Source organism: Streptomyces sp. NRRL B-1347, from assembly GCF_000720325.1.
GTDB lineage: Bacteria > Actinomycetota > Actinomycetes > Streptomycetales > Streptomycetaceae > Streptomyces.
Window position 1 is genome coordinate 1 of record NZ_JOJM01000068.1, and the last position, 43,163, is coordinate 43,163.

The following is a 43,163-nucleotide window of genomic DNA, read 5'->3' on the forward strand; positions in this document are numbered from 1 at the left end:
CGCCCCCCGCCCCCGCCCCGAGCCACCGATGCCGCCCCCGGACGCACAGGCCACCCAGGCCACCCAGGAAGCACAGGCCACCCAGCCCCGCCCCCGCGCCCGCGCCCGCGCCACCACCTGGCTCGACGCCCGCGCGGCGTCCCGCAAGGCCGGTGCCCCGGCGCCCGCGCCCGCCGTCCCCACGCCGCTGTCCGACACCCTGGGCCGCGTCCTCACCGCACCGCTGACCGCCCTCACCGACCTGCCCTCCTTCGACACCTCGGCGATGGACGGCTGGGCCGTGGCCGGTCCCGGCCCCTGGACGGTCCTCGCGGACGGGGTCCTGGCCGGGCAGGAGCGGCCCCAGCCGCTCGCCGACGGCGAGGCGGTGCGGATCGCCACGGGGGCCCGCGTCCCGCAGGACACCACCGCCGTCATCCGCAGCGAGCACGCGCGCGTGGACGACAAGAGCAAGCTGCACGCCCAGCGTGAGGTCGTGCCCGGCCAGGACATCCGGCCGCGCGCCCAGGAGTGCCGCGCGGGCGACCAACTCCTGCCGCCCGGCGCCCTGGTGACCCCCGCCGTGCTCGGGCTCGCCGCCGCGGCCGGGTACGACGCGCTGCCCGTCGCCCCGCGCCCCCGCGCGGAAGTCCTGGTCCTGGGCGATGAGTTGCTCACCGAAGGGCTGCCGCAGGAAGGCCGCATCCGGGACGCGCTCGGCCCGATGCTGCCGCCCTGGCTCCGCGCGCTCGGCGTGCACGTGACCGCCGTACGCCGCCTCGGCGACGACGCGGAAGCCCTGTACGAGGCCCTGGCCCGGTCCACGGCCGAGGTGATCGTGACGACCGGCGGCACCGCGTCCGGACCCGTCGACCACGTCCACCCCGCGCTGCGCCGCCTCGGCGCCGAACTGCTCGTCGACGGCGTCGCGGTGCGCCCCGGCCACCCGATGCTGCTCGCACGCCTTCCCGGAGCACGGCTGCCCGAGGCCCCTCGCGCCACCTCAAGCCGGGCCGGAGCGACGCCGGACCGTACCAACGCGGCGCTGGGCCAACGCGCCCGCCACCTCGTGGGCCTTCCCGGAAACCCCCTGGCCGCCGTCTCCGGCCTGCTCACCCTGGCCGAGCCGCTGCTGCGCGGGCTCGCGGGCCGCCCCGCCGCCGAGCCGTACACCGCGCCGCTGCGTGACGACGTACATGGGCATCCGCACGACACCCGTCTCGTGCCGGTCGTCCTGCGCGCCGAGTACGCGGTGCCGCTGCACTACAACGGCCCCGCGATGCTGCGGGGCATCGCGGTGGCCGACGGGCTCGCGGTGGTGCCGCCGGGCGGTGCGCGCCGTCAGCAAGAGGTGGAGATCCTCGATCTGCCCTGGACCGAACCGGGCGGGTCACACGGCGAGTTGGGGCACAACGGGTCGGCCGACCCCTTCAGCGAGGTGTGTTTCACGTGAAACTTCCCGGCCATGACGCGATCGCGCGCCAAGCCGACGAACACCTCGTCACGCACCGCGTCCAACTCCCCAAGCGCGTCGTCGAACGCCCCCTGCGCCAGGTCGGCAAACGCCTGCTGATGGCGATGTTCGTGCTCGCGTTGACCATCCTCATCGTGTACGTCGACCGCGACGGCTACCACGACAACGCGAACGGGACGATCGACTTCCTGGACGCCTCGTACTACGCCACCGTGACGCTCTCCACCACCGGGTACGGCGACATCGTCCCGCACAGTGACAGCGCGCGGATGGCCAACATCTTCCTGATCACGCCCCTGCGCGTGCTCTTCCTGATCATCCTCGTCGGCACCACGCTCGAAGTGCTGACGGAACGCACCCGTGAGGAATGGCGGCTTTCCCGCTGGAGGTCCAACTTGCGTGACCACACCGTCGTCGTCGGCTTCGGCACCAAGGGCCGTTCCGCGATCCAGACCGTGCAGGCGACGGGACTCAAGCCCGAGCAGGTCGTGATCGTCGACCCCAGCTCGAAGGTCGTCGAGGCGGCCACGGCGGAGGGCTACGCGGGTGTCGTCGGCGACGCGACGCGCAGCGACGTACTGCTGCGGGCCGAGGTGCAGAAGGCCCGCCAGATCATCGTGGCGACCCAGCGCGACGACACCGCGGTCCTGGTCACGCTCACCGCCCGACAGCTCAACCGGCAGGCGAAGATCGTGGCCGCGGTCCGCGAGGAGGAGAACGCGCCGCTGCTCCGGCAGTCCGGCGCCGACGCCGTCATCACCAGCGCCAGCGCGGCGGGACGGCTGCTCGGCCTGTCGGTGCTCAGCCCGAGCGCGGGCGTGGTCATGGAGGACCTCATCCAGCAGGGCAGCGGTCTCGACCTGGTCGAAAGGCCGGTGATAAAGGCCGAGGTCGGGCACGGGGTGCGCGAGATGAAGGACCTGGTCGTCAGCGTCGTACGAGGACACCGGCTGCTCGCGTACGACGATCCGGCCATCGGCGAGCTCCAGTTGACGGACCGGCTGATCACGATCGTCCGGGCCTCACCGGCTCCGGAGCCGCCGATGACGGAGGTGCGGCGGGCGGCGCGACCGCTGGACTGAGGCCCGCGCGCTGCCCCGGAGCGCGCCCTGCCGCACCCTCCGGGCGTCCCGGGAGGGCCCGGGGCCGGGTTGTCCGTGTGCAGCGCCCTGCCGGTCAAAGGAGGCGGGAGTAGCCTCGCCCGCATGCATGCGATCACGATCCCCGAATCCGGTGGGCCCGAGGTGCTCCAGTGGGCCGAGGTCCCCGATCCCGTACCCGGTGAGGGCGAGGTCCTCATCGAGGTGGCCGCCAGCGCCGTGAACCGTGCCGACCTGCTCCAGCGGCAGGGCTTCTACGACCCGCCGCCCGGCGCGTCGCCGTACCCGGGCCTGGAGTGCTCCGGGCGGATCACCGCGCTCGGCCCCGGCGTCGCGGGCCTGGCGGTCGGCGAAGAGGTGTGCGCGCTGCTCGCGGGCGGCGGCTACGCGGAGCAGGTCGTCGTCCCGGCGGGGCAGGTCCTGCCGGTGCCCGACGGCGTTGACCTCGTCACGGCGGCCGCGCTGCCGGAGGTCACGGCCACGGTCTGGTCGAACGTGTTCATGGTGGCCCATCTGCGCCCCGGCGAGACGCTCCTCGTGCACGGCGGCGCCAGCGGCATCGGCACCATGGCGATCCAGCTCGCGAAGGCCGTCGGCGCGCGCGTCGCGGTGACGGCGGGCAGCAAGGAGAAGCTGGCGTTCTGCGGCGACCTGGGCGCGGACGTCCTCATCGACTACCGCGAGCAGGACTTCGCCGAGGAGATCAAGCGGGCCACGGACGGGGCGGGCGCGGACGTGATCCTGGACATCATGGGCGCCAAGTACCTGGAGCGGAACGTCGACTCCCTCGCGGTCAGCGGCCGCCTCGCGATCATCGGCATGCAGGGCGGCGTGAAGGGCGAGCTGAACATCGCCACGCTGCTGCGCAAGCGCGCCGCCGTCACCGCGACCTCGCTGCGGGCCCGGCCCGTCGCGGAGAAGACCTCCATCGTCGCGGCGGTGCGGGAGCACGTGTGGCCGTTGATCGGGGCGGGGCAGGTGCGGGCGGTGGTGGACCGGGCGCTGCCGATGCGGGACGCGGGGGCCGCGCATCAGGTGTTGGAGTCGAGTGGGCATATCGGGAAGGTGCTGCTGGTCCGGTAGCCCTCGCGGGGCGCCCCGCTGTGTCCATCAGCGTGCTCCGTGCGCGGGCGCCCCTTCCCGCTCCACGGGGGGGGCTCCTCCCCCCCCGTGCCCCCCCCGAAAACGGCGCTTCGCGCCTCGTCCTCAAACGCCGGACGGGCTGGATTCGCGACGTCGAGATGCCGGATGGTGCGGGGCGTGTGACGCTGGCTGCACGCCCGCGATCTTGGCGACCCGGCAGCGGGAGGGAGCCGTGCGGTGACTTCATGGCGGTGCCGCGCCCCGCGCGCGGCCGTACCGGTGGCGCTGGTGAGCGTGCTGCTCGCCCCGGCCCCGGGATACGCCGCCGACCCGTCCCCCGCTCCATCGGCCGCGTACTACGACGAGGTGGCCCTCGCCGGGAGCCGCGCGGGCGAGGGCAGGACCCGGCCGGGCCGGGCGGAGCCGCTCGTGATGCCCGATCCGCGGGCCTGGCGCCCGCTGCCGCCCCCGGCGGCCCGCGAGCGGCGCGCCGAGCCGAAGCCGCCGCCCGCCGCGGATGCCGCCGATCCGTTCGCCCGGAGCACGGCGACGGGGCCGCCCATCCCCGGTCTGCGCGTCCTGCCGCTCGGCGCGGGCCTGGTCCTGATCGGCCTCGGCCTCGGGTTCCTGGGCCTTCGCCTGCGCCGGGGCTGATGCGTGGCCCCGTAGACGGTGGATCATCGGCGAATGGGGGCACCACGGATGTGTGAGCAACGGGTGCGAGAGAATGGCGGCATGGAGATGCCGAGGAACGAAAGGTCGCCGGAGAACCCCCAGGTCCTGGTTGTCGGCCAGGACGGCATGGCGCTCGGCGGCGGTGGCGACGACGACGTCCGCGAGGTCCCGGTGACGGACATGGTCGAACAGCCGGCGAAGGTCATGCGGATCGGCAGCATGATCAAGCAGCTTTTGGAAGAAGTGCGCGCGGCACCTCTGGACGAGGCGAGCCGGGTGCGCCTCAAGGAGATCCACGCCAGCTCGGTGAAGGAGCTGGAGGACGGCCTCGCGCCCGAACTCGTGGAGGAACTGGAGCGCCTGTCGCTGCCGTTCACCGACGAGACGACGCCGAGCGACGCGGAGCTGCGCATCGCGCAGGCCCAGTTGGTGGGCTGGCTCGAAGGCCTCTTCCACGGGATCCAGACGACGCTGTTCGCGCAGCAGATGGCCGCGCGGGCCCAGTTGGAGCAGATGCGCCGCGCGCTGCCGCCGGGCGTGGGCGGTCACGAGGACGACGAGGAAGGCGGCGTGGCGGGCCGCAGCGGGGGCCCCTACCTCTAGCCGCCGGCCGCCCCGGAGGCGACCGACGCACACACCCCGCGAACGAGACGCACACACCCCGCAAACGGACCGACGGACACACCCGCAGACGAACCGACGGACACACCCGCAAACGAAGGGGCCCGGTACGCACCCCGCGTACCGGGCCCCTCGGTCTGTGTCCCGCGGGCTCAGCCCCACGTGGTGCCCGCGGGCTCCTGAATCGTGGCGTTGATCCGGTTGAACATGTTCGTCACGCCGATGACCATGATCAGGGCGGACAGCTCCCGCTCGTCGAAGTGGTCGGCGACCTCGTCCCAGAGCTCGTCGGACACGGCCTGGGCGGAGCGGTCGGCGAGCCGCGTGGAGACCTCCGCGAGGGCCAGCGCGGCGCGCTCCGCGTCCGTGAAGAACGGCGCCTCGCGCCAGGCCACCACCGTGGCGAGCCGCTCGGCGCTCGTCCCGGCCTTCACCAGGTTCGCCGTGTGACCGTGGATGCAGGCGCTGCACCCGTTGATCTGGCTGACCCGCAGGCCGACGATCTCCTGGAGCTCCTGCGTCAGGCCGCTCTCGGCGATGGCCTTCATGATGCTGCCGATGCCCTTGATGCCGTCGGGAAGGACGAACGCCGGGTTCTTCATCCGAGCCTGCATGGCCGGTCTCCTCTGTGCTGCTCTCGCGCCGCTTGGCTTGTCACTTCACTGACGGAGCGGGAGCGGGGAATGTGACCGGTGCGCGAAAGAATTTTCCGCACCGGTCACGCGCGGCAGCCGCGAGGAGGACCGAGAGAGGAGGACCGAGAGAGGAGGACCGAGAGAGGAGGACCGAGAGAGGAAGACAGAGAGAGGAAGAGAGAGGAACAGAGAGGGGACCGGGGAAGCTACGAGGGGTTGCCCGTCGAGATCTGGAACGTGATCTCCACGTCCTTCGGGTCGACGTCGGAGCCCGCCTTGGGGATCTGCCCCATGACGGTGTCCTCGCCGTACGTGTTCTCGTCGAGCTTCTGCTTGTCGTAGTGCCACCCGGCCGCCTGGAGGCAGGAGAGGACCGAGCGCCAGTCCTTGTAGCTGAAGTCGGGCAGCTTGATCTTGTCCGGGTCGTTGTACGCCGTGTCCGGCTCCGTGCACACCGTCTTCTCGACCGTGTTCGTGCGGTCCGGGCCGCGGTGCCCGGCCACCGGCTTCTTCGTCTCCTTGGCGTCGCCGCCGTCCCCGTCGCCGTTCAGGGAGATCGCGGTGATCAGGCCGCCGACGGCGAGCAGGGCGACGACGATCGAGCCGATGATGACCGGCATGTTCCGCTTGCCGCCGCCGGAGCCGCGCGAGCCGCCGGGGGACGCCGCCGTGGCGGGCTGCGGGGACAGCGTGTACGGGGGCGGGGTCTGGGCCGCCTGCGGGGCCGGGACGTAGGCGTTGGTGGGCGCGGGGGTCTGGTAGCCCTGCTGCGGGTAGCCGTACCCGGGCTGCGGGGTGGGCGTCGCCGGAGTCGCGTGGCCGTAGGGGCCCGGCTGGTACGGCGTCTGGACGCTGCCCTGCGCCTGCGGGTTCGTCGAGTCGACGGGCGGGAAGACGGCGGAGCCGACGCCCGCGCCGCTGGCGGTCTGGGCGCCGGGGACGATGCTGGGCGCGGAAGCCTGGAAGGACTGGGCGACGCGCAGGCACTCGTCGCGCATGGCCTCGGCGGTCGGGAAGCGCTCGTTCGGGTTCTTCTTGAGCGCGCGGGCGACGAGGGCGTCGACGGCCGGGGGCAGCGAGCGGTTGATGGAGGAGGGGGCGACCGGCTCCTCCTGGACGTGCGCGTACGCGATGGCGAGCGGCGAGTCCGCCTCGAAGGGCAGTCGGCCCGTCACGAGCTGGAACAGCATGATGCCGACCGAGTAGAGGTCGGAGCGGGCGTCGACGCCGCGGCCGAGGGCCTGCTCGGGCGACAGGTACTGCGGGGTGCCGACGACCATGCCGGTCTGCGTCATCGAGGTGACGCCGGACTGCATGGCGCGGGCGATGCCGAAGTCCATGACCTTGACGACGTTCCGCTTCGTCATCATCACGTTGCCGGGCTTGATGTCGCGGTGGACCAGGCCCATCTCGTGGCTGATCTCCAGGGCCGCGAGCACATCGGCGGTGATCTTCAGCGCCTGGTCGGTGGGCATCGCGCCCTGCTGGCGGATCGCGGCGTCCAGGACGGAGCCGAGGGGCTTGCCCTCCACGTACTCCATGACGATGTACGGCATCGTCGACCCGCCGAGGTCGTCCTCGCCGGTGTCGAAGACCGACACGATGTTCGTGTGCGTGAGCTTGGCCACGGACTGGGCCTCGCGCCGGAAGCGCTCGCGGAAGGACTGCTCGCGGCCGAGCTCGGTGTGGAGTGTCTTGATCGCGACCTGTCGGTCGAGCACCGTGTCGTACGCGAGGTGCACCGAGGCCATGCCGCCCTCGCCGAGCAGATCGCGCAGCTGATAGCGGCCGCCGGCCAGTGAACTGCCCGCGTACCGGCCCTGAGCGCCGTCCTGGCTCATGTCGTGCGTCCCCCATCGGCGCGGACGCGAGACGGCGCCGCGGCTGTGACTGTGGCTATGGGTTGCGACCGAAGACGTCTCGGAGACGGTGATCGATCCGCTATTCCTGGCCAAGTCTGCCCGAGGGCGATGCCACGTCAAGCTCGGTGCCCGTTCCGTGACCGTACGCGCAAGAAGAGTCTCGTAAGCGTTACAAGTTTGCCCCGAGGGGGCCCCGGCGGGTTTGATGGCCGGTCCACCTCGGACCGGCATGTTGCGCGAAGGCTGTAGCGTGGCACGGCGGAGTACCCCGTACCGCTCCCATCACGTATCCGGTACACGCCCTCCACGGGCGGACCACGATCAGAACGACGGCGAGGACTGATGGCACAGACGCAGCGCGCTCAGGGCCCGTCCGACCCCGAGGCGACTGGCGGCGGCATGTCAGACGTGCCCGAGATGTGGGGGAACGGTGGCCTTGTCGGAGACGGTAGGTACCGCCTGACCCACCGGCTCGGCCGTGGTGGCATGGCCGAGGTGTTCGCCGCCGAGGACGTACGGCTCGGACGCACGGTCGCGGTCAAGCTGCTGCGCGCCGACCTCGCCGAGGACCCGGTGTCCAAGGCCCGCTTCACCCGCGAGGCGCAGTCGGTCGCCGGCCTGAACCACCACGCGGTCGTCGGGGTCTACGACTCCGGTGAGGACTTCATCGGCGGGAACTCCGTCCCGTACATCGTGATGGAGCTGGTCGAGGGCCGCACCATCCGCGATCTGCTGATCAACGCGGAGGCGCCCGGGCCCGAGCAGGCGCTGATCATCGTGTCGGGCGTCCTGGAGGCGCTCGCCTACTCACACCAGCACGGCATCGTGCACCGCGACATCAAGCCCGCGAACGTCTCCATCACCAACACCGGCGCGGTGAAGGTGATGGACTTCGGCATCGCGCGCGCCCTGCACGGCGCGTCCACGACGATGACGCAGACCGGCATGGTCATGGGCACGCCCCAGTACCTGTCGCCCGAGCAGGCGCTCGGCAAGGCCGTCGACCACCGCTCCGACCTGTACGCGACGGGCTGTCTGCTGTACGAACTGCTCGCGCTGCGGCCGCCGTTCACCGGCGAGACGCCGCTGTCCGTGGTCTACCAGCACGTCCAGGACACGCCCGTGCCGCCGTCCCAGGTGTCCGACGCGGCGCCGCCGGAGCTCGACGGGCTCGTCATGAGGTCGCTCGCCAAGGACCCCGACGACCGCTTCCAGACCGCGGAGGAGATGCGCGGCCTGATCCAGTACGGGCTCCAGATGCTCGCCGAGCAGGGCAGCCACACCGGGACCTGGAACACCGGCCCGGTGGAGGCCGTCCACGGGCACGAGGGCGCGCACACCCCGGCGATGGGCATGGCGGGCACCACCGTGATGCCGCACCCCGGCGACAGCGGCACCCAGCAGATCCCGAGCCCCATGCTGCGGCCTCCGGGCGGCGACGACGGCGGCTTCGACGGCGGCCACCGGGACGGCGGCGGGCGGGGCCGCGCGGGCAAGGTGTGGATCCTCGCGGTGCTCGCGGTGATCGCGATCGCGGTGGGCGTGGCGTTCGCGCTGTCCGGCAACGACAGCGACGGCAAGAAGGACGGCGGTCCCTCCAAGACGCCGTCGACGAAGCAGTCGCAGGAGAAGTCGCCGACCAAGAGCGCGGACGACGACGAGACGGAAGACAGCGGTACGCAGCCCGGCGGCGACGGCACCGGCGGGCAGAACGACTATCCGCAGCAGCCGACGCGGCCCACGCATCAGCCGACGCAGCCGACGACGAAGCCGACGGAGCCGACGAATCCGCCGACGGAGCCGACGGATCCGCCCACGGATCCCACGGACCCGCCCACGGACCCCTCCGATCCGCCCACCGAGCCGTCCGATCCGGTCTCGCCGCCGGACGACGGCGGGAACGACGGTGGTACGGAGGGCGGCGAGGCCGACTCGGAGTGACCTCCGGGTCAGCCCACCGCGGGCAATGCGCCGGCGACGGCGCCGCTCACCGCGGGGCTGAGGGTGTGGACCACGGCCTTCTGGGGCTCCAGGCGGAGGTACACCGCGTCGTACGGCTCGCCGTCCACATAGCGTGGGGGCGGGCCGAAGCGGGCCAGTTCCGCGGTACTGGGGCGCACGGCCTCGCAGAGGCCGACGAGCTGGACCGTCCACTGGCCCTCGGCCGCCGCCGACGTGCCCAGGTTGTCCGCTCCGTACGCGATGACGCTCCCGACGCACGCGTCGTGGTACCCGAAGCCCCGGTGCATGCGCAGCAGGACGTGCCCGTCGGTCACGATGTGGCGGGCCGCCGCGAGGAAGGGCAGGGCGCGCATGCTGGTCGCGACCCGGCCGTAGTCGGTGCGCCGGAGCAGGGCGAAGGCGAGCTGCTGGTCGGAGTCGGAGGGCATGTCCCTACCGTGCGGCACGCGCGCGGGCGGGAGAAGAGCCGCCCGCCCCGTAAACAAGGGACGTAAGTCCCGATCGGTCAGCGGCGCTCCGCCTGCATCCGCGCCACGTACGCGGCGGCCTGCGAGCGGCGCTCCATGCCGAGCTTGGACAGCAGGCTGGAGACGTAGTTCTTGATGGTCTTCTCGGCGAGGTGGAGGCGCTCGCCGATGGCGCGGTTGGTGAGGCCCTCGCCGATCAGGTCGAGGATCTTGCGCTCCTGCTCGGTGAGGTTGGCCAGGCGGTCGTCGCCCTTGGCGCCGTTCCCGTCGCGCAGGCGCTCCAGGACGCGGGCCGTGGCGACCGGGTCGAGCAGGGACTTTCCGGCGGCCACGTCCCGCACGGCGGTCAGCAGTTCATTGCCGCGAATGGCCTTGAGGACATAGCCGGAGGCACCGGCCATGATGGCGTCGAACAGGGCCTCGTCGTCCGCGAACGAAGTGAGCATCAGGCATTTGATGGAGTCGTCCTGCGAGCGGATCTCACGGCAGACCTCGACGCCGCTGCCGTCGGGAAGGCGCACGTCGAGCACCGCGACGTCCGGGCGCGTGGCCGGAATGCGCACCAAGGCATCGGCGGCCGTGCCCGCCTCTCCGACCACCTCGATGTCGGACTCCACGGAGAGCAGCTCATGGACTCCGCGACGCACGACCTCGTGATCATCGAGCAGGAATACCGTGATTTTTCCTTGTTCGCGCACGGTGCCAGTGTCACACATCAAGTCTTCCCGTGCCCGGGGTGGCCGGGATAACGTGCCGGTGTTCCGGCCCCCTGCCAGGCTGTGATCAGTGGCGTGACCAGCATGTGTTTCCCGGCTTCTCGGTTTAGTTGGATTCCCTAGTGGTCCTTTACTTGGAAATCCAAGCAAAATTGCAGGTCAGACGGGGTTTCACAGTTTTGGTACGCACTGGGTAACGTGCTTGGAGAAGGGCGCTCGCCGGGACGACTGTCACGCCTAATCCCGCTGAGCCGCACCCACCCCGTGCGACGGGCTGGAATCGGGCGAGCCGCACTGGCCTGCCGGTGGATCCCGGGGGCCGGACCGACGGAGGAGCACACGTGACCGTGGAAAGCACCGCCGCGCGTACGCCGCGCCGCGCAAGCAGCGGCGGCAAGCGCACCAGTGCGAGCGCGAAGAGCGCCAGCGCGAGTGCGAAGAAGAGCGCGAGCGCGAAGAAGCCCGCGAAGGACGCGGGCGAGAGCGCTCGGCCCGAGCTCGTACAGCTGCTGACGCCCGAGGGCGAGCGGGTCGAGAACCCCGAGTACGACAAGTACGTGGCGGACGTGACCCCCGAGGACCTTCGCGCGCTGTACCGGGACATGGTGATGACCCGCCGCTTCGACGCCGAGGCCGTCACGCTGCAGCGCCAGGGCGAGCTGGGCCTGTGGCCCTCGCTGCTCGGCCAGGAGGCGGCACAGGTCGGCTCGGGCCGCGCGACCCGCGAGGACGACTACGTCTTCCCCACCTACCGAGAACACGGCGTCGCCTGGTGCCGGGGCGTCGACCCGACGCTGCTGCTCGGCATGTTCCGTGGCGTGAACCACGGTGGCTGGGACCCCAACAGCAACAACTTCCACCTGTACACCATCGTGATCGGCTCCCAGACGCTGCACGCGACGGGCTACGCGATGGGCGTGGCCAAGGACGGCACGGACGGCGCGGTCGTCGCGTACCTCGGTGACGGTGCCACCAGCCAGGGCGACGTGGCGGAGGCCTTCACGTTCGCCGCGGTCTACAACGCCCCCGTGGTGTTCTTCTGCCAGAACAACCAGTGGGCGATCTCCGAGCCGACCGAGAAGCAGAGCCGCGTGCCGCTGTACCAGCGTGCGCAGGGCTACGGCTTCCCGGGCGTGCGCGTCGACGGCAACGACGTCCTCGCGTGCCTCGCGGTCTCCAAGTGGGCCCTGGAGCGGGCGCGCACGGGCGAGGGCCCCTCCCTCGTCGAGGCGTTCACGTACCGCATGGGCGCCCACACCACCTCCGACGACCCGACGCGCTACCGCCGCGACGAGGAGCGCGAGGCGTGGGAGGCCAAGGACCCGATCAAGCGGCTGCGCGCGTATCTGGAGGCCGAGGGCCACGCCGACGCGGCGTTCTTCGCGGAACTCGAAGCCGAGAGCGAGACGTTGGGCAAGCGGGTGCGGGAAGTGGTGCGGTCGATGCCCGACCCGGAGCCCATGTCGATCTTCGAGAACATCTATGCGGACGGGCACGCCCTCGTGGACGAGGAGCGGGCCGAGTTCGCCGCCTACCAAGCGTCGTTCGCGGACACTCCTGCGGACGCCGCCACCGGCGGGGAGGTCAAGTAGTCATGGCCGTGAAGAAGTTGCCGGTCGCCAAGGCGATCAACGAATCCCTGCGCACGGCCCTGGAGGCCGACCCCAAAGTCGTCGTGATGGGCGAGGACGTCGGCAAGCTCGGCGGCGTCTTCCGCGTCACCGACGGGCTGCAGAAGGACTTCGGCGAGGACCGCGTCATCGACACGCCGCTCGCCGAGTCCGGCATCATCGGCACGGCCATCGGCCTGGCCCTGCGCGGCTACCGCCCGGTGGCGGAGATCCAGTTCGACGGCTTCGTCTTCCCCGCGTACGACCAGATCGTCACGCAGCTCGCGAAGATGTACGCGCGCTCGCTCGGCAAGATCAAGGTGCCGGTCGTCATCCGCATCCCGTACGGCGGCGGCATCGGCGCGGTCGAGCACCACAGCGAGTCCCCGGAGGCGCTGTTCGCGCACGTCGCGGGCCTGAAGGTGGTCTCGCCCTCGAACGCGTCGGACGCGTACTGGATGCTCCAGCAGGCCATCCAGAGCGACGACCCGGTCGTCTTCTTCGAGCCCAAGCGACGCTACTGGGAGAAGGGCGAGGTCAACACCGACGCCATCCCGGACCCGCTGCACAAGGCGAGCGTGGCCCGCGCGGGCACCGACGTGACGCTCGTGGCGTACGGCCCGATGGTGCGCACCTGTCTGGAGGCCGCCGCGGCCGCCGCGGAGGAGGGCAAGTCCCTGGAGGTCGTCGACCTGCGCTCCATCTCGCCGATCGACTTCGACACGGTGCAGGCCTCGGTCGAGAAGACCGGCCGGCTGGTCGTGGTGCACGAGGCGCCGGTGTTCTTCGGCGCGGGCGCGGAGATCGCCGCGCGCATCACCGAGCGCAGCTTCTACCACTTGGAGGCGCCCGTCCTGCGGGTCGGCGGTTTCCACTCCCCGTATCCGCCCGCGCGGGTGGAAGAGGACTATCTGCCGGGCCTCGACCGGGTGCTCGACGCCGTCGACCGCTCGCTTGCGTACTGAGGGAAGAGGTCGTGACGACAATGACTGACACCACGGCGGCCGTCCGCGAGTTCAAGATGCCCGACGTGGGCGAGGGACTCACCGAGGCGGAGATCCTCAAGTGGTACGTGGCCGCGGGCGACACCGTCACCGACGGCCAGGTCGTGTGCGAGGTGGAGACGGCCAAGGCGGCCGTGGAGCTGCCGATCCCGTTCGACGGCACGGTCCGTGAGCTCCGGTTCGCGGAGGGCACGACCGTGGACGTCGGCCAGGTGATCATCACCGTGGACGTGTCCGGGGGCGCGGCACCCGCGCCCGCCGCGGCGCCGCCCGCGCCTGCCGCCGAGCCGGAGCCCGCCCCGTCGGCGGAGCCCGCGGCCCCGTCCGGACGCCAGCCGGTGCTCGTCGGGTACGGCGTGGCGGAGTCCTCCACCAAGCGGCGCGCCCGCAAGCCCGTCCCGGGCCAGGCCGAGGCGTCGCTCGCCGCGGCCGCGGTACAGGCGGAGCTGAACGGCCACAGCGCGCCGCCGGTTCCGGAGGCCCCGGAGGCCGCCGCGCCCGCCGGCACCCGCCCGCTGGCCAAGCCGCCGGTGCGCAAGCTCGCCAAGGACCTGGGCGTGGACCTCGCCACGGTCACGCCGACGGGCCCGGACGGCGTCATCACCCGCGAGGACGTGCACGCGGCGGTGGCCCCCGCCTCCGCCTCCGCCTCCGCACCCGCCCCCGCCCCTGCCTCCGCGCCCGTCGCCGCTCCCGCCCCGGTCGCCGCTCCCGCGGCGGTCCAGGAGCCGGTGGCCGCGGTGGCCGGTGACGCGCGCGAGACCCGCATCCCGGTCAAGGGCGTCCGCAAGGCGACCGCGCAGGCGATGGTCGCCTCGGCGTTCACGGCGCCGCACGTCACGGAGTTCGTGACGGTGGACGTGACGCGCACGATGAAGCTCGTCGAGGAGCTGAAGCAGGACCGGGCCTTCGAGGGCCTGCGGGTGAACCCGCTGCTTCTGATCTCCAAGGCGCTCCTGGTCGCGATCCGCCGCAACCCGGGTGTGAACGCCGCCTGGGACGAGGCGAACCAGGAGATCGTGCGGAAGCACTACGTGAACCTGGGCATCGCCGCGGCGACCCCGCGCGGTCTGATCGTGCCGAACATCAAGGACGCGCACGCCAAGACCCTGCCCGAGCTCGCCGGCGCGCTCGGCGAGCTGGTGTCCACGGCCCGCGAGGGCAAGACGTCGCCCGGCGCCATGCAGGGCGGCACGGTGACGATCACGAACATCGGCGTCTTCGGCATCGACACGGGCACGCCCATCCTGAACCCCGGCGAGTCCGCGATCCTCGCGGTCGGCGCGATCAAGCTCCAGCCGTGGGTCCACAAGGGCAAGGTGAAGCCGCGCCAGGTGACCACCCTCGGCCTCTCCTTCGACCACCGCCTGGTGGACGGGGAGCTGGGCTCGAAGGTGCTCGGTGACGTGGCAGCGATCCTGGAGCAGCCGAAGCGGCTGATGACCTGGGCGTAGGCGCGTACGTACGCGAGAAGGGGGCCCGCCGCGGTGTGCGGCGGGCCCCCTTTCCCGTGTCCTGCTCGCGGGGTTACGCGACGCGGAAGCCGTAGTCCATGATCTTCTTGGCGTCCTTGTAGCGCGCTTCCTTCGTCGGCGCGGTCAGGACGGTGCCGACGACCGTCTTGCCGTTGCGGGTCGCGGCGAAGACCAGGTTGAACTTGGCCTGGGCGCCGGAGCCCGTCTTCACGCCGATGGCACCGCGGTAGGTGCCGAGCAGCTGGTTGGTGTTGCCCCAGACCGGCATGCCGCGGGTGCCGCCGTTGGGCATCTTGGGCTTGGCCTTGTAGCCCTTGGTCTTCACGATGGTGCGGAAGAGCGAGTTCTTCATCGCCTTGACCGTCAGCTTGGTGAGGTCGCGCGGCGAGGAGTAGTTCGCACCATTGCTTATGCCGTCGAACGAGTCGAAGTGCGTGTTGCGCAGGCCGAGGTCGCGCGCGGTCTTGTTCATCTTGCCGATGAAGGACTTCACGCGGGCGCCGCGCGACGAGCCCTTGCCGTAGGTGTCGGCGAGCGCGAAGGCGGCGTCGCAGCCGGACGGCAGCATCAGGCCGTACAGCAGCTCGCGGACCGTGGCCGTGTCGCCGACGATGAGGCCCTTGGCCGAGGAGGCGCCGTTGCGGACGATGTAGTCGCTGTACGCCTTCTGGTACTTGACCTTGCGGTTCAGGTTCAGGTTCGGCTGGTTCAGCACCGTGAGCGCGGTCGCGATCTTGGTGGTGGACCCCGTCTTGAGACGGGAGTCGGCGCCCTTCGTGAACAGCGTCTTGCCCGTGCCGCTGTTCATGAGGAAGCCGCCCTTGGCCGAGATCGACGGCTTGGGCGGCGCGGCGGCGTGCGCGGCGGGGGCGGTGATGACCGTCGTCGTCATGACGGCTCCGGCCGTGACGAAGGCGGCGGCCGAGGCCCGGCGCATGCCTGTTGTCCGGATTCTCAAGGTAGTAGCTCCATTGTCCCTGATACGTGAGTTGGGCGGCCCGCGCCCCAAATCCCCCTGAAGTACAGACGACATGGGGGAGCCGCCACGGACAAGACTCGCGAGGGGGCACGAAGGATGCACGGACGACGGAAAAAGTGACCCGAAAGTTGTCGCATGGTCACGTACGTACGAGTGCCGCGTCCGGGCGGGACGGGGTGGGGCGGGGCGTGCGAATGCCGCGTCCGGGCGGGACGGGGCGTGCGAGTGCCGTGTCCGGACGGGGGCGGGGCGTGCGAGTGCTGTGTCCGGATCGTGGACGCAAGATCCATCGCATACGTGTTGTATCTATGCTGTGCGCATGCCGACCGCGCCCGCCGCTCCCCCCGTCCCCGCCGCCCCCGTCGCGTCCGACCCCGCCGTCACGACCGGCAAACAGCCCCCCGCCGCCGAGCGCGTCTACGCGCACGTGAAGCGGGCCGTCCTGGAGCGGCACTACGAGGGCGGCACGCTCCTGACCGAGGGCGAGCTCGCCGAGGCCGTCGGGGTGTCCCGCACACCGGTGCGCGAGGCGCTCCTGAAGCTGGAGGTGGAGGGGTTGCTCCGGCTCTACCCCAAGAAGGGCGCGCTCGTCCTGCCCGTCTCCGCGCAGGAGATCGCGGACGTCGTCGAGACCCGGCTCCTGGTGGAGACCCACTCGGTGCGCAAGGCGGTGCCCGCGCCGCCGGGCCTGCTCGACCGGCTCGCCGAGCTCCTGGACAAGCAGCGGGAGCAGGCCGCGGCGGGCGACCTCGCGGGCGCGGCCACCACGGACCGCTGCTTCCACGCCACGATCGTCCGCAGCGGCGGCAACGAGATCCTGGCGCGCCTGTACGACCAGCTGCGCGACCGCCAGCTGCGGATGGGCGTCGCGGTGATGCACTCCCACCCCGACCGGATCGCGAAGACCCTGGCCGAGCACGAGGAGATCCTGGCCGCCCTGACGGCCGAGGACGCCGAGGCCGCGGTGGCGGTCGTCACCCGGCACGTCGGCTGGTTCCAGAACCTGGCCCGGGGGGCCACGCGATGAGCGCCGCCGAAGCCAGGCCCGGCCGGCTGCCCGGGGATCCGCCGGGCGGACGGCGGGCCGTGTTCGTGTGGTCCGTCGGCGTCGCCGTCTACTTCGTCGCCGTCACCTTCCGCACGTCGCTCGGCGTCGCGGGCCTGGACGCCGCCGACCGCTTCCACGTCAACGCGTCGGCCCTGTCGACGTTCTCGATCCTCCAGCTGCTCGTGTACGCGGGCATGCAGATACCCGTCGGCCTGATGGTCGACCGGCTCGGCACGAAGAAGGTCCTCACGCTCGGCGCGATCCTGTTCACCGCGGGCCAGCTCGGCTTCGCGCTCGCGCCCTCGTACGGGACCGCGCTCGCGGCCCGCGCGCTGCTGGGCTGCGGCGACGCGATGACGTTCATCAGCGTGCTCCGGCTCGGCACCCGCTGGTTCCCGGCCCGGCGCGGCCCCCTGGTGGCGCAGCTCGCGGGCCTGGTGGGCATGGCGGGCAACCTGGTCTCGACGCTCGTCCTGGCCCGGCTCCTGCACGACGTCGGCTGGACCACGGCGTTCGCGGGCAGCGCGCTCGCCGGAGTCGTCGTCCTCGTCCTGATGGCGCTGTTCCTGAAGGACCACCCGGAGGGCCACGAGCCGCCCGCTCCGCCCGCCCGGGACGCGGCGGGGCCCGGCTTCGTGCGCGAGCAGATCGCCAGGTCCTGGCGGGAGCCCGGCACCCGGCTCGGCCTGTGGGTGCACTTCACCACGCAGTTCCCGGCGATGGTGTTCCTGCTCCTGTGGGGCCTGCCGTTCCTGGTCGAGGCGCAGGACCTGAGCCGGGCCGCGGCGGGCGACCTGCTGACCCTCGTCGTCCTGTCGAACATGGTGGTCGGCTTGGTCTTCGGCCAGATCGTGGCCCGCCACCACGCGGCGCGGCTCCCGCTGGCGCTCGGCACGGTGTCCGCGACCGCGGTCGTCTGGGCCGGCGTCCTCGCGTACCCCGGCGAGCACGCGCCGCTGTGGCTGCTCGTGGTGTTGTGCGTGGTGCTGGGGGCGTGCGGCCCCGCGTCGATGATCGGCTTCGACTTCGCGCGCCCCGCGAACCCGCCGGAGCGCCAGGGCACGGCGTCGGGCATCACCAACATGGGAGGCTTCGTCGCCTCCATGACCACGCTGCTCGCGGTCGGCGTCCTCCTGGACGCGACGGGCGACGACTACCGGATCGCGTTCTCCTCGGTCTTCGTCCTGCAGGCGCTCGGCGTGAGCCAGATCCTGCGGCTGCGGGCGCGCGCGGCGCGCCGGGAGCGGGAGCGGCTCGTCGCCAGCCGGGTGGAGACGGTGCACGTACCCGCGGCGTGAGGCGGTGGGAGGGGGGCTCGCCCCCTCCCTCGGCCGCGTTCTGAGCAGGCCCCTTCGCGGGGCCCCGGGTCACGGGGTGACGGAGAAGTCCGCCAGGATCGCGTCCCCGAGCTCGTGGTCGCCCTCGACCTTCACCCGGTCACCGACCGCCGAGATCGGCACGCGCCCGCAGGCGAGGCGGGAGTACGTCTCCCAGTCCGTGGCGATGGTGACGAGCGGGCCCAGCGAGGGCGTGTTGTCGACGGTGCCTCTGCCCTCCGCGTCCACGCGCACCGTGCGCAGGAACTCCACGGGACCGCTCACGTCGAAGACGACGGCGGAGTTCGCGGGGGCGCCCGCCTTCTTGGCGACGACCTTCGGCAGGCCGAACAGCAGCAGATCGCGGGCGACGTACGCGCCCGGCGAGTCGAGGTTCCCCGGCCTGCCCAGGGTCACCCGCAGGTCCTGCTCGTGCACCCAGACGTCGAAGGCCCGGATCCGCATGGCGAGTTCGAGGCTCTGCTCGGTGCCGAGGGGGCCGCGCACCATGGTCTCCGGGGCGCGCGACTCGTTCCGGATCTGACGGTTGCGGCGGATGATCGTGTACTCCAGCTCGGAGGTCATCTCCGGTGCCGTGTGGTGGCGGCGGACGTCCACCTGCATCTCCATGTACCGCTGGCCCTCGGTCTTCACGTGGTACAGGTCGCGCGGCAGCGTGTGGATCGGACGCGGATCGCCCAGCATCTCGCAGTCCAGGCCGATGACGTGCGAGACGATGTCCCGGACGGACCAGCCCGGGCACGGGGTTGGCTGGTTCCACTCGCCCTCGGCGAGCGGGGTCACCAGCTCGGATATCGCTTCCACGGCGTGCGCCCAGGCATCGGCGTAGGTTTGCAGGCTGGGATGGAGACTCACGGGACCCCTCGGCGGTCGTACGCGGGCGGTGGGTGTCTTGGGCTTTAAGTTACGCTGCCCGTGGGCACCCCGGCAGTGCTTTCGTGTGACGATCGTAGGCCTACTTGACGGTTCGAATGCCAGGACGGTGGTACTGTGCGCGCCTCTCTCCTCCAGATCGCCGTAGAGGATGACGAATCAGTCAAGTCCCGGCGGCAGCGGGTCTCTTCGCTGGTGCGCGAGGTCGCCGAGCGGGAGGGTTCCGGCCTGATCGTGCTTCCCGAGCTGTGGACGACCGGGGCCTTCGGGTACGAGGCGTTCGCCACGGAGGCGGAACCGCTGGAGGGGCCGACGTACGAGGCGATGGCCGAGGCCGCGCGCGACGCGGGCGTGTGGCTGCACGCGGGCTCGATCCCCGAGCGCGCCGTGTCCGACAGCGGCTCCGCCGCGGGCGACGGCCCCCTCTACAACACCTCCCTCGTCTTCTCGCCCGCCGGTGAGCTCGCCGGTACCTATCGGAAGATCCACCGCTTCGGCTTCGACAAGGGCGAGGCCGTGCTGATGGGCGCGGGCCGCGAGCTGGTCACCGTCCGGGCTTCCGAGGCCGTGCTCGGCCTCGCCACCTGCTACGACCTGCGCTTCCCCGAGCTCTTCCGGGGGCTCGTGGACGCGGGCGCCGAGGTCTTCGTGGTGCCCGCGGGGTGGCCCGCGCGGCGGCGCGCGCACTGGTCGCTGTTCGCGCGGGCGCGGGCGGTGGAGGACCAGGTGTTCGTGCTCGCGTGCGGGACCGCGGGGGTGCATGCCGGGGTGCCGCAGGCGGGGGCGAGCGTGGTGGTCGACCCTTGGGGCGAGGTGCTCGCGGAGGCGGGGCCCTCCGGGGCGGAGGTGCTGACGGTGGACCTCGACCTTGCCAAGGTCGCGGAGACCCGGGAGCAGTTCCCGGCCCTCAAGGACCGGCGGTTGGGCGTGGCCGAGCCCCGGCTCTGACGGCTGGGCGGCGCCCCCGGAGGGGCGCGGGGAACTGCGCGACCGGCCACGGACGACCCGCAGGCGAAGCGCTCAGTCCGCGCCACGCTCCTTCTCCGCCAGGCGGATGACGCAGACCGCGATGGCCACCAAGAGGGCCGGGTCCGCGTCGTCGCGGGTGATGTGGAGGCCGTAGGTGTCCCGGACGCTGAACCAGCGGCGGGAGATGTCCGCGAGCAGCTCCCCCTCGTACTCGACCGCGAACTCGCGGTCGAGGATCTTGCCGCTGACGTCCAGGACCGTGCTGCCGTCGGCCAGTTCCACGCGGTAGTGGTTGCGCAGCAGCGAGAGCCGTTTGCGCTTCACCCTGGCCAGCGGCTCGCCCTCGCGCTCGATCACCATCGTGTCGCGCAGGGCGAGCATCTTGGCGTGGATGTCGATGAGCACCTGGCCCTGCGGGTCCTTCAGCTCGAAGGTGTCCCGCAGCCGCATGGCCTTGCCGTCGACGAGGAAGACCTTGCGGCCCCGGTCGTCCTCGATCCAGTAGTCGTCGCCGATGCCGAACAGTCGGTCGCGTACGAGAAGCCTCATGCGGCCATGAGTACCCGCAAACGGGATGTTTCCGCCTCCTCGCGGGGGAGTCGGCCCGAAAGGGGTCAGCCTTCGAGGAACGCCCGCAGCGCGTCCGCCAGCATGGGCGGGTCGTCGACGCCGCACAGCTCGCGCACGCTGTGCATGGACAGGATCGCGACGCCGATGTCGACCGTCTTGATGCCGTGCCGCGCCGCCGTGATGGGGCCGATGGTGGTGCCGCAGGGCATCGCGTTGTTGGAGACGAACGACTGGAACGGCACGCCCGCCCGCTCGCACGCGGCGGCGAACACGGCGCGGCCGCCGCCGTCGGTGGCGTAGCGGTTGTTGACGTTCACCTTCAGGATCGGGCCCCCGTTGGCGCGCGGGTGGTGCGTCGGGTCGTGCCGCTCCGCGTAGTTGGGGTGCACGGCGTGCCCGGTGTCGGACGACAGGCACACGGTGCCCGCGAAGGCGCGGGCCTTGTCCTCGTAGGTGCCGCCGCGCGCGAACACCGAGCGCTCCAGGATGCCGCCGAGCAGCGGGCCGTCGGCGCCGGTGTCGGACTGCGAGCCGTTCTCCTCGTGGTCGAACGCGGCGAGGACCGGGATGTACGGCAGCGCGTCGGCCTCGGGCGCGGTGGCCACGGCGGCGAGCGCGGCCGTACCGGCGTGCACGGACAGGAGGTTGTCCATGCGCGGGCCCGCGAGCAGCTCGCGGTCGCGGCCCAGGTACGCGGGCGGTTCGACGGAGTGGGTCATCAGGTCCCAGCCGGTCACTTCGCCGGGGGCGAGGTCGCACTCCTCGGCCACGAACCGGATCAGGTCGCCCTCGCGCACGTCGCCCAGGCCCCAGATGGGCTGCATGTGCTTCTGCTTGTCGAGCTTGAGCCCCTCGGTGGGCACCGAACGGTCCATGTGGATGGCCAGTTGGGGCACGCGCAGGAGCGGGCGGTCCACATTGACCAGGCGGGTGGAGCCGTCCCGCAGGGTGAGGCGGCCCGCGAGGCCGAGGTCGCGGTCCAGCCAGGAGTTGAGCAGCGGCCCGCCGTAGATCTCGACGGCGACCTGGCGCCAGCCGTGGGCACCGGCGTCCGGCAGCGGCTTCACCCGCAGGTTCGGCGAGTCGGTGTGCGCGCCGACGATGCGGAACGGGGTGTGGGCACCGGCGCCCTCCGGCACGAACCAGGCGATGATCGCGCCGCCGCGCAGCACGTACTTGCCGCCGCTGGAGGCGTCCCAGGCGTCGGTCTCCTCGACCTTCCTGAAGCCCGCTTTCTCCAGCCGCTCCGCGGCGCTCGCCACGGCGTGGTACGGCGACGGGCTCGCCGCCAGGAAGGACATCAGGTCGTCGGTGTGACCGCGATCAAAGCGGGGGCGTGTGCGCATGCCGCTCAGCCTAACCAGGCCCTCGGGCGTTGTGCCGTCGTCTCCGCAGGCCGATGGGCGCTTCCGCGGTGCCGCCGGCCGCCTGTGGCCCGCCCCCGGAAGGGAGCGGGCCGGCAGCGCATCGGCGGGGTCTAGAACGCCGCCTCGTCGAGCTCCATCAGGTCGAGGGCCACGCCCTCGGAGAGGGCGCGCTGGGTGGCGACGCCCGGCAGGACGTTCGCCGCGAAGAACCGGGCCGCGGCGATCTTGCCCTGGTAGAAGGGCACGTCCTTCGCGGTGGCGGTCTCCAGCTTCTCGGCGGCCACGGCGGCACCGCGAAGCAGCAGATAGCCCACGACCACGTCACCGGAGGCGAGCAGCAGGCGGGTGGTGTTGAGCCCGACCTTGTAGATGGACTTGACGTCCTGCTCGGTGGCGGCGAGGTCGGTCAGCATGACGCCGACCATGGCCTCCAGCTCGACGGCGGCCTTGGCCAGCTCCTCGCGGGCCCCGGCGAGCTCCTCGCCTCCGGTGCCGACGGCGAGGAACTTCTTGATGTCCTCGGCGAGGCCGTTGAGCGCGGCGCCCTGGTTGCGGACGATCTTCCGAAAGAAGAAGTCCTGGCCCTGGATCGCGGTCGTGCCCTCGTAGAGGGTGTCGATCTTGGCGTCGCGGATGTACTGCTCGATCGGGTACTCCTGCAGGTAACCCGAGCCGCCGAAGGTCTGGAGCGACTGGGCCAGCTGCTCGTAGGCCTTCTCGGAGCCGTAGCCCTTGACGATGGGGAGCAGCAGGTCGTTGAGCGCGTGCAGGGCGGTGGCGTCCTCGCCCGCCGCCTCCTTGACCGCGATCTCGTCCTGGACGGCGGCGGTGTGCAGCACCAGGGCGCGCATGCCCTCCGCGTACGCCTTCTGCGTCATGAGCGAGCGGCGCACGTCCGGGTGGTGGGTGATCGTCACCTTGGGCGCGCTCTTGTCCATGAACTGGGCCAGGTCGGGGCCCTGGACGCGCTCCTTGGCGTACTCCAGGGCGTTGAGGTAGCCCGTGGAGAGGGTGGAGATCGCCTTCGTGCCGACCATCATGCGGGCGAACTCGATGATGCGGAACATCTGGCGGATGCCGTCGTGCTTGTCGCCGATCAGCCAGCCCTTGGCGGGGTGCTGGTCGCCGAACGTCATCTCGCAGGTGTTGGACGCCTTGAGGCCCATCTTGTGCTCGACGTTCGTCGCGTACGCGCCGTTGCGGGCGCCGAGCTCGCCGGTCTCGAAGTCGAACTCGTACTTCGGGACGAGGAAGAGGGACAGGCCCTTGGTGCCGGGGCCCGCGCCCTCGGGGCGGGCGAGGACGTAGTGGAGGATGTTCTCCGACATGTCGTGCTCGCCGGACGTGATGAAGCGCTTCACGCCCTCGATGTGCCAGGAGCCGTCCTCCTGCGGCACGGCCTTGGTGCGGCCGGCGCCCACGTCCGAGCCGGCGTCCGGCTCGGTGAGGACCATCGTCGAGCCCCACTGCTTCTCGACGGCGACCTGGGCGATCTTCTTCTGGACGTCATTGCCCTCCTCGAAGAGGATCCCGGCGAACGCCGGGCCCGAGGAGTACATCCAGATCGCCGGGTTCGAGCCGAGGAGCAGCTCCGCGTACGCCCAGATCAGGGAGCGGGGCGAGGTGGTGCCGCCGATCTCCTCGGGCAGGCCGAGGCGCCAGTACTCGGAGTCCATGAAGGCCTGGTAGCTCTTCTTGAAGGACGCCGGGACGGGGGCGGTGTTGGTCTCCGGGTCGAACACCGGAGGGTTGCGGTCGGCGTCCTCGAAGGAAGCGGCCAGCTCGTTCTCCGCGAGGCGGGCGAGCTCGCTGAGGATGCTCTTGGCGGTCTCGACGTCCATCTCCGCGAACGGGCCGGTGCCGTACAGCTTGTCGCGGCCGAGGACCTCGAAGAGGTTGAACTCGATGTCGCGGAGATTCGACTTGTAGTGCCCCATGGCGACGGCTCCGTAGTGGCTTGGGAGGCGGGGACCTCGTAGGCGTACCAGTAAGTAGCTTGTGGGTTTAAATGATGCTACCCGCCGGTAATAAGAGGCAACCCCTGAGCGTCCAAGTGTGAGCTGGGTCTACTTCCTCGCGCCCTGAGGAGCGGGGAGGTCGCCCAGGAAGGCGGATATGAGCCGCCGCCACTGCGCGGGGTTCTCGGCGAAGGGCAGGTGGCCCGTCGCGAGGTCCGCCGTCCGGGCGCCCGTGATGCCCGCCGCCACCTCGCGCTGGAGCGCGGGCGGGATCAGCTGGTCCTCGGTGGTGGTGATCACGAGGGTCGGCGCCGTGATCCGCGCCAGGTCGGCCCGCACGTCGACCCTGGCCACCAGGTCGACGTGGTCCGCCGAGCCCTCCGGGACCGTCTCGGCCGTCCCCCGCACGGTCGCCTCCAGGTCCTCGGCGGACAGGGACTCCAGGGCCGCCGGGCTCAGCGCGAGCGGCAGCAGGAAGCGGGCCAGCGTGTCCCGGTCACCGGACGCGGCGAGGCCGCGCCAGACCTCGGCCGTGAGCCGCGTACGGGTGTCAGGGTGGGCGAAGGGGGCCGTCAGGACCAGGGCCGTCACCCGCTGCGGATGCCGCGCCGCCAGGTGCACCGCCACGGCCGTGCCCAGCGAATAGCCCGATACCGCGAAGGTCTCCAGGCCCTCGGCGTCGGCCGCCGCGACCAGCTCGTCCGCGAGCGCGTCGAGCGTCAGCGGGGTCCGTGTCCGGGGGGTGGCGCCCGTGCCCGGATAGTCGACGCCCACGACGCGGTGCGTCGGCGTCAACTCGTCCAGCAAAGGGCCGTAGTTGCCCGCGATCGAGCCGCCCGCCCCGTGGGCGAGCAGCACGCCGGGGCCGCTGCCCGCGACCGTGCGTGCGAACGGCGTGCCCGGCGCGGAGTGCGCGGGCGTCGGCGCGGCCGGTGAATCCGCCGCTGAGGTCGGCGTCTGCGGGTGCGCGGGCATGGTGGTCCCCCTCCGGTTCCGGCGGCCACGACTATCTGTAGCTGCCACTACAAAAACCGTAGCCGAGTCGCCGCGTCATTGTCTAGCGCTCGTTAGAGAAAGTTTCCGGCGGGCCGTCGCGCCGCTCTCGGTAGGCTGGGGGGCATGTACGGCTACGACCAACACGCCGGTGTCGGCCAGGGGTACGCCCCGCCGCAGCAGCCGCAGCAGCACGCGCAGATGCCCGGTGGTTACGGCCAGCAGCCCCCGCTGTATCCCGAGCCGTCGCCGCCGTCCCTCGCCGACGCGGTGCGCGCCTTCACCACGGGCTCGATGTCCGCGGAGGACTTCCAGCAGGTCTTCGCGACCTCGAAGGTCTACTGCCCGCGCGGCGACAACCCGGGCTTCCTCGCGCTGCACAACACCCAGCAGCCGGTCATCCCGATGTTCACCTCGCTCAAGGAGCTGCGCCGGTACGCGGGCAAGGACTCCAAGTACTTCGTCATCACCGGCGCCGAGGTGATCGACCTGCTGCCGACGGGCTACGGCTTCGTCCTGGACATGGAGGGCGAGCACCGCATGGTGTTCGACGCGAAGGCCGTCGAGCAGATGGTGGACTTCGCGATGCGCCGCATGTACGGCTGAACCCGCCGCGTGGCGCGGCGAGTTCAGCCGTACATGCGGCGGGTTCAGCCGCGGTTCAGACGTATCGGACCTTGTCGCGGTGGCCCACGTGGACGGTCCGCACGCCGAGCAGGCCGAGGAGCGGCACTTCAGCCGTGCGCTGGCCGGGCGCGACGATCAGGCCCGTCCTGCGGATGTGGCCGAGGAGCAGTTCGGCGAGCGGCATGACCAGATGGCGGCCCCAGCAGCGCTCGCTGACGTGGCCGAACGGCAGGTAGCCGGGGGTGTCGTCGGGGTCGAGGGTGTCCCAGCGCTCGGGCCGGAACTCGTCCGGGGCGTCCCAGAGCGCGGGGTCGCGATGGGTGAGCAGCGGCAGCATCAGGATGTCGTCGCCGGGGCCTATGCGGGCGTCGACGGCCGGGTACTCGGGCGACCGGTTGCGCAGCAGGTTCCACGACGGCGGCAGCAGCCGCATCGCCTCGTACAGGACGGCGCGGTCCGACGCGGAGTCGTCGAACGGGGAGCCCAGCCACAGGGCGTTGGCGACGAGCGTGGAGACGGTGAAGCAGACCGGGGCGGCGGCGCGGCGGTACATGCCCATGGCGTAGCGCCGGTCCTGGTAGGTCTCCGCGGCGGCGACGAGGTTCGCCAGGTGGGTCAGGTGCGGGCCGGGGCGCGGGCGCCGGGGCAGGGCCGCGCCGGTCACGATCGTGGTCCAGGTGACCTTGGTGTCGATCTCCAGGAGGCGGGACATCAGGAACCGCAGCCGCCACGGGTCGTCGCGCAGGACCAGGTCGCGCAGGAACCGGTGCCCGGTGATCGGCCACGGCCCGGACAGGTCCGTGTCCGCGGGGAGCGGGTCGGGCCCGTCCAGGGCGGCGCGGACGTCCCTGCCGACGGTCCGCATCACCGACGCGCCCTCGGTCCTGGAGATCGAGCGGCCGTGCAGCGGCTTGAAGGTGGGGCGCTCGGTCTCGGTGGCCCGGCGCGCGGCCAGGATGCGGTCGGAGAGCTCCGCGCCCGGGATGCCGATCGTGTCGGGTTCCAGCCGTACGAGGTCCTTGCCGGTGTGCTCGTCGAGCAGTGCCTGGAGCCGTGGCGCGAAAACAGTGGTGCGGCGATTCCGCGGATGCCGTCTGGCCGGTCCCGATGGATTTCCGAGGCCGCCGGTTCCGTGCGCCGCTCCGTTTTCTGAATTCTTTACCGAGGCGGCGTTCTCCGCCTTTTGACCCTGCCGATTCTGGGTGTGCTCTGTGGCTGACATACGGAGGTCTCCGGAATGAAGGGCCCGCGCGCGGCGGAACGGAAGGGAACCGGCTCCTGTGCCGTGCGCGGGCCCGCGCAGGGCGCTCAGTACCAGATGTACCAGGCGGACTGCTTCAGGCTGGGCTCGCTCTTCTTCGTGGCGGCCTTGAGGGCCTGGATGATCTTAGCCATGTAAAACCCCTCCCTCCATGCGTTCTCTGTGCGCGGCGAAACGGTTTAGGAGCGGCAATTCCCGGGCGTCCCGAAGGCTGCCGAGAAATGCGCTCCAGTTGTTGCGTGGTGAGTGAATCGGTCTGTGGCTCGCGTTGTCAATGGGTTGTTCTTTTTCCGGTGTGTCCCATGAAGTCGTTGTCTCTATATGTGGGACATGTGGTGATCCTGGGGCGGGTGCGGCGGAGTGTCGGGAGTGTCGGGGGGTGCGTTTCGGCCAGGGGGCGTTCGGCGGCGCGGCCGGAGGGAATGCCGTCGGGCTGTGCCGTGTTCCAGGTGGCAGAAAGTTCTACGTTCAACTAACCTGAGCGTAAGAGGAGGTCCGAACCATGCCCGCAGTGACCGTTGAGAACCCGCTGACCCTGCCCCGCGTGACCGTGCCCGCAGACACCGTGGCGCGGCCCGTGCTCGCCGTGAAGACCGCGCCGAGCGGCTACGAGGGCGAAGGGTTCCCGGTGCGCCGGGCCTTCGCCGGGATCAACTACAAGTACCTCGACCCGTTCATCATGATGGACCAGATGGGCGAGGTGGAGTACGCGGCCGGAGAGCCCAAGGGCACGCCCTGGCACCCGCACCGCGGCTTCGAGACCGTGACGTACCTGATCGACGGCACGTTCGTCCACCAGGACTCCAACGGCGGCGGCGGCACCATCAAGAACGGCGACACCCAGTGGATGACGGCCGGCTCCGGCCTGCTCCACATCGAGGCGCCGCCGGAGTCGCTCGTCATGTCCGGCGGGCTCTTCCACGGGCTCCAGCTGTGGGTGAACCTGCCCGCGAGGGACAAGATGATGGACCCCCGCTACCAGGACATCCGCGGTGGCCAGGTGCGGCTGCTCACCTCGCCCGACGGGGGCGCGCTGCTCCGGGTCATCGCCGGTGAGCTCGACGGGCACGAGGGGCCCGGCATCACGCACACCCCGATCACCATGGTCCACGCGACGGTGCGGCCGGGCGCCGAGGTCACGCTTCCCTGGCGGGAGGACTTCAACGGGCTCGCGTACGTGCTCGCCGGGCGCGGGACCGTGGGGGCCGAGCGGCGGCCCGTCGAGCTGGGGCAGACCGCGGTGTTCGGGGCCGGGGGGTCGCTCACCGTCCGGGCGGACGAGAAGCAGGACTCCCACACTCCGGATCTGGAGGTCGTCCTGTTGGGCGGGCAGCCGATCCGGGAGCCGATGGCGCACTACGGGCCGTTCGTGATGAACACCCGTGAGGAGCTGCAGCAGGCCTTCGACGACTTCCAGAAGGGGCTGCTGGGGTCCGTGCCTGCGGTGCACGGGATGTGAGCCGCGCGGGGCTCTGCCCCTGGCCGGGGGTGCCTGCCCCTGGCCGGGGCGGGGCCCCGCTGAACAGTTGCTCGGCGCTGTGGCTGTGCCCACCCCTCCCCAAGCTCTCGGCTTCGCTCGAGCAGGGGATGCCCCACCCGCCCTCTGGGCGGACCAGCTGCCCACAGAGGGGGCGGGGGAGGCGCCCACAGCCGAGGGGGCGGGACGGGTGCCCGCAGTGGGCACCCGGGCGGTTCACCCCGCGTGCGGCTCCCGGGGGGTCGTGGTCGGGTGGGTGGGTGTCTTCCCTCCTGCCTGAGGTGGTGCGGCGGCTCGCCGCCTGGTGTGTGGTGGCGCTGCTCGTCACGGGTGTCGCCGCCGTCGGGGTCTGGCTGTGCGTCGTCTTCAAGACCGCCGTCACCCCCGTACTGCTCGCGCTGCTCGGCACCGCGCTGCTCGGGCCGCTGTACCGGCGCCTGGTGCGGATGCGGGTGCAGCGGTCCCTCGCGGCGGGCCTGACCTGCGCGGCCGTGCTCGCGGTCGTCGGCGGGGCGACGTACATCGTCGTGAAGGCCCTGATCGACACCGGCGGCCAGATCGTGGACTCGCTGAAGAACGCCGCGCACGACCTGTCGAAGCACTTCGGCGCGGCCGGCACGTCCCTGGACGACCTGGCGTCCAACTCCAAGGACCTGCTCGGCAAGTTCGGCGGCACGGCGGCGTCGGGCGTGGTCAGCGGCCTCAGCGTGGTGGGCGAGATGATCGCGACCGCCGTCCTCGCGCTGCTGCTCGTGTTCTTCTTCCTGCGGGACTCCCACAAGGCGGCGAGCACGCTGCGCTCGCTGGTGCCCGCGCACTCCGGGGACACCGTGGAGGCCATGGCGCGGCGGGCCTTCACGGCCGTCGAGGGGTTCATGCGCGGGACCACGTTCATCGCGCTCATCGACGCGGTGTGCATCACCGTCGGACTGCTGGTCCTGCGCGTGCCAGGGGCGTGGGGGCTCGGCGCCCTGGTGTTCGTCGGGGCCTACATCCCGTACCTGGGGGCCTTCCTGTCCGGCGCCATCGCCATCCTCGTGGCGCTCGCCGACCGCGGCCTCGTCATCGCCCTGTGGGCGCTCGGCGTGGTGCTCGCGGTGCAGGTCCTGGAGGGGCACGTGCTCCAGCCGATGATCCAGAGCAGGACCGTGCAGATGCATCCCGCGGTGGTGATGCTCGCGATCACCGCGGGCGCGTCCGTCGCCGGGATCATCGGCATGCTGCTCGCCGTGCCGCTGACGGCCGCGGCCTTCGGGGTGGTCAGCGAGTTGCGGGCCCGCTACGCCGAGAAGGCGTCGGCCGCGCCTCCTGGCCCCTCTCCGGGGGCGCCTTCGGCGGAGGCCGAGCCTTCGTAGAGCTCGAACCAGATGCTCTTGCCCTCCCCGCGCGGGTCCACGCCCCACCGGTGGGCGAGCAGGTCCATGAGGACCAGGCCGCGCCCGGAGGAGGCGAGTTCGCCGGGGTGGCGCTTGTGCGGCAGGTCGTCGCTGCTGTCGGTGACCTCCGCGCGCAGCCGGCGCGTGCCGTTCTCGCCGGTGACCTCGGCGACGAGGAGGGCGTCGCCGTCGGTGTGCACCAGGACGTTGGTGATCATCTCGGAGATCAGCAGGACGGCGGAGTCGACCTGGTCGTCGTCCGCCCAGTCGTGCAGCAGGTCCCGCAGATGGCCCCGGGCGCCCGCGACGCGCTCCGGCTCGGCCTGCGCGATGGTCAGCATCGTGCGGCGGATGCGGGCGCGCTCCTCGGGGTGCCCGGTGCGGCGCAGCAGCAGGACGGCGATGTCGTCCTCGCGGCGGTCGGCGAGCGGCCCCGTGGTGTGGTGCGAGGAGGGGCCGTGCACCGCCTGGACGAGGGTGTCGGCGAGGGTCTCCAGGTCGTCGTCCGCCCCGGAGGGCCCCGACCTGGCCTCGTACTCCGGGCCCGCGGGCTCCGCGTACTCGGAGAAGCCGTCGTAGTTCTCCAGGATGCGCCGGATCCTCGTCCAGCCCGTCTCCAGGTCGTGGCCGCCGGTCTCTATCAGGCCGTCGGTGCAGATCAGCATCGTCTCGCCGGTGTCGAGGACGAGCCGGGTCGTGGGGTAGTCCGCGTCCGGGTCGATGCCGAGGGGCAGGCCGCCCGCGATGGGCCGCTGCAGGACCGTTCCGTCGGACATGCGGACGACGGGCTCGGGGTGGCCCGCGCGGGCGATCTCCAGGAGGCCGGTCGCCGGATCGGCCTCTACGTAGAGGCACGTCGCGAAGCGCGGGTCCGTGGCGGTGTGGTCGGGGTCGTCCCGGGTGTCGGTGGACCCGTAGGTGATGCCGTCCGTGATGCCGGACAGGAAGCGGGTGGCGCGGGACAGGACCGCGTCCGGGCGGTGGCCCTCGGACGCGTACGCGCGCAGGGCGATGCGCAGCTGCCCCATCAGGCCCGCCGCGCGCACGTCGTGGCCCTGTACGTCGCCGATGACGAAGGCGATGCGGCCGCTGGGCAGCGGGATCATGTCGTACCAGTCGCCGCCGACCTGGAGGCCGCCGCCGGTCGGTACGTAGCGCGCGGCGACGCTCATCCCGGGGATCTCGGGGCCGAGCGTGGGCATCATGGACCGCTGGAGGCCCTCGGTCAGCTCCCGCTCGGACTCGGCGACCCCGGCCCGCGACAGGGCCTGCGCCAGCATCCGGGCGACGGTCGTCAGGACCGACCGCTCGTCGGGCGTGAACGAGACGGGGTAGGTGAACGCGGCCATCCAGGCGCCCATCGTGCGGCCCGCCACGGTCAGCGGCAGGAACGCCCAGGACTGCCGCTTGAAGCGGGACGCCAGGGGCCACGTCGTCGGATAGCGGCGCCGGTACTCCTGCGGGGACGACAGATAGACGGCGCGGCCGGTGCGCAGCACCTCGGCGGCCGGGTAGTCGGTGTCCAGAGGCATGGCGGCGAGCGGATCGTCGTCTCCGTAGCCGTGGTGTCCGTGGTGGCCGACGACGGTGAGCCGGTCGCCGGAGGAGCCGAAGACGGCCAGGCCGTCCGGGGAGAACCCGGGCATGGACAGGCCCGCGGCGACCCGCAGCACCTCCTCCGTGGACCGCGCCTCCGCGAGCGCGCGCCCCGCGTCGAGCAGGAAGGCCTCGCGGGAGCGGCGCCAGTCGCCGGTGACGGGCGCGCGGGCGGCGGCGCCGGGTCCCGGCTCGGTGACCTCCTGGAGGGTGCCGATGAGCTCGTACGCGGTCGACGAGGAGTCGTGGACGACCGGCTTGGTGCGGCTGCGGACCGTGCGCAGGACGTGCCGGCCCTGCTCGTCCATGATCCGCAGCCGGGCCTCGGCGAGGGTGCCCTCGGCGACGGCGAGCTGCACGATGCCGTGGATCTCGTTCCAGTCGACCGGGTGGAAGCGGGAGCGCACGCCGACCTCGGTGGTGGTCTGGGCGCGCGGCGCGAGCCCGAGCAGCCGGGCGGCCTCCGCGTCGAGCGTGACGGTGCCGCTCGCGTTGTCCCAGCGCCACAGCCCGGTGGCGATGGCGGCGAGTACGTCCTCCACAGGGGGCAGGGCGCCCTGGCCGGGCGGCAGGGAGGCGTCACCCCTCTGCTCGCGGGGCTCATCGGTGCGCATTGCTTCACTGTAGAAAGAGGTACGGACCAGCCGCCACCGAGTGCCGGGCGCGGCATCGCTGGCGGGGTTGCGCCCCCGCCGTACCGCTTCGCTCGATTTCGCGGCTGCGGGCTTGCTGCGGCTGGGCGCGCAGTTCCCCGCGCCCCTACGGGGCGCTCACAAACGGTAGCCTTGCCAGCTAGTGTCCCCCGATCTCGAAAGACTGGATGAACGACGATGCATCGGTACAGGTCCCACACGTGCGGTGAGCTCCGCGCCTCTGACGTCGGCGCGGACGTCCGGCTGAGCGGCTGGCTGCACAATCGGCGCGACCTGGGCGGCATCCTCTTCATCGATCTCCGCGACCACTACGGCATCACGCAGCTGGTGGCCCGCCCCGGCACGGCCGCCGCCGAGGTCCTGGACAAGCTCTCCAAGGAGACGGTCGTCCGCGTCGACGGCAAGGTCGTCTCCCGCGGCGCGGAGAACGTGAACCCGGAGCTGCCCACCGGCGAGATCGAGATCGAGGCCACCGAGGTCGAGGTGCTCGGCGCCGCGGCCCCGCTGCCCTTCACGATCAACGCGGAGGACGGCGTCAACGAGGAGCGGCGCCTGGAGTACCGCTTCCTGGACCTGCGCCGCGAGCGCATGCACCGCAACATCATGCTGCGGTCGGCCGTCATCGCCTCGATCCGCCACAAGATGGTGGCCCTCGGCTTCAACGAGATGGCGACGCCGATCCTCACCGCGACCTCCCCCGAGGGCGCGCGCGACTTCGTGGTGCCGTCCCGTCTGAACCCGGGCAAGTTCTACGCCCTGCCGCAGGCGCCGCAGCAGTTCAAGCAGCTGCTGATGATCTCCGGCTTCGACCGCTACTTCCAGATCGCGCCCTGCTTCCGCGACGAGGACGCGCGCGCGGACCGCTCGCCGGGCGAGTTCTACCAGCTCGACGTCGAGATGTCCTTCGTCGAGCAGGAGGACGTCTTCCAGCCGATCGAGAAGCTGATGACCGAGCTCTTCACGGAGTTCGGCAACGGCCGCGAGGTGACGTCCCCCTTCCCGCGCATCCCGTTCCGCGAGTCGATGCTGAAGTACGGCAACGACAAGCCCGACCTGCGCGCCAAGCTGGAGCTCGTCGACATCACCGACGTGTTCGAGGGCTCGGAGTTCAAGGCCTTCGCGGGCAAGCACGTGCGCGCCCTGCCGGTGCCGGACACGGCCGGTCAGTCCCGGAAGTTCTTCGACGGCCTCGGCGAGTACGCGGTCGAGCACGGCGCCAAGGGCCTGGCCTGGATCCGCGTCGGCGAGGACGGCGCGTTCGCGGGCCCGATCGCCAAGTTCCTCACCGAGGCGAACGTCGCGGAGCTGACCAAGCGCCTCGGCCTGGAGGCCGGCCACGCCGTGTTCTTCGGCGCGGGCGAGTTCGACGAGGTCTCCAAGATCATGGGCGCCGTCCGCGTCGAGGCCGCCAAGCGCGCGGGCCACTTCGAGGAGGACGTCTTCCGCTTCTGCTGGATCGTCGACTTCCCGATGTACGAGAAGGACGAGGAGACCGGCAAGATCGACTTCTCCCACAACCCCTTCTCGATGCCCCAGGGCGGCATGAAGGACCTGGAGGAGAAGGACCCGCTGGACATCCTCGCCTGGCAGTACGACATCGTCTGCAACGGCATCGAGCTGTCCTCCGGCGCCATCCGGAACCACGAGCCCGAGGTCATGCTCAAGGCCTTCGAGATCGCGGGTTACGAGGCGGAGACCGTCGAGCAGGAGTTCGCGGGCATGCTGCGCGCGTTCCGCCTCGGCGCCCCGCCGCACGGCGGCATCGCGCCGGGCGTCGACCGCATCGTCATGCTCCTCGCGGACGAGCCGAACATCCGCGAGACCATCGCCTTCCCGCTCAACGGCAACGCCCAGGACCTGATGATGGGCGCGCCCACGGTCCTGGAGGAGGCGCGGCTCAAGGAGCTGAACATCGCCCTGCGCAAGGCTCCCGCCAAGGGTGAGCAGGCCGAGAAGTAAGCCTCGGTAAGCCTCTGGCTCAGGTAAGGGGGTTCGGGACCTTGGCGGTCCCGGGCCCCCCTTTCCGTTCGGGCCCTATTCGTCTGGGGCTTCGCCCCTTTCCCCCTTCGTCGGCGCTTCGCGCCTCGTCCTCAAACGCCGGACGGGCTGGATCCCTCCTCCGGTAGCGTTACAGTACGGATGTACTGTTCCTGCCTCGTAGGAGGGTCCATGGCCGCCGCCGAGCCCCGTCGGCGTGATCCCGCGCGGCGCGTCGAGGAGATCGCCGCCGCCACCGAGCGCGTCATCGCCGAGCGCGGCGTCGAAGGGCTCACGCACCGGGCCGTCGCCGCCGCGGCGGGCGTGCCGCTCGGCGCGACCACGTACCACTTCGCCACGAAGGACGACCTGATCGCGGCGGCCCTGCGCCGGTCCGTCGACCGGTTCGCCGCGTACCTCGACGAATGGGTGGCGCGGCGGCCGGAGCTCACGCCCGAGCAGCACGCCGTGCTGCTCGCCGACGCGGTCCTGCCGCCGCTCGACGGGCCCGAGCGGGCCCAGCAGGTGGTGGACCTGGAGCTGTACCTCGCGGCCCTGCGCCGGCCCGCGCTTCGCCACATCGCCGAGGAGCACCAGGCGCACATCCTGCGGGCCCTGGCCCACTACACGGACCCGGACACGGCCGCCGCCGCGGGCGCCGCCCTGATGGGCATCAGTCTGCGCTCCCTCGCCTCCTCAAGCCCTCCGTCCCGCGCCGAGGTCGAGGCGATCCTGCGCCGCATCCTCACCCCGAACCCGGCGCTCACCGGAGCCTGACGGCCAATCATGACGTGGCGGGGTCTCCTCAACTCCCCCTCCCAGCGCATACCCTGACGGCCAGTCACGCGGCGGGGCGCGGGACGGAATCGTGACGCTTCGGGGGACCGGTGTCCGACGACCTGGGATTCGGCAAGCTGCTGGACGACGACGGCCTGATCGCCCGGCTGCTCGGCAAGACGGCCAAGGGCCGCAACCGCCCGCTCCTGTACGGGCCCGACCTGCCGGTGGTGCTCCTCACCGGCGGCCCCGGCATGGGCAAGGGGCGGCTGTTGCGCTGCGTGCGCGACGAGTTCGGGCGCTATGTACCGGCCGCGCACGTCGACTGCGCGGCGCCCGCCTTCCGCGACGGCGCCGACCAGCGGCTCAGCACCCGCTCGGAGGCCACGGAGGTGCTGCGGGAGCTGGCCGTCCAGTTCGGCGCGTGGAGCGGCGACGGCGGGGCGATCGCCGTGCCGCGCCTGTACGCGGGCCTGGTGGCGGTCGCCGCAGGTGACGCCCTGGCCAACCCCGCCGACGGCCTGGGGGAGGTGCGCAGGTACGACGACCTGCTGCCCAGGGGCTCGTTCTGGGGCGGCGTGCTGCACCGCGCCTTCCGCGCCTACCTGGCCGCGCTCGGCGCGCTCCTCGTCGCCCAGCCGCTGGCCACCCCGCTGATCACCTCCATACTCGACGAGCTCTTCGAGCGGACCTCCGCCGAGGGCAAGGCCGCCCTCGAAGCCTGTTACGGCTCCTACTCGGGCGCCGCCGGACACCCCCGGCTCGGTCTGCACGCGCTCAGCGTCGACTTCCAGCAGGGCGGCGAGGCCCGCGCCAACGCGGAGAGCTTCCTGTTCCGGGCCCTGCGCGAGGACGTCGAGGCCGCCTACACCTCCGTACGCGGCCGCATCGCGCGGGCCGGACGCCCCGTCGTCCTGCTCGACCACGCCGACAACGGCGTCGGCCGCCGGCTCCTGAGGTCCGTGCTGCTCGACCGCGAGAGCGGCCACCACGACCGCGTGGTCGTCCTCGCCACCGCGCGCCGCGCGGACGGCGGCCGCTTCCTCTACCGCTCGCCGGACGCGGCGGAGGGGGCCGAGGACGGCCCCGCCGTCTGGGGCCCCGCCGACGGCGGACTGCCCGGCTGGGCGCGAAGACAGGGCGGCGTTCCGGGCCTGGTCGCGCCCGCGCGCGGCGCGCTGCTCGTCCGGATGCCGCTGTTGACCGCCGAGCAGCAGAACCACGAGCTGGCCCGGCTCCAGGGGCACGGCCACGACACGGGCCACCAGCCGGGCGAGCACGCCGCGCGGCTGCGCGTGGAGAGCGCCGTGCACCGGCTCGGCGGCGGCCGCCCCCGGTTCGTCACGCGCCTCGGCGAGGCGACGGCCGCGCTGCGCGTCCCCGACCCCGCCGCGCTCACCGACTGGGCCCTCCTCGACGCGCCGGTGCGCTCCCGGGAGACGTCCGACGCGCCCCCGCGGCCCGTCGCCGAACTCCTCCTCGACGACCTGATCGGGCGCCAGCTCCCCGAGGAACTGCCGCCCGAACAGCACGGCCACTGGCTCGACCTGCTCAGCCACCTCTCGGTCGCGCACACCGGGCCGTGCGCGCAGCGCCTGATCAGGGCCCGGCAGGGCGACCGGGACGAGCGCCTGTCCGCGTACCGCGTCGCCGAACTCCTCCAGGACAACGGCTGGCCGCACTGCCCGCACCACTTCATCGGCGACCGCGGCCTGCGCCACCTCCTGATGCGCCGCCTGTACGGGATGACGGACGGGCCGGAGCGGGGCGGGGTGTGGCGCGCCGACCACGCGCTGCTGCGGGACCACTTCGGGCCGCCGCCCCCCGACGCCGGGGCGGACGCCGCCGACGAGCTGTTCGGCTCGGCCGCCGCGCACGCCGCGCACCACGACCTGGCCGCCCACGGGGCCGCGCGGGCCGTCGACCACCTGACGCGGACCTTCCCCGGGCGGGACCCGCGCCGGGCCATGGCCGACTGGTGCGGGGAGCTGCTCGCCATCGCGGGCGCGCCCTGCGAGGCGCCGCTCGCGGGCACGCCCGACGACCGGCACGCCCGCGCGCGCGGGGAGGCCCCGGCGGCCGACGACGACGTGCTGCGCCGCCGCGTGGACCGGCTGCTTCACGCGGTGTGGCTGTACGAGGACCGCACGGGCCCGGTGGACCCGGCGGTCCCCGCCACCTGGCGACAGCTCCTCGACCGGCTCGGCGACGAGCCGGTGCCGGGCATCGAGGTGCTGTCGCGCACGGCCGGGGAGTGGGCCGGACGGGCCCGGGAGAGGCAGCCGCTGAAGCCGTGCGCGTGCACGCGGCACATCGGCTGACGGGCCGGGCGGACACCACGGGGCGAGCGCGGGCGAAGGGACGTCGGATGGCGGGGCGAAGGGGGCGGCGGTGCTGAACTGGCTGTACAACCACGTGTGGGCCACGCGGCTCAAGAAGGCCGTCACGATCCTGGTCGTGGCGGCCGTCGGGACCGCCGTGGGCATCCTGGTGCCACCCGCCGTCGGCGGGCCCGACCACTGCGCCGACGGCGTGCGGAAGCACGGCGGCGAGTGCGTCGGCGTCAACGGCTCCGGCTACGACTTCGGTACGCCCGAGATCGCCAAGGTGAGCGACGCGATCGCCGACGAGAACCGGCGGATCGACGGCGAGCCGCACGTCACCGTGGCGATGATGCTGCCCCTCCAGCCGGAGTCGGACGCCGAGCGGGGGCAGCTGCGCAGCGACGTCCAGGGCGCCTACCTCGCCCAGTACCGCGCGAACCGCACCGAGCAGAAGCCGCTGATCCGCCTGGTCCTCGCCAACCCTGGCCGGAACTACGCCCAGCAGGCCCGCGTCGTCGACGACTTGGCGGAGCTCGCGGACGACGAGAAGCACAACCTCCGCGCCGTCACCGGCTTCAACCTGAGCCTGCGGAACACCGTCGACGCCGTGGACCGGCTCACGAACGAGCTGCGCATCCCGGTCCTGATCAGCCGGGCCAGCGCCGACGAGCTCGCCAACGTCGAGCGGCGCGAGGGCAAGCCGCGCTTCCCCGGCCTCGCCCGGGTGATCCCCACCAACCGGCAGCAGGCGGCGGCCCTCGCCGCCTTCCACCACGGCCTTCGCGACGAGGAGACGGTCCTGGTCAAGGACACCCGCCCGGACGACATCTATGTGGAGTCGCTCGCGCGGGCGTTCAGCGGGGACGAGTCGGGCCCGGCGGGCGCGAAGGACCAGGAGTTCACCTCCCCGTCCATCGGCGACCCGGGCGAGACCGGCAACGACTTCTCACTGATCGGCCACAACATCTGCCAGTCCCGGGCGAAGGTCGTCTACTTCGCGGGCCGCCCCGTGCACTTGCGCCTGTTCGCACTGAAGCTCGCGGAGGTGCCGTGCCGGGGCAAGCGGTACACGGTGGTGAGCGGCTCGGGCGCGGCGACCCTCGACCGGTACATGAGCGACGCGGACTGGCGGAAGCTGCGGGGCGAGGCGAGCGCGAAGGAGCCCACGGTCACCGTGCAGTACACCGCCCCCGGACACCCCGACGCCTGGTCGCGGGCGCTTGCGGGGGCGAAGGACCGGCCCGCGCATCTGACCGAGCCGCAACGGCAGTTGACCGAGCTGCGCGCGCTCACCGACCGGCAGGGCGCCGGTGACATCGGGCCCGTCCGCTACGACGACTCGCGCACGATGCTCGTCCACGACGGCGTGCGCACGATCGCGGAGGCCGTCTTCCTCGCCAACGCCCGGTCGGCCGGGGCGGTGCCGCCCCGCGAGCGGGTCGCCGCCCAGTGGTCCCGTCTGGAGTCCGCGCACCGGGTGGCCGGAACCAGCGGGTGGGTGTGCCTGACCAACGCGGGCAACCCCTACGACAAGCCCGTGGCGGTGGTCGAACTCGATCCCCGCACCCGCAAGCTGAGGTTCGTGGGGCTCGGGTGGCCCGAGGGACGCGCCCAGCCGCGCGACTGCGTCGTGCCCAGCGGCTGACGCTACGCGGCTCTCGTCGGGGATTCCTGGTGGTCCGCGGCCTCCGCCGCGGCCCACTCCGTCACCAGGCGTTGGTACTCGCGTCGCTGGTCGGTGCTCAACCGCCCGCCGCAGCGCAGCCACAGCGCACGGATCTCCTCATTCACCTCGTCCGCCGTGCGCCGGGGGCGCCGCGTCTCGGAAGCGGGATTCGTGGCCATGCTGTGAAGCGTACGTGCGTGGGGGTGAAGAGGGAGTGAGTCCGGTCACGAAGTGATCAACAGCTCATTGACGGGGTAGAGATCAAGCCACTCGTGCGGGCCGTCGGCGCCCGGCCCGCACGCCCCGGCGGTCAGGCGGTCAGGCGGGCTTCTTCAGGAGTTCCACCAGCCTGCTGAAGCTGTCGGCGCCGTGACCCGCGTCCGCGCCCCGCCGGAAGGCGTCCAGGATGGCCTGCGGGAACGCCGTGTCCACACCCGCGTCCGCGTTCGTGTGGACGACGTGCTCCATGCTCGCCAGGCCCATCGAGATGCGGTCGACGTCCCCTTCGTGGTTGCCCGCGTCGATGCGGGGAGCGTAGAAGTCGATGAACTGCCGCATGCCCTCATGGTTGGCGGCGACGTACGGAGCCATTTCCGCGGCCGTGATGCCGTGCGCGCCGGCGAGGGCGACGGCCTGCCAGTAGGCGAGCATCGCGGGCCAGAAGACGACCATGTTGAGCTGGTACATCAGGGCCGCGATGCCCGGGTCCTCGCCCCGGTAGTCCGTCTTGCCGGTGATGACCTCAAGGGCCGCGCGGTGCGTGTCGTAGGCCTCGCGCGGGCCGCTGTAGAAGGTGGACATGTCCGGGCTGCCGATGGTGGGCGGCGGGGACAGGACGCCGCCGGTCAGATGGGTGCCGCCGAGCTCCGTCACCCAGCGGGCCGCGGCGCGGGCCTTCTCTGGCACGTCGGAGCTGAGGTTCACCAGGACGCGGCCCGCGACCGCGTCCTCGGCGCCCTTGAGCGCGGTGTACATCGCGTCGTAGTCGATCAGGCTGAGAACCACCAGGTCATTGGCGCGCAGGGCCTCCTCAGCGGTGGCGGCGAGCCGGGCGCCCCGCTCGACGAGCGCGGCGGCGCGCGAGGGGGTGCGGTTCCAGACCGTGACCTCGTAGCCCCGGTCCAGATAGGCGCCCGCCATGGCCTGCCCCATGGGGCCGAGTCCGATGACCGATACGGAGTGTGACATGAGTGTCCCCTGTTTCAACGAAGAGTGACTAGAACGAGCGCTCTATCTAGAGGCCGGGAGTAACGTAACACAGGACTAGAACGAACGCTCTACTTAGGAGATGGGTAAGGTGGCGGGATGAGTGAGTACAGCGCGCCCCCCAGCACGCGTGAGCGGATCGTCGTGGTCGCCGCGCGGCTCATCCAGCGCCAGGGCTACGTCGGCACCGGCATCAAGCAGATCGCCAAGGAGGCGGAGGCCACCCTGGGCTCCGTCTACCACTTCTTCCCCGGCGGCAAGGAAGCCGTGGCCGTGGCCGCGATCAAGCACGGGGAGAAGGAGTTCGGCTGGCTCCTGAGGGACGCCCTCGACCCCGAGGACGACCCGGCCGCCGCCATCGAGGCCTGTGCCGTCCAGCTCGCCGTCGGCCTCAGCGAGTCGGGCTGGACCGACGGCTGCCCCATCACGGCCGCCGCCCTGGAGACCCTGGGCACGGACTCGGAGATCCAGCGGGTGTGCGGCGAGGCGCTGCGCGGCTGGGAGAACATCGTCGCTGAGAAGCTGCTGAGCTGCGGCTTCGCGGAGACCGACGCGCGCGAGGTGGCCACGACCGTCATCAGCGCCCTGGAGGGCGCGGAGGTCACGGCACAGGTGAGCCGCAGCGAGGAGCCCCTGCGGGCGGCGGGCCGGCAGCTGGCCCGGCTCGTCGGGACGTACCGGAACTGACCACGACGAGAAGCGACGAGAAGGGCCCGGAACAAAGTGTTCCGGGCCCTTCTCGTGTGCTCTGCTGGAGGAGGCGGCTAGGCCTTCTTCGGCTCCTCAAGACGCGGGAAGAGCACCGCGCCCTTCGTCACCGTCGAGCCCGCGGGCAGCAGGCCCCAGGCGCCGGCCCCCTGGACCTGCTGGTCCGCGAGCGCGCCCAGGGACGCCTCGGCACCGAGGGAGTCCCAGAGCTTCTGGGAGGTGTCCGGCATGACGGCGTTGAGCAGCACGGCGACGCCGCGCAGCGACTCGGCGGCCGTGTAGAGGATGGTGGCGAGGCGGGCCTTGCCCTCGTCCGACTCGTCCTTGGCCACCTTCCACGGCTCCTGCTCCGTGATGTAGCCGTTGACCTGCTTCACGAAGTCGAAGACGGCGAGGATGCCGCCCTGGAAGTCCAGGTCTTCGCCGATCTTCCGGTCCGCCGCGGCGACGGCCTGCGCGAGGCCCTCGTGCACCGCGGTCTCCGCCGGGCCGTCCGCCGTGGCCGCGGGCAGCGCGCCGCCGAAGTACTTGCCGACCATGGCGGCCACGCGCGAGGCGAGGTTGCCGTAGTCGTTGGCCAGCTCGCTGGTGTAGCGGGCGGTGAAGTCCTCCCAGGAGAAGGACCCGTCCTGGCCGAAGGCGATGGCGCGCAGGAAGTACCAGCGGTAGGCGTCGACGCCGAAGTGCGAGGTCAGGTCCTGCGGCTTGATGCCGGTCAGGTTCGACTTCGACATCTTCTCGCCGCCGACCATCAGCCAGCCGTTCGCGGCGATCTTGCCGGGCAGCGGGAGGCCCTGGGCCATCAGCATGGCGGGCCAGATGACCGCGTGGAAGCGGAGGATGTCCTTGCCGACGAGGTGCACGTTCGCCGGGAAGGTCTCGCCGAACTTCGCCGGGTTCTCGTTGTACCCCACGGCCGTGGCGTAGTTGAGCAGCGCGTCGACCCACACGTAGATGACGTGCTTGTCGTCCCAGGGCACCGGGACGCCCCAGTCGAAGGTGGACCGCGAGATCGACAGGTCCTGGAGGCCCTGCTTGACGAAGTTCACGACCTCGTTGCGCGCGGACTCCGGCTGGATGAAGCCGGGGTTCGCGGCGTAGTGCTCCAGGAGCCTGTCGCCGTACTCGCTCAGCTTGAAGAAGTAGTTCTCCTCGCTGAGGAGCTCCACCGGCTTCTTGTGGATCGGGCAGAGCTTCTGGCCCTCGTACGCGCCCTCGCCGTCGAGGAGCTCGCCCGGGAGCTTGTACTCCTCACAGCCGACGCAGTACGGGCCCTCGTAGCCGCCCTTGTAGATCTCGCCCTTGTCGTAGAGGTCCTGGACGAACTCCTGCACCCGGTCGGTGTGCCGCTTCTCCGTCGTACGGATGAAATCGTCGTTCGCGATCTCCAGGTGCTCCCAGAGGGGGCGCCAGGCCTCCTCGACGAGCTTGTCGCACCACTCCTGCGGCGTCACGCCGTTCGCCTCGGCCGTGCGCATGATCTTCTGACCGTGCTCGTCCGTGCCGGTGAGGTACCACACCTTCTCGCCGCGCTGCCGGTGCCAGCGCGTGAGCACGTCGCCTGCGACGGTCGTATAGGCGTGGCCCAGGTGAGGAGCGTCGTTTACGTAGTAGATGGGGGTCGAGACGTAGAACGCCTTCGCGTTCTCGTCCGCTCCCTGCTTCTCGGATCCAGTGGCCGCCATGGTCGAAATCCTAACGGCCCAGAGAAGATCGACTCACCTCACGGCCGCGGGTGCCAGGTGGCCAGGAGGCCGTCGTAGAGCTGCTTGTCGGTGAGCTCCTTGGGGGCGGGGCCCGCGAGGAAGTGGGCGGCGTTGTCCGCCTTGAGGCGGCGCAGATAGTCGAAGGCCTTGCTGTCCTCGTCGCCGAAGGCGACGAAGGAGAAGAACAGCGGGTGCCGGGCGGCGTCCGCCAGGGCCTGGGTGGCGGGGCCCTTGGTGTCCGGGGCGCCGTCCGTCTGGAAGACCACCAGGGCGGGGCCCTCGCCGTCGGTCTTCTCGTAGTGGGCCACGACCTCCTCGACGGCACGGTGGTAGCTGGTGCGGCCCATGCGGCCGCAGGCCGCGTGCAGCTCGTCGACGCGGTTCTCGTGGTCGGCGGGGGTGAGGGTGCCGGTGCCGTCGATGTCCGTCGAGAAGAAGACGACGTGGACGGTGGCGGTGGGGTCCAGGTGGGCGGCCAGGGCGAGGGTCTGGTCGGCGAGGGCCTGGGCGGAGCCGTCCTTGTAGTACGGGCGCATGGAGCCGGAGCGGTCCAGTACGAGGTAGACGCGGGCGCGGGTGCCCGTCAGGCCCCGCTTGCGCAGGGCCGCGCCCGCCGCCTTGTACGCCGGAACGAGCCCAGGGGCCCGCCCCTTCACCCTGGCGAGGCTGACGGCGGGCTTGGCCGGGGCTTCCACCTCGGGCTCCGCCACGGCCCGGGGCTCCTCCGCCACCGGGGCCTCTGTGGCCTGAGGCTCCTCTGCGACCGGGGCCTCGGTGGCCTGGGGCTCCTCCTCCTCGGGAGTCTCTATGGGCGCGGGCTCCGCTGGGGTGGAGTCTGCTTCACGGTTGCTCGGCACCTGGGGCTGTGCCCACCCCTCCCCAAGCTCTCGGCTTCGCTCGAGCAGGGGATGCCCCACTCGCCCTGCGGGACGATTGCCCACAGCGGCAGCGGCAGTCTCTTCGGCGGGGGCCTCCGCCTCGGGGGGCGTCACGGGCTGTGACTCTTGGGTGCCCTCCAGGGGGGTGGGCTCCGTGGGGGCTTCGCTGGGGGG

At 71.8% G+C, this 43,163-nt stretch carries 36 protein-coding genes; 20 read left to right on the forward strand and 16 right to left on the reverse strand.

The window, feature by feature from the left end; all coding sequences use genetic code 11:
* The 5 genes from IG74_RS46595 to IG74_RS0136835 form a co-directional block, all read left to right on the forward strand.
* A partial coding sequence (locus IG74_RS46595) for a molybdopterin molybdotransferase MoeA (protein ID WP_107059114.1) occupies positions 1 to 1,432 on the forward strand: 1,432 nt, incomplete at its 5' end.
* Positions 1,420 to 2,535, forward strand: coding sequence for a potassium channel family protein (locus IG74_RS0136820; RefSeq protein WP_199818943.1), 1,116 nt, complete (start codon positions 1,420 to 1,422; stop codon positions 2,533 to 2,535). The genes IG74_RS46595 and IG74_RS0136820, both read left to right, overlap by 13 nt.
* 123 nt (positions 2,536 to 2,658) lie before the next feature.
* A complete protein-coding gene (locus tag IG74_RS0136825) occupies positions 2,659 to 3,636 on the forward strand; it encodes an NAD(P)H-quinone oxidoreductase (RefSeq protein WP_030686319.1) in 978 nt (325 codons plus the stop codon).
* 237 nt (positions 3,637 to 3,873) lie between these two features.
* Positions 3,874 to 4,290, forward strand: a complete 417-nt coding sequence (locus IG74_RS0136830) for a hypothetical protein (RefSeq protein WP_063761322.1) — start codon at positions 3,874 to 3,876, stop codon at positions 4,288 to 4,290.
* Between the two features lie 81 nt (positions 4,291 to 4,371).
* Positions 4,372 to 4,914: a bacterial proteasome activator family protein gene (locus tag IG74_RS0136835; RefSeq protein ID WP_030686323.1), complete on the forward strand. Its 543-nt coding sequence runs from the start codon at positions 4,372 to 4,374 to the stop codon at positions 4,912 to 4,914.
* 170 nt (positions 4,915 to 5,084) lie between these two features.
* Here IG74_RS0136835 and IG74_RS0136840 read toward each other — a convergent pair whose 3' ends face one another.
* Entirely contained in the window at positions 5,085 to 5,546 is a 462-nt protein-coding gene (locus IG74_RS0136840; protein WP_030686326.1) for a carboxymuconolactone decarboxylase family protein, read from the reverse strand.
* Positions 5,547 to 5,773: 227 nt separating this feature from the next.
* Positions 5,774 to 7,408: a protein kinase domain-containing protein gene (locus tag IG74_RS0136845; RefSeq protein ID WP_030686328.1), complete on the reverse strand. Its 1,635-nt coding sequence runs from the start codon at positions 7,406 to 7,408 to the stop codon at positions 5,774 to 5,776.
* A 363-nt stretch (positions 7,409 to 7,771) separates the two neighbouring features.
* Between IG74_RS0136845 and IG74_RS0136850 the strand changes: the two genes are divergently transcribed.
* Positions 7,772 to 9,370 carry a protein kinase domain-containing protein gene (locus tag IG74_RS0136850; RefSeq protein ID WP_037826685.1) on the forward strand — a complete coding sequence of 533 codons (1,599 nt, stop codon included), beginning with the start codon at positions 7,772 to 7,774 and terminating at the stop codon, positions 9,368 to 9,370.
* Positions 9,371 to 9,378: 8 nt separating this feature from the next.
* On the opposite strand, the gene IG74_RS0136855 is transcribed toward IG74_RS0136850, so the two are convergent.
* Both IG74_RS0136855 and IG74_RS0136860 read right to left on the reverse strand, forming a co-directional pair.
* Complete coding sequence (locus tag IG74_RS0136855; protein ID WP_030686333.1) at positions 9,379 to 9,819, reverse strand: pyridoxamine 5'-phosphate oxidase family protein; 441 nt, start codon at positions 9,817 to 9,819, stop codon at positions 9,379 to 9,381.
* A gap of 77 nt (positions 9,820 to 9,896) precedes the next feature.
* The gene (locus tag IG74_RS0136860) at positions 9,897 to 10,556 is read right to left on the reverse strand and encodes a response regulator (RefSeq protein WP_030686335.1); all 660 of its coding nucleotides are present in this window, start codon (positions 10,554 to 10,556) and stop codon (positions 9,897 to 9,899) included.
* 359 nt (positions 10,557 to 10,915) lie between these two features.
* On the opposite strand from IG74_RS0136860, the gene pdhA reads away from it, so the two are divergent.
* The 3 genes from pdhA to IG74_RS0136875 are packed head-to-tail and all read left to right on the forward strand — an operon-like array spanning position 10,916 to position 14,642.
* Positions 10,916 to 12,166 carry a pyruvate dehydrogenase (acetyl-transferring) E1 component subunit alpha gene (gene pdhA / locus IG74_RS0136865; RefSeq protein ID WP_030686337.1) on the forward strand — a complete coding sequence of 417 codons (1,251 nt, stop codon included), beginning with the start codon at positions 10,916 to 10,918 and terminating at the stop codon, positions 12,164 to 12,166.
* A 2-nt stretch (positions 12,167 to 12,168) separates the two neighbouring features.
* On the forward strand, positions 12,169 to 13,149 hold the full coding sequence (locus IG74_RS0136870; RefSeq protein WP_030686340.1) for an alpha-ketoacid dehydrogenase subunit beta: 981 nt from the start codon (positions 12,169 to 12,171) through the stop codon (positions 13,147 to 13,149).
* Between the two features lie 11 nt (positions 13,150 to 13,160).
* Positions 13,161 to 14,642, forward strand: coding sequence for a dihydrolipoamide acetyltransferase family protein (locus tag IG74_RS0136875; RefSeq protein ID WP_030686342.1), 1,482 nt, complete (start codon positions 13,161 to 13,163; stop codon positions 14,640 to 14,642).
* Between the two features lie 73 nt (positions 14,643 to 14,715).
* Here IG74_RS0136875 and IG74_RS0136880 read toward each other — a convergent pair whose 3' ends face one another.
* Positions 14,716 to 15,600 (reverse strand): D-alanyl-D-alanine carboxypeptidase family protein, encoded by an 885-nt coding sequence (locus IG74_RS0136880; RefSeq protein WP_030686344.1) that lies wholly within the window; start codon positions 15,598 to 15,600, stop codon positions 14,716 to 14,718.
* 361 nt (positions 15,601 to 15,961) lie between these two features.
* On the opposite strand from IG74_RS0136880, the gene IG74_RS0136885 reads away from it, so the two are divergent.
* Both IG74_RS0136885 and IG74_RS0136890 read left to right on the forward strand, forming a co-directional pair.
* Complete coding sequence (locus IG74_RS0136885; protein WP_030686347.1) at positions 15,962 to 16,669, forward strand: GntR family transcriptional regulator; 708 nt, start codon at positions 15,962 to 15,964, stop codon at positions 16,667 to 16,669.
* Positions 16,666 to 17,988 (forward strand): MFS transporter, encoded by a 1,323-nt coding sequence (locus IG74_RS0136890; RefSeq protein WP_030686348.1) that lies wholly within the window; start codon positions 16,666 to 16,668, stop codon positions 17,986 to 17,988. Before IG74_RS0136885 ends, IG74_RS0136890 begins: the two co-directional genes overlap by 4 nt.
* 69 nt (positions 17,989 to 18,057) lie before the next feature.
* On the opposite strand, the gene IG74_RS0136895 is transcribed toward IG74_RS0136890, so the two are convergent.
* Entirely contained in the window at positions 18,058 to 18,882 is an 825-nt protein-coding gene (locus IG74_RS0136895) for a maleylpyruvate isomerase family mycothiol-dependent enzyme (protein ID WP_030686352.1), read from the reverse strand.
* Positions 18,883 to 19,017: 135 nt separating this feature from the next.
* Between IG74_RS0136895 and IG74_RS0136900 the strand changes: the two genes are divergently transcribed.
* Positions 19,018 to 19,848 (forward strand): carbon-nitrogen family hydrolase, encoded by an 831-nt coding sequence (locus IG74_RS0136900; protein WP_030686354.1) that lies wholly within the window; start codon positions 19,018 to 19,020, stop codon positions 19,846 to 19,848.
* A gap of 72 nt (positions 19,849 to 19,920) precedes the next feature.
* Here the strand turns inward: IG74_RS0136900 and IG74_RS0136905 are convergent, their stop codons facing one another.
* From IG74_RS0136905 to IG74_RS0136920, 4 genes are all read right to left on the reverse strand, one after another.
* Complete coding sequence (locus tag IG74_RS0136905) at positions 19,921 to 20,418, reverse strand: LURP-one-related/scramblase family protein (protein ID WP_030686357.1); 498 nt, start codon at positions 20,416 to 20,418, stop codon at positions 19,921 to 19,923.
* A 65-nt stretch (positions 20,419 to 20,483) separates the two neighbouring features.
* Positions 20,484 to 21,785 (reverse strand): M18 family aminopeptidase, encoded by a 1,302-nt coding sequence (locus IG74_RS0136910; protein WP_030686359.1) that lies wholly within the window; start codon positions 21,783 to 21,785, stop codon positions 20,484 to 20,486.
* A 131-nt stretch (positions 21,786 to 21,916) separates the two neighbouring features.
* Positions 21,917 to 23,743 carry an acyl-CoA dehydrogenase gene (locus tag IG74_RS0136915; RefSeq protein ID WP_030686361.1) on the reverse strand — a complete coding sequence of 609 codons (1,827 nt, stop codon included), beginning with the start codon at positions 23,741 to 23,743 and terminating at the stop codon, positions 21,917 to 21,919.
* 129 nt (positions 23,744 to 23,872) lie between these two features.
* Positions 23,873 to 24,739 (reverse strand): alpha/beta fold hydrolase, encoded by an 867-nt coding sequence (locus IG74_RS0136920; RefSeq protein ID WP_078869370.1) that lies wholly within the window; start codon positions 24,737 to 24,739, stop codon positions 23,873 to 23,875.
* Between the two features lie 144 nt (positions 24,740 to 24,883).
* On the opposite strand from IG74_RS0136920, the gene IG74_RS0136925 reads away from it, so the two are divergent.
* Complete coding sequence (locus tag IG74_RS0136925; RefSeq protein WP_030686366.1) at positions 24,884 to 25,363, forward strand: SseB family protein; 480 nt, start codon at positions 24,884 to 24,886, stop codon at positions 25,361 to 25,363.
* A 55-nt stretch (positions 25,364 to 25,418) separates the two neighbouring features.
* Here the strand turns inward: IG74_RS0136925 and IG74_RS0136930 are convergent, their stop codons facing one another.
* Positions 25,419 to 26,606: a cytochrome P450 gene (locus tag IG74_RS0136930; RefSeq protein WP_078869372.1), complete on the reverse strand. Its 1,188-nt coding sequence runs from the start codon at positions 26,604 to 26,606 to the stop codon at positions 25,419 to 25,421.
* A gap of 541 nt (positions 26,607 to 27,147) precedes the next feature.
* On the opposite strand from IG74_RS0136930, the gene IG74_RS0136940 reads away from it, so the two are divergent.
* Complete coding sequence (locus IG74_RS0136940) at positions 27,148 to 28,104, forward strand: pirin family protein (protein WP_030686370.1); 957 nt, start codon at positions 27,148 to 27,150, stop codon at positions 28,102 to 28,104.
* Positions 28,105 to 28,382: 278 nt separating this feature from the next.
* Positions 28,383 to 29,477, forward strand: coding sequence for an AI-2E family transporter (locus IG74_RS0136945; RefSeq protein WP_030686373.1), 1,095 nt, complete (start codon positions 28,383 to 28,385; stop codon positions 29,475 to 29,477).
* On the opposite strand, the gene IG74_RS0136950 is transcribed toward IG74_RS0136945, so the two are convergent.
* Positions 29,402 to 31,708 carry a SpoIIE family protein phosphatase gene (locus IG74_RS0136950; protein WP_078869375.1) on the reverse strand — a complete coding sequence of 769 codons (2,307 nt, stop codon included), beginning with the start codon at positions 31,706 to 31,708 and terminating at the stop codon, positions 29,402 to 29,404. The genes IG74_RS0136945 and IG74_RS0136950 overlap by 76 nt on opposite strands.
* A gap of 216 nt (positions 31,709 to 31,924) precedes the next feature.
* Here IG74_RS0136950 and aspS point away from each other — a divergent pair, with 216 nt between their 5' ends.
* From aspS to IG74_RS0136970, 4 genes are all read left to right on the forward strand, one after another.
* Positions 31,925 to 33,706, forward strand: a complete 1,782-nt coding sequence (gene aspS, locus IG74_RS0136955; protein WP_030686379.1) for an aspartate--tRNA ligase — start codon at positions 31,925 to 31,927, stop codon at positions 33,704 to 33,706.
* 210 nt (positions 33,707 to 33,916) lie between these two features.
* Positions 33,917 to 34,501, forward strand: a complete 585-nt coding sequence (locus tag IG74_RS0136960) for a TetR/AcrR family transcriptional regulator (protein ID WP_030686380.1) — start codon at positions 33,917 to 33,919, stop codon at positions 34,499 to 34,501.
* 110 nt (positions 34,502 to 34,611) lie between these two features.
* Positions 34,612 to 36,822, forward strand: a complete 2,211-nt coding sequence (locus IG74_RS0136965; protein WP_030686382.1) for a hypothetical protein — start codon at positions 34,612 to 34,614, stop codon at positions 36,820 to 36,822.
* Positions 36,823 to 36,892: 70 nt separating this feature from the next.
* Positions 36,893 to 38,470 (forward strand): ABC transporter substrate-binding protein, encoded by a 1,578-nt coding sequence (locus IG74_RS0136970; RefSeq protein ID WP_030686384.1) that lies wholly within the window; start codon positions 36,893 to 36,895, stop codon positions 38,468 to 38,470.
* 2 nt (positions 38,471 to 38,472) lie between these two features.
* On the opposite strand, the gene IG74_RS0136975 is transcribed toward IG74_RS0136970, so the two are convergent.
* Together IG74_RS0136975 and IG74_RS0136980 are read right to left on the reverse strand one after the other, a co-directional pair.
* Entirely contained in the window at positions 38,473 to 38,670 is a 198-nt protein-coding gene (locus tag IG74_RS0136975) for a hypothetical protein (RefSeq protein ID WP_030686386.1), read from the reverse strand.
* 139 nt (positions 38,671 to 38,809) lie between these two features.
* A complete protein-coding gene (locus IG74_RS0136980) occupies positions 38,810 to 39,679 on the reverse strand; it encodes an NAD(P)-dependent oxidoreductase (RefSeq protein WP_030686388.1) in 870 nt (289 codons plus the stop codon).
* A 117-nt stretch (positions 39,680 to 39,796) separates the two neighbouring features.
* Between IG74_RS0136980 and IG74_RS0136985 the strand changes: the two genes are divergently transcribed.
* Positions 39,797 to 40,384, forward strand: coding sequence for a TetR/AcrR family transcriptional regulator (locus tag IG74_RS0136985; protein ID WP_030686390.1), 588 nt, complete (start codon positions 39,797 to 39,799; stop codon positions 40,382 to 40,384).
* Between the two features lie 77 nt (positions 40,385 to 40,461).
* On the opposite strand, the gene metG is transcribed toward IG74_RS0136985, so the two are convergent.
* Positions 40,462 to 42,090, reverse strand: coding sequence for a methionine--tRNA ligase (gene metG / locus IG74_RS0136990; RefSeq protein WP_030686394.1), 1,629 nt, complete (start codon positions 42,088 to 42,090; stop codon positions 40,462 to 40,464).
* A gap of 38 nt (positions 42,091 to 42,128) precedes the next feature.
* Positions 42,129 to 42,821 (reverse strand): VWA domain-containing protein, encoded by a 693-nt coding sequence (locus tag IG74_RS0136995; RefSeq protein ID WP_420710005.1) that lies wholly within the window; start codon positions 42,819 to 42,821, stop codon positions 42,129 to 42,131.
* Between the last annotated feature and the right edge of the window lie 342 nt (positions 42,822 to 43,163).

Excerpts from the sequence above, each read along its gene's own strand:
- IG74_RS0136940 (WP_030686370.1), top strand. The coding sequence starts at position 27,148 with ATGCCCGCAGTGACCGTTGAGAACCCGCTGACCCTGCCCCGCGTGACC.
- IG74_RS0136920 (WP_078869370.1), bottom strand. The coding sequence starts at position 24,739 with ATGCCCGCGCACCCGCAGACGCCGACCTCAGCGGCGGATTCACCGGCC.
- IG74_RS0136960 (WP_030686380.1), top strand. The coding sequence starts at position 33,917 with ATGGCCGCCGCCGAGCCCCGTCGGCGTGATCCCGCGCGGCGCGTCGAG.
- IG74_RS0136825 (WP_030686319.1), top strand. The coding sequence starts at position 2,659 with ATGCATGCGATCACGATCCCCGAATCCGGTGGGCCCGAGGTGCTCCAG.
- IG74_RS0136925 (WP_030686366.1), top strand. The coding sequence starts at position 24,884 with ATGTACGGCTACGACCAACACGCCGGTGTCGGCCAGGGGTACGCCCCG.
- IG74_RS0136850 (WP_037826685.1), top strand. The coding sequence starts at position 7,772 with ATGGCACAGACGCAGCGCGCTCAGGGCCCGTCCGACCCCGAGGCGACT.
- IG74_RS0136835 (WP_030686323.1), top strand. The coding sequence starts at position 4,372 with ATGGAGATGCCGAGGAACGAAAGGTCGCCGGAGAACCCCCAGGTCCTG.
- IG74_RS0136840 (WP_030686326.1), bottom strand. The coding sequence starts at position 5,546 with ATGCAGGCTCGGATGAAGAACCCGGCGTTCGTCCTTCCCGACGGCATC.
- IG74_RS0136855 (WP_030686333.1), bottom strand. The coding sequence starts at position 9,819 with ATGCCCTCCGACTCCGACCAGCAGCTCGCCTTCGCCCTGCTCCGGCGC.
- IG74_RS0136910 (WP_030686359.1), bottom strand. The coding sequence starts at position 21,785 with ATGCGCACACGCCCCCGCTTTGATCGCGGTCACACCGACGACCTGATG.
- IG74_RS0136870 (WP_030686340.1), top strand. The coding sequence starts at position 12,169 with ATGGCCGTGAAGAAGTTGCCGGTCGCCAAGGCGATCAACGAATCCCTG.
- IG74_RS0136950 (WP_078869375.1), bottom strand. The coding sequence starts at position 31,708 with ATGCGCACCGATGAGCCCCGCGAGCAGAGGGGTGACGCCTCCCTGCCG.
- IG74_RS0136885 (WP_030686347.1), top strand. The coding sequence starts at position 15,962 with ATGCCGACCGCGCCCGCCGCTCCCCCCGTCCCCGCCGCCCCCGTCGCG.
- IG74_RS0136915 (WP_030686361.1), bottom strand. The coding sequence starts at position 23,743 with ATGGGGCACTACAAGTCGAATCTCCGCGACATCGAGTTCAACCTCTTC.
- metG (WP_030686394.1), bottom strand. The coding sequence starts at position 42,090 with ATGGCGGCCACTGGATCCGAGAAGCAGGGAGCGGACGAGAACGCGAAG.
- IG74_RS0136845 (WP_030686328.1), bottom strand. The coding sequence starts at position 7,408 with ATGAGCCAGGACGGCGCTCAGGGCCGGTACGCGGGCAGTTCACTGGCC.
- IG74_RS0136985 (WP_030686390.1), top strand. The coding sequence starts at position 39,797 with ATGAGTGAGTACAGCGCGCCCCCCAGCACGCGTGAGCGGATCGTCGTG.
- IG74_RS0136905 (WP_030686357.1), bottom strand. The coding sequence starts at position 20,418 with ATGAGGCTTCTCGTACGCGACCGACTGTTCGGCATCGGCGACGACTAC.
- IG74_RS0136975 (WP_030686386.1), bottom strand. The coding sequence starts at position 38,670 with ATGGCCACGAATCCCGCTTCCGAGACGCGGCGCCCCCGGCGCACGGCG.
- IG74_RS0136930 (WP_078869372.1), bottom strand. The coding sequence starts at position 26,606 with ATGTCAGCCACAGAGCACACCCAGAATCGGCAGGGTCAAAAGGCGGAG.
- IG74_RS0136880 (WP_030686344.1), bottom strand. The coding sequence starts at position 15,600 with ATGCGCCGGGCCTCGGCCGCCGCCTTCGTCACGGCCGGAGCCGTCATG.
- IG74_RS0136890 (WP_030686348.1), top strand. The coding sequence starts at position 16,666 with ATGAGCGCCGCCGAAGCCAGGCCCGGCCGGCTGCCCGGGGATCCGCCG.
- aspS (WP_030686379.1), top strand. The coding sequence starts at position 31,925 with ATGCATCGGTACAGGTCCCACACGTGCGGTGAGCTCCGCGCCTCTGAC.
- IG74_RS0136980 (WP_030686388.1), bottom strand. The coding sequence starts at position 39,679 with ATGTCACACTCCGTATCGGTCATCGGACTCGGCCCCATGGGGCAGGCC.